Source organism: Actinacidiphila acidipaludis (assembly GCF_019890725.1).
GTDB classification, from domain to species: Bacteria; Actinomycetota; Actinomycetes; order Streptomycetales; family Streptomycetaceae; genus Actinacidiphila; species Actinacidiphila acidipaludis.
Map to the genome: position 1 here is coordinate 1 of NZ_JAINZZ010000003.1, position 57,671 is coordinate 57,671.

Annotated in this window: 47 protein-coding genes and 1 pseudogene (1 of these 48 running past the window's edge); 29 read left to right on the top strand and 19 right to left on the bottom strand. The window is 72.7% G+C overall.

Annotated features, from left to right (window positions below; genetic code table 11):
• Positions 1-45: 45 nt before the first annotated feature.
• Positions 46-342 (bottom strand): hypothetical protein, encoded by a 297-nt coding sequence (locus K7862_RS03345; RefSeq protein ID WP_222960412.1) that lies wholly within the window; start codon positions 340-342, stop codon positions 46-48.
• A gap of 216 nt (positions 343-558) precedes the next feature.
• Here K7862_RS03345 and K7862_RS03350 point away from each other — a divergent pair, with 216 nt between their 5' ends.
• On the top strand, positions 559-1,035 hold the full coding sequence (locus K7862_RS03350; RefSeq protein WP_222960413.1) for a hypothetical protein: 477 nt from the start codon (positions 559-561) through the stop codon (positions 1,033-1,035).
• A 171-nt stretch (positions 1,036-1,206) separates the two neighbouring features.
• On the opposite strand, the gene K7862_RS03355 is transcribed toward K7862_RS03350, so the two are convergent.
• Positions 1,207-5,745, bottom strand: a complete 4,539-nt coding sequence (locus tag K7862_RS03355; protein ID WP_222960415.1) for an FtsK/SpoIIIE domain-containing protein — start codon at positions 5,743-5,745, stop codon at positions 1,207-1,209.
• Between the two features lie 527 nt (positions 5,746-6,272).
• On the opposite strand from K7862_RS03355, the gene K7862_RS03360 reads away from it, so the two are divergent.
• From K7862_RS03360 to K7862_RS03420, 13 genes are all read left to right on the top strand, one after another.
• The gene (locus K7862_RS03360; RefSeq protein ID WP_262412607.1) at positions 6,273-6,938 is read left to right on the top strand and encodes a hypothetical protein; all 666 of its coding nucleotides are present in this window, start codon (positions 6,273-6,275) and stop codon (positions 6,936-6,938) included.
• A gap of 19 nt (positions 6,939-6,957) precedes the next feature.
• Complete coding sequence (locus tag K7862_RS03365; protein WP_222960421.1) at positions 6,958-7,761, top strand: MinD/ParA family ATP-binding protein; 804 nt, start codon at positions 6,958-6,960, stop codon at positions 7,759-7,761.
• Complete coding sequence (locus K7862_RS03370; protein WP_222960422.1) at positions 7,758-9,065, top strand: TadA family conjugal transfer-associated ATPase; 1,308 nt, start codon at positions 7,758-7,760, stop codon at positions 9,063-9,065. Before K7862_RS03365 ends, K7862_RS03370 begins: the two co-directional genes overlap by 4 nt.
• Positions 9,065-10,129, top strand: coding sequence for a type II secretion system F family protein (locus tag K7862_RS03375; protein WP_222960430.1), 1,065 nt, complete (start codon positions 9,065-9,067; stop codon positions 10,127-10,129). Before K7862_RS03370 ends, K7862_RS03375 begins: the two co-directional genes overlap by 1 nt.
• Positions 10,126-11,037 (top strand): type II secretion system F family protein, encoded by a 912-nt coding sequence (locus K7862_RS03380; protein WP_222960433.1) that lies wholly within the window; start codon positions 10,126-10,128, stop codon positions 11,035-11,037. Before K7862_RS03375 ends, K7862_RS03380 begins: the two co-directional genes overlap by 4 nt.
• Positions 11,038-11,085: 48 nt before the next feature.
• A complete protein-coding gene (locus K7862_RS03385) occupies positions 11,086-11,340 on the top strand; it encodes a Flp family type IVb pilin (RefSeq protein ID WP_222960434.1) in 255 nt (84 codons plus the stop codon).
• 133 nt (positions 11,341-11,473) lie between these two features.
• Positions 11,474-11,884 carry a TadE family protein gene (locus K7862_RS03390; RefSeq protein ID WP_222960860.1) on the top strand — a complete coding sequence of 137 codons (411 nt, stop codon included), beginning with the start codon at positions 11,474-11,476 and terminating at the stop codon, positions 11,882-11,884.
• Positions 11,885-11,949: 65 nt separating this feature from the next.
• On the top strand, positions 11,950-12,399 hold the full coding sequence (locus tag K7862_RS03395; RefSeq protein ID WP_372461497.1) for a TadE/TadG family type IV pilus assembly protein: 450 nt from the start codon (positions 11,950-11,952) through the stop codon (positions 12,397-12,399).
• A 143-nt stretch (positions 12,400-12,542) separates the two neighbouring features.
• Complete coding sequence (locus K7862_RS03400) at positions 12,543-13,007, top strand: TadE/TadG family type IV pilus assembly protein (RefSeq protein ID WP_262412608.1); 465 nt, start codon at positions 12,543-12,545, stop codon at positions 13,005-13,007.
• Between the two features lie 58 nt (positions 13,008-13,065).
• Positions 13,066-16,065 carry a BTAD domain-containing putative transcriptional regulator gene (locus K7862_RS03405; protein ID WP_222960441.1) on the top strand — a complete coding sequence of 1,000 codons (3,000 nt, stop codon included), beginning with the start codon at positions 13,066-13,068 and terminating at the stop codon, positions 16,063-16,065.
• A gap of 332 nt (positions 16,066-16,397) precedes the next feature.
• The gene (locus K7862_RS03410) at positions 16,398-16,673 is read left to right on the top strand and encodes a hypothetical protein (protein ID WP_222960443.1); all 276 of its coding nucleotides are present in this window, start codon (positions 16,398-16,400) and stop codon (positions 16,671-16,673) included.
• Positions 16,670-17,995: a hypothetical protein gene (locus tag K7862_RS03415; RefSeq protein ID WP_222960445.1), complete on the top strand. Its 1,326-nt coding sequence runs from the start codon at positions 16,670-16,672 to the stop codon at positions 17,993-17,995. Before K7862_RS03410 ends, K7862_RS03415 begins: the two co-directional genes overlap by 4 nt.
• Positions 17,996-18,410: 415 nt before the next feature.
• Positions 18,411-19,031, top strand: a complete 621-nt coding sequence (locus K7862_RS03420) for a hypothetical protein (protein ID WP_222960447.1) — start codon at positions 18,411-18,413, stop codon at positions 19,029-19,031.
• A gap of 96 nt (positions 19,032-19,127) precedes the next feature.
• On the opposite strand, the gene K7862_RS03425 is transcribed toward K7862_RS03420, so the two are convergent.
• Complete coding sequence (locus tag K7862_RS03425) at positions 19,128-19,706, bottom strand: CGNR zinc finger domain-containing protein (RefSeq protein WP_308011824.1); 579 nt, start codon at positions 19,704-19,706, stop codon at positions 19,128-19,130.
• Between the two features lie 160 nt (positions 19,707-19,866).
• On the opposite strand from K7862_RS03425, the gene K7862_RS03430 reads away from it, so the two are divergent.
• On the top strand, positions 19,867-21,123 hold the full coding sequence (locus K7862_RS03430; RefSeq protein WP_222960450.1) for an MFS transporter: 1,257 nt from the start codon (positions 19,867-19,869) through the stop codon (positions 21,121-21,123).
• Between the two features lie 117 nt (positions 21,124-21,240).
• Here K7862_RS03430 and K7862_RS03435 read toward each other — a convergent pair whose 3' ends face one another.
• The 3 genes and pseudogenes from K7862_RS03435 to K7862_RS03445 form a co-directional block, all read right to left on the bottom strand.
• Positions 21,241-22,920, bottom strand: coding sequence for a transporter (locus tag K7862_RS03435; protein WP_222960453.1), 1,680 nt, complete (start codon positions 22,918-22,920; stop codon positions 21,241-21,243).
• The gene (locus K7862_RS03440) at positions 22,917-23,783 is read right to left on the bottom strand and encodes an ABC transporter ATP-binding protein (protein ID WP_222960862.1); all 867 of its coding nucleotides are present in this window, start codon (positions 23,781-23,783) and stop codon (positions 22,917-22,919) included. Before K7862_RS03440 ends, K7862_RS03435 begins: the two co-directional genes overlap by 4 nt.
• 360 nt (positions 23,784-24,143) lie before the next feature.
• Positions 24,144-24,779, bottom strand: a pseudogene (locus tag K7862_RS03445) (bifunctional DNA primase/polymerase); the annotation flags it as partial.
• A gap of 225 nt (positions 24,780-25,004) precedes the next feature.
• Here K7862_RS03445 and K7862_RS03450 point away from each other — a divergent pair.
• Both K7862_RS03450 and K7862_RS03455 read left to right on the top strand, forming a co-directional pair.
• Positions 25,005-26,384: an NsdA family TPR-like regulatory protein gene (locus K7862_RS03450; protein WP_222960457.1), complete on the top strand. Its 1,380-nt coding sequence runs from the start codon at positions 25,005-25,007 to the stop codon at positions 26,382-26,384.
• A gap of 404 nt (positions 26,385-26,788) precedes the next feature.
• Positions 26,789-28,303, top strand: a complete 1,515-nt coding sequence (locus K7862_RS03455; RefSeq protein WP_222960459.1) for a hypothetical protein — start codon at positions 26,789-26,791, stop codon at positions 28,301-28,303.
• A gap of 214 nt (positions 28,304-28,517) precedes the next feature.
• Here the strand turns inward: K7862_RS03455 and K7862_RS03460 are convergent, their stop codons facing one another.
• Entirely contained in the window at positions 28,518-29,657 is a 1,140-nt protein-coding gene (locus tag K7862_RS03460) for an ABC transporter substrate-binding protein (protein WP_262412609.1), read from the bottom strand.
• Positions 29,658-29,943: 286 nt separating this feature from the next.
• On the opposite strand from K7862_RS03460, the gene K7862_RS03465 reads away from it, so the two are divergent.
• Positions 29,944-30,390 carry an SCO4402 family protein gene (locus K7862_RS03465; protein WP_222960864.1) on the top strand — a complete coding sequence of 149 codons (447 nt, stop codon included), beginning with the start codon at positions 29,944-29,946 and terminating at the stop codon, positions 30,388-30,390.
• A 165-nt stretch (positions 30,391-30,555) separates the two neighbouring features.
• Positions 30,556-31,464: a formyltetrahydrofolate deformylase gene (gene purU / locus K7862_RS03470; protein ID WP_222960464.1), complete on the top strand. Its 909-nt coding sequence runs from the start codon at positions 30,556-30,558 to the stop codon at positions 31,462-31,464.
• A 107-nt stretch (positions 31,465-31,571) separates the two neighbouring features.
• On the opposite strand, the gene K7862_RS03475 is transcribed toward purU, so the two are convergent.
• Complete coding sequence (locus K7862_RS03475) at positions 31,572-32,960, bottom strand: maleylpyruvate isomerase N-terminal domain-containing protein (RefSeq protein WP_222960467.1); 1,389 nt, start codon at positions 32,958-32,960, stop codon at positions 31,572-31,574.
• A complete protein-coding gene (locus K7862_RS03480; RefSeq protein WP_222960469.1) occupies positions 32,957-33,532 on the bottom strand; it encodes an RNA polymerase sigma factor in 576 nt (191 codons plus the stop codon). The genes K7862_RS03475 and K7862_RS03480 overlap by 4 nt, the downstream gene beginning before the upstream one ends.
• 295 nt (positions 33,533-33,827) lie before the next feature.
• Between K7862_RS03480 and K7862_RS03485 the strand changes: the two genes are divergently transcribed.
• The gene (locus K7862_RS03485) at positions 33,828-34,199 is read left to right on the top strand and encodes an STAS domain-containing protein (protein WP_372461498.1); all 372 of its coding nucleotides are present in this window, start codon (positions 33,828-33,830) and stop codon (positions 34,197-34,199) included.
• 61 nt (positions 34,200-34,260) lie between these two features.
• On the opposite strand, the gene K7862_RS03490 is transcribed toward K7862_RS03485, so the two are convergent.
• Positions 34,261-34,905: a TetR/AcrR family transcriptional regulator gene (locus tag K7862_RS03490; protein ID WP_222960473.1), complete on the bottom strand. Its 645-nt coding sequence runs from the start codon at positions 34,903-34,905 to the stop codon at positions 34,261-34,263.
• A gap of 156 nt (positions 34,906-35,061) precedes the next feature.
• Between K7862_RS03490 and mca the strand changes: the two genes are divergently transcribed.
• The 3 genes from mca to K7862_RS03505 all read left to right on the top strand — a co-directional run bounded on the left by mca (position 35,062) and on the right by K7862_RS03505 (position 37,202).
• Positions 35,062-35,913 (top strand): mycothiol conjugate amidase Mca, encoded by an 852-nt coding sequence (gene mca / locus K7862_RS03495; protein WP_262412610.1) that lies wholly within the window; start codon positions 35,062-35,064, stop codon positions 35,911-35,913.
• Between the two features lie 15 nt (positions 35,914-35,928).
• Entirely contained in the window at positions 35,929-36,435 is a 507-nt protein-coding gene (locus tag K7862_RS03500; protein ID WP_222960474.1) for an O-acetyl-ADP-ribose deacetylase, read from the top strand.
• Positions 36,436-36,794: 359 nt separating this feature from the next.
• Positions 36,795-37,202, top strand: coding sequence for an ATP-binding protein (locus K7862_RS03505; RefSeq protein ID WP_222960475.1), 408 nt, complete (start codon positions 36,795-36,797; stop codon positions 37,200-37,202).
• A 58-nt stretch (positions 37,203-37,260) separates the two neighbouring features.
• On the opposite strand, the gene K7862_RS03510 is transcribed toward K7862_RS03505, so the two are convergent.
• Positions 37,261-38,298 carry a GlxA family transcriptional regulator gene (locus tag K7862_RS03510; protein ID WP_222960476.1) on the bottom strand — a complete coding sequence of 346 codons (1,038 nt, stop codon included), beginning with the start codon at positions 38,296-38,298 and terminating at the stop codon, positions 37,261-37,263.
• Between the two features lie 70 nt (positions 38,299-38,368).
• Between K7862_RS03510 and K7862_RS03515 the strand changes: the two genes are divergently transcribed.
• A complete protein-coding gene (locus K7862_RS03515) occupies positions 38,369-39,700 on the top strand; it encodes an MFS transporter (protein WP_372461494.1) in 1,332 nt (443 codons plus the stop codon).
• 115 nt (positions 39,701-39,815) lie between these two features.
• Here K7862_RS03515 and K7862_RS03520 read toward each other — a convergent pair whose 3' ends face one another.
• The 4 genes from K7862_RS03520 to K7862_RS03535 all read right to left on the bottom strand — a co-directional run bounded on the left by K7862_RS03520 (position 39,816) and on the right by K7862_RS03535 (position 43,099).
• A complete protein-coding gene (locus K7862_RS03520) occupies positions 39,816-40,997 on the bottom strand; it encodes a flavin-containing monooxygenase (protein ID WP_222960482.1) in 1,182 nt (393 codons plus the stop codon).
• A 67-nt stretch (positions 40,998-41,064) separates the two neighbouring features.
• Positions 41,065-41,970, bottom strand: a complete 906-nt coding sequence (locus K7862_RS03525; RefSeq protein WP_222960484.1) for a trypsin-like serine peptidase — start codon at positions 41,968-41,970, stop codon at positions 41,065-41,067.
• A 10-nt stretch (positions 41,971-41,980) separates the two neighbouring features.
• Positions 41,981-42,232, bottom strand: coding sequence for a hypothetical protein (locus K7862_RS03530; protein WP_222960486.1), 252 nt, complete (start codon positions 42,230-42,232; stop codon positions 41,981-41,983).
• Positions 42,233-42,451: 219 nt separating this feature from the next.
• Positions 42,452-43,099 carry a TetR family transcriptional regulator gene (locus K7862_RS03535; RefSeq protein WP_222960488.1) on the bottom strand — a complete coding sequence of 216 codons (648 nt, stop codon included), beginning with the start codon at positions 43,097-43,099 and terminating at the stop codon, positions 42,452-42,454.
• Between the two features lie 307 nt (positions 43,100-43,406).
• Between K7862_RS03535 and K7862_RS03540 the strand changes: the two genes are divergently transcribed.
• Positions 43,407-44,195, top strand: a complete 789-nt coding sequence (locus K7862_RS03540; RefSeq protein WP_222960491.1) for a VOC family protein — start codon at positions 43,407-43,409, stop codon at positions 44,193-44,195.
• A 266-nt stretch (positions 44,196-44,461) separates the two neighbouring features.
• Entirely contained in the window at positions 44,462-46,903 is a 2,442-nt protein-coding gene (gene afsK, locus K7862_RS03545; RefSeq protein ID WP_222960492.1) for a protein serine/threonine kinase AfsK, read from the top strand.
• Between the two features lie 110 nt (positions 46,904-47,013).
• Here the strand turns inward: afsK and K7862_RS03550 are convergent, their stop codons facing one another.
• The 3 genes from K7862_RS03550 to afsR all read right to left on the bottom strand — a co-directional run bounded on the left by K7862_RS03550 (position 47,014) and on the right by afsR (position 51,644).
• Positions 47,014-47,688 carry a hypothetical protein gene (locus K7862_RS03550; RefSeq protein WP_262412611.1) on the bottom strand — a complete coding sequence of 225 codons (675 nt, stop codon included), beginning with the start codon at positions 47,686-47,688 and terminating at the stop codon, positions 47,014-47,016.
• Between the two features lie 525 nt (positions 47,689-48,213).
• The gene (locus tag K7862_RS03555) at positions 48,214-48,378 is read right to left on the bottom strand and encodes a hypothetical protein (protein ID WP_222960497.1); all 165 of its coding nucleotides are present in this window, start codon (positions 48,376-48,378) and stop codon (positions 48,214-48,216) included.
• 332 nt (positions 48,379-48,710) lie between these two features.
• Entirely contained in the window at positions 48,711-51,644 is a 2,934-nt protein-coding gene (afsR, locus tag K7862_RS03560; RefSeq protein ID WP_222960499.1) for an SARP-family global regulator AfsR, read from the bottom strand.
• Positions 51,645-52,200: 556 nt separating this feature from the next.
• Between afsR and K7862_RS03565 the strand changes: the two genes are divergently transcribed.
• Positions 52,201-53,025, top strand: a complete 825-nt coding sequence (locus K7862_RS03565; RefSeq protein ID WP_262412612.1) for an AMP-binding protein — start codon at positions 52,201-52,203, stop codon at positions 53,023-53,025.
• A 323-nt stretch (positions 53,026-53,348) separates the two neighbouring features.
• Here K7862_RS03565 and K7862_RS03570 read toward each other — a convergent pair whose 3' ends face one another.
• On the bottom strand, positions 53,349-54,890 hold the full coding sequence (locus K7862_RS03570; protein WP_222960501.1) for a CehA/McbA family metallohydrolase: 1,542 nt from the start codon (positions 54,888-54,890) through the stop codon (positions 53,349-53,351).
• Positions 54,891-55,001: 111 nt separating this feature from the next.
• Between K7862_RS03570 and K7862_RS03575 the strand changes: the two genes are divergently transcribed.
• On the top strand, positions 55,002-55,829 hold the full coding sequence (locus K7862_RS03575) for a TIGR03619 family F420-dependent LLM class oxidoreductase (RefSeq protein WP_222960503.1): 828 nt from the start codon (positions 55,002-55,004) through the stop codon (positions 55,827-55,829).
• 160 nt (positions 55,830-55,989) lie between these two features.
• A protein-coding gene (locus tag K7862_RS03580) for a bifunctional FO biosynthesis protein CofGH (RefSeq protein ID WP_222960506.1) crosses the window boundary here: on the top strand, positions 55,990-57,671 show its 5' portion. Its footprint extends 907 nt past the window's final position; the window shows 1,682 of its 2,589 coding nt (coding positions 1-1,682); its start codon is at positions 55,990-55,992; its stop codon lies off the right edge, out of view.

Below are 57,671 nucleotides of genomic sequence, written 5' to 3' on the forward strand. Positions count from 1 at the left end.
CGTCGGATCGAACCCGAGATGGGGGAAGCTACGCGTCACGGCCGCTCACTTCTTCCCGTCGGTCTTCAGCGAGTTGGCCAGCTGCAGATCCGCGTCGGCGAACGTCTTGCCGATCTGGTCGATCATGTGAACGGCGTTGTCGGCGTGCTGGCCTATCTGCGATATGCCGTAATGCCAGTCGTCGGCGAAGTCGTGCACGTCGTCGATGAGTTTCGGGGCGCCGACGGATTCACCGTTGGCGTTGCCCATCGTGCGGCTGACGCCGTCCATGCGGTTGGCGATGGTGGAGAACGTCTTTCTCAGGTCTCCCATCACCGTCCCGTTGAGTTGCAGGTCCCCCATGAAGAATCAGTCCTTTCCCGGCATTCACGAACGCATCGTCAACCCGCGGCGGAGTCTTTGGCCCTACTCTATGGGGCGTCCCCGCGGCAGCCCCACGCTCCGGTCGTCACGGTCCTGCGACAGCTCGGCCCCAAGCCCTCGCGCGCCGTGCCCGCCCTCGCGACCTGCTGGTAACTTGCGGTTCGCTGGATCCACTTCGTACTTGGGGGAACACAGATGCGTTGCCGTAGCCGTACGTACACAGCAACAGGGATCGCCGCGGCCGCGGTGGCCGCCGCGCTCACGCTGAGCGGGTGCAGCAGTGACAGCGGAGGTCAGAGCGCGAAGTCGCCGAGCGCCGGCGCACCGGCGACCGGCAGCACGCCCAGCTCGGCCGCGCCCGCGACCGCACCGACCTCGACGGCCAGTGGCGACACCTCGCACGGCATCGAAGGGGTGTGGCTGGCCACTCAGGACGGCACGAAGGTCCAGCTCGTCCTCGGCAAGGGCCACGCCGGGCTCACCAGCACCAGCCTGTGCGGCGGGTCCTACACCGACAAGAACGGCATCGGCCTCACCCTGACCTGCATGGACGGCAACAAGCAGCGCACGTCCGGGCACGGCACCCTGGCCTCCGACGGCAACACGCTGACCGTCCAGTGGTCCGGCGGGCTGACCGACACGTTCTCCCGCACGGGACTGCCCAGCAACTGAGATCCGGCGGACCCCTCGAGGGCGCTCCCTGGAGCCGCTGCCGAGTCGGCGCAGTCCGGCCGACGCGCGGTGCCCGACCTGCCCGCGTTCCGGGCCGAGACGTCGACGGGCCGGACCGCCGGTCGCCCGTCGCGGGAATGTCCCCCAGCAGGTGCCCGACCTGGCGCGACCTCAGTCCGCCAGTGGCACGGTCACCGTCTTCGGCTCGCCGTCGCCCAGGTGCAGCAGGGCGCGGCCGGGCGTGACCTGACCGCCGACGCTGCTGCGGCTGAGCCGAGTGCCGATGAGGTCGCCGCTCATCGTCTGCTGGGGCGAGAGCAGCACACCGCGGCGGGCCTTCTTGGCGTCGACCTGCCAGCCGGAGAAGCCGGAGCAGATGTCCTCCTCGCCACCCGCGATGACGACGGCCCGGCCGTGGTCGGTGCCGCGCGCGATGATCTCCTTGAGCACGTCACGGGCGTCGCAGTCCTTGAGCAGCTCCGCGTCGTCGACCAGGACCACCAGCCGGCTGCCCTCCGCCTCCTCCAGCGCCTTGGACAGTTCGTCCGCCGGTATGTCGCTGTCGGTGAAGGTGCGGACGACGCCGGGAGCGCCGGCGAGTTCACGCAAGGGCGAGGGCCGCGGGGCGGCGATCACCATCTTGACGCCCTGGTTCTGGTAGCTGCGCGCCATGGCCATCAGCAGGGTGGAGCGGCCGGACTTGCCCGGGCCCCCGATGATGAACGCCGGCAGGCCGTCCGACAGGTCGGGGCCGTAGCCGGTGAGCTCGTCGCCGCCGACGCCGACCAGCGCCCACAGCGGGTTCCGCGCCGCGTCGGGGTCGCGCATCTCCCAGGCGTCGGCGAACGACAGCCGGGACGGCAGCACGTCCACCCGGAACGGACGGCGGGAGCGCGGCAGGTCCGCGTCCCGTGCCGCGGCGGCCTCGCCGATCGCGGTGAGCGCCGCGGCCTGGCCCTGCCCGGTGGCGTCGCCGCTGAGCATGGCGACCTGGAGCTCGATCGCGGACTCAGAGCGGTAGGCGCGGCCGGGCTGGATCTCCTCGGGAACCTTGCGCGGGTTGACGGCGATCAGCGAGAAGTCGCCGCGGTCCGCGAGCCGGAACGCGATCTTGTCCTCGGTGAGCGTGGAGATGCGGCCGGCCATCAGCGTCCGGTCGCCGGTGATGATCAGGTGGATGCCGACCGACGCGCCCTCGCGCAGGAACGTGAACACCTCGTCGGTGAGTGCGCCGTGGTCCAGCTCGCCGAGTGAGGGGGTGAAGCCCTCCCAGCGGTCGAGCAGGATCACGATGTGCGGCAGCCGTTCCTCCGCCGTACCGGCGGCGGCGCGCTGTTCGCCGATGTCCGCGAACCCGTCGGCGGCCAGCAGCTCCTGGCGGCGCGTCATCTCCGCCTTGAGGCGGCCGATCAGGCGGATCGCCCGCTCGGACTGCGAACGGCCGACCACCGCACCGCAGTGCGGCAGCTTGGTCAGGGCGTTCAGTGCGCCGTTGCCGCAGTCGATGCCGTAGAGGTGGAGGTCCGCGGTGGACAGCGTGCGGGCCAGCGAGCCGGCGATGGTGCGCAGCAGTTGTGAGCGGCCCGAACGCGGTGCGCCCGCGGCCAGTAGGTGGCCGAAGGTGTGGAAGTCGACGGCGACCGGCCTGCGGGACTGCAGCGCCGGCAGGTCCTCGACGCCGTAGGGGGCCGGGGGCAGCGAGCCCTGGGGGATCGGCAGCGGCAGTTCGTCGAGGAGGATCGCGTCCGGCAGCGCGGGGAGCCACGGGCTGTGCTGGGCGGGGATGCCCATGCGCTCGTTGGCCGCGCAGATCGCCTCGACCAGCACCTTCAGGTCGGTGATCTCGTCGTCCTCACCCTTGGCGCCCGCCGGGCGCTGCGGGGCACTCCGGCCGAGTTGCGACCAGTCGACGACGCTCACCCAGGGCGCCACCGCGACGTTCTCGACCGCCCCGGGGCGCCGGCCGCCGACGCGGCCGGACTGGAACGGCACGAGCGAGGTGGCGCCGAGCCGCACATAGGCGCGGCCGGGCGTGGACTTGGAGATGTTGCCGGCGTCGGGGGCGTCGATGACGTCCGAGGACTCGCTGCCGTCGGTGACGCGCAACGCGATGCGCAGATTGGTGTTGGCCCGGATCTCCGGCGAGACCACGCCGCTCGGGCGCTGCGTCGCCAGGATGAGGTGGATGCCCAGGGAACGGCCTCGCTGGGCGATGTTGACCAGACCGGTGACGAAGTCGGGGAGTTCACGGACCATCGAGGCGAACTCGTCGATGACGATCAGCAGCCGCGGCATCGGATTGAGATCCGGCTGCCGCTTGAGCAGGTCCGTGTAGTCCTCGATGTCCTTGGCCCCCGCCTCGGCCAGGATGTGCTCGCGGCGCTTCAGCTCGGCGCCGAGGGACTCCAGGGCACGTTCGACGAGATGGGCGTCGAGGTCGGTGACCATGCCGACGGTGTGCGGGAGCTGCACGCAGTCCTTGAACGCCGAACCGCCCTTGTAGTCGACGAGCACGAAGGTCATCGCTTCGGGGGTGTTCGCGACCGCCAGCGAGGCCACGATGGTCTGCAGCAGCTCCGACTTGCCCGAACCGGTGGTTCCCGCGATGAGGCCGTGCGGGCCGTCCTTGCGGATGTCTATCGCGAACGGGCCGTCGTAGGACTCGCCGACCACGGCCTGGGTGGAGATCGGGCTCATCCGCCAGCGGGCCGTGATGGCGTCCTCGGTCGGCGGTTCGAGCTGGAGGACGTCGAGCAGCCGGCTGGCCGCGGGGATCGCGGAATCCTCGGCGTCGCCGCTGATGTCGCGGATCGGGGACAGGCAGCGGGCCAGCCGGGCGCACCACGCGGGCGACACCAGATCGGGGCGCACCTTGCGGATGCGGGCGGCGCCGGCCTGCTCCACCCGCAGCCGGAAGGCGCCGAACGCGGGCTCCACCGGAACCGCCTGGGCCTGCTGGGAGCCGGCGTACCAGGCGTTGATCGAGGGGAATCCGCCCTGCGGACCGCTGTTGACGCTCGCCTGCGCCACCGACGCGACCTGCGCGGGCTCGGCGACCGCGGCCTCGAACTCGGCGATGACCACCGCCTGGCACTCGCCGGGCAGGAACCGCTCCTCGGAGTCCAGGCAGATCATGAACATCCCGACGCCCGGGCCCTCGCGCAGCAGTTGCACCACGCCGGGCATGGCCCGCAGGCGGCGTGAGCCGTCGAGGACCACGATGATGTCGGGGTCCTTGAAGAAGGCCGCGTGGTTGGCGGCGCTGCCCGCCTTGGCCTTGGCCTTCTGCCGTCCGTCCAGGATCGAGCCGAGCTCGGCGATACGCGCCGCCACCGTCTCGGCGTCGGTGCCCATCAGGCTGCTGGCGTCCTGGCCGTCGGTGGGCCGGGCGTGCGGCAGCCAGCGCACCCAGTCCCAGCTGTCCCGGCCCGACTGCTCGGTGAGGACGTAGAACTGCACGTCCATCGGGCTGCTGAGAGCGGCGGCCTGCGCCACCGCCCAACGGCCCATCGCCCGGGCGCCGTCACCCGGGGCGGCGAAACCGATCACGCCCAGGCGGCGCAACTCCACGGCGACCGGGGCGTCGTCGATCTCCCAGGTGACCTTGCGCCGGTGCTCCTCCTGCTCCGGGTCGTCGAGGACGACCTCGGACGGCAGCTTGGCGGTCCCGACGCGGATCAGCAGATGGTCCGCGTCGCCGCGCCGCCGCTCCCAGAGGCGGGTGCGCGGACCCGTCGCGGTGTTGAGCACCGTCGCTGGATCGGGTGATGCCGCAGCACGGTCGCTGCGCTCGAGTTCGAGGGCGGTGTGGGCGTCCTGCTCGATCCGGTCCTTGCGCTCGCGGTACTCGGTGACCGTCTTGGCGAAGGACTTGCGGCCGTTCTTCTTGTCCAGGAAGTAGTTGCCGACCATGACCATCGGGCTGACGACCGCCATGATCAGGTACGTCATGCGGTGCATCATGAACGCCATCGTGACGGCCATGACCAGCGGCATGAGCGCCATCAGCCACGGCAGGGGCCGGGCGTTGGGCTCCTTCGGGGGGCTCGGCAGCCGGAAGAGCGTGGTGCGCTCCGGCGGGGACAGCCGCGGCGGCCGGTTGTACTCGTAGGTCGCCCCGTCCTCGCCCGGGTGCAGAGCGGCGTTCGGCGGGATATAGGGGCCGAGCTCCAGGAGGCTGTTGCCCAGAGCGAGTTGACCGCCGAGCGGCCACTCCTTCGTCTCGGCACCGACCGTCACCTGGCAGGTGCCGCCCATGCCGACGGTCAGGACCGCCGCGCGATCGGCGAGTTCGGAGTCGTCGATGCGGATCCTCGCCGAGGGCCCGCGCCCTATCTCCACCTTGCCGATGTCCAGTCGGTGCACGCCGCCGGCGTCCGGGCCGCCGGCGACGCGGAGTTCCACCACACCGGCCGGCTCGCCCGGCAGACAGCCGGCCGGGTCGTACAGACTGACCACCGCGCCCTCGCGCAGCGGCGACTGGGCCACCGACCAACCGGGGTCGACCGCGTAGCCGTCCACATACACCGCGGGAGCGCCGGGCATACGCGAGGCGCCGCCGGCGATGGAGATGATCTCGGCGCCGCCCCCGCCCACTTTCTGCCCGAGCTCGCGCGCCACATCGGCGACGGTCGAGGCCGGATCGGTGTCGACCACTACATCGGCGCGGTCCCCGCCGAGCGGGTCGACCACGGTCAACGACAGACGCACGGCGTTCCTCGTTCCCCCGGGAATCGGCTTGGTTATCAAGGACGATAACGGCAACAGACGCCTCACGGGACGGCAGGTGCTACGCCTGTGGATAACTTGCGCGGGTTTATCCACAGGGCGAGATCGAGGCTGGACACAGGCCCGGTCGGGGATGGCACAGTGGTGTCGAAGCCGGACCAAAGAGGGGTGGGCGGGGCGGGAGTTGCAGCACGCAGCGTGAGATGGCCATGCCATCTCTGCCGTTCCGTTCTGTTGCAAGGCTGTGAGTCGCTTGTCACGGGATGTGCCTTGAGGGTGTTTCGAGGGCGCTGATAGCGTGCGGTGACTTGACATCGGCTTTGCGGGACGTCGCCGGACTGGAGCGCGACGATCTCTCCCCACGCAACCGATCTCGACAAGCAACACGCCGGCTCGACGGGGGCAGTGACGTGAAGACCAGGGAACGATCCGCTGCGGGCGGCGGTGGCAGCCGCCGTGCGGTTCCTGCGCCGGCGATGGGTGCGCCGGTGGGCGGAGAGCGGCTGCCGATGGCGCCGCGTGAGCGCAAGCCCGCGCTCGCCGCACTGGCCGTACTGCTCATTCTCGTGGGCGCTCTGGGCGCCACCGTCATGGTGATGCGCGCGGGCAACAAGATCGAGGTCGTCGAGATCAAGGCGAACGTCGCCGCCGGGCAGCCCATCCCCGCGTCGGCCATCGAGGACGTGGAGATCTCCGACGTCAGCGGCATCCAGTTCATCCGCTGGGGCCAGCGCGGCGACCTCGCCCAGCACTACACGGCCGCGACCAACCTGGTCCCCGGCACGCTGCTCACCCTGCCGATGATCACCAAGGGAACCGGTGGCCTGGCCCCCGGCAAGTCCATCGTCGGACTGTCCCTGAAGGACGGTCAGTTCCCGCACGGTCTGAAGGCCGGTGACACCGTCGCCGCCTACCGCGTGGGCAACGACGTCTCCAAGAGCAGCTCCGGCAGCGGTTCCGGAAGCGGCTCCAGCGGCAGCGGCGACTCCCTCGGCACCGACACCACGCGGATCAGCGAGAACGTCATCGTGCAGGAAGTCGTGGGCTCCTCCGGCGACTTCAGCTCGGGTGACACGTCGGTGAAGGTGCTCGTCGACTCCACCGTCGCCGGCCCGCTGACGATCGCGGCCGCCGCCGGCGACGTCGCCCTGGTACTGGTCTCCGGCAAGAACTGAACGAGCGGGCGCAGACGTCATGGCACTGATCACGATCGCCGCCGACAAGGGCTCACCGGGCGTCACCACGACCGCAGTCGCACTGGCCGCCGTATGGCCCCGGCGCGTCCTGCTAGCCGAGGCCGACCCGGCGGGCGGCGACCTCGTCTACCGCGCGCGAGCCGCTCACGGCGGCGTGCTCGACCCCAACTCCGGCATGCTCTCACTGGCCGCCACCGCCCGACGCGGCCTGGCCGCCGAGCAGTTGTGGGACCACGCCCAGCCGCTCACCGGCGGGCTCGACGTCCTGGTGGGGCTGGGCAGCGCCGAGCAGGCCGCCGGTCTGACGGGCCTGTGGCCGATGCTCGGGCAGGCGTTCGCCACGCTCGCCGAGTCGCCCAACGGCGCCGCCGACGTCATCGCGGACTGCGGCCGGGTCGGCGCCGACTCACCCACCATGGACCTGTTCGCGCACTCCTCGCTCCTGCTGCTGGTCTCCCGTACCGAGCCGGAGAACCTCGCCCGCGTGCGCGACCGCGCCGGAGCCCTGTCGGCCAAGCTGCACGGCTCCCAGCGGGGCGCCGCCGCAGCCCTCGGCCAGCCGCCGATCGGCATCCTGCTCATCGCCGACCCCGGCCACAGCGCCCGGATCGCCGCCCAGGTCAACGACATGCTGGTGGCGTCGCAGATCTCCGCCCGGGTCGTCGGCACCATCGCCCACGACCCCGCCGGCGCCGAGATGCTCAACAGCCGCCGCCGCGGGCGCCTCGACAAGTCGCTGCTGATCCGCTCGGCCCGCCAGATCACCGCCGACGTGCCCCAGAGGTACGGGGTCTTCCGATGAGCGAGGTGGACCACCAGCTCGTCAAGCGCTTCCGTCAGGAAGCGGGCGACCGCATCGCCGAGCAGCGGCGGCTGGACCAGGCGGCCAACCGCATGGCGATGTCGGCCGAGGACGAGCGGCACTTCGCGCGGGCGATCATCGCCCAGATCCTTGAGGAGTACGCGCGCGCCGAGATCACCATCGGGCGCACCCCGCCGGACGCCCAGGCCGAGGAGGCGTACGCCGCCGCGGTGCACGCCGCGCTGTTCGGCGTCGGCCGGCTGCAGCCGCTGCTGGACGACCCCGAGGTCGAGAACATCGACATCAACGGCTGCGACCAGGTCTTCGTCGGCTACTCCGACGGCCGTGAACTCCAGGTGGAGCCGGTCGCCGAGACCGACGAGGAACTGGTCGAGCTGATCCAGGTGCTCGGCGCCTACTCCGGTCTCTCGTCGCGGCCGTTCGACTCCGCCAACCCGCAGCTCGACCTGCGGCTGCCGGACGGCTCGCGTCTGTCCGCGGTCATGGACGTCACGCGCCGTCCCGCGCTGTCCATCCGCCGCGCGCGCCTCGGCAAGGTCTTCCTCACCGACCTCGTCGGCAACTACACGCTCACGCCCGAGCTGGGATCCTTCCTCTCCTCCTGCGTCCTGGCCAGGAAGAACGTGATGATCGCCGGCGCCACCAACGCGGGCAAGACCACGCTGCTGCGGGCCTTGGCCAACGTCATCCCGGCGCACGAGCGGCTGATCACCGTCGAGCGCGCCCTGGAACTCGGCCTGGACCAGTTCCCCGAACTCCACCCCAACGTGGTGGCGTTCGAGGAACGGCTGCCCAACTCCGAGGGGCTGGGCGCGATCTCCATGGCCGAACTCGTCCGCCGCTCCCTGCGTATGAACCCCTCACGGGTCATCGTCGGTGAGGTCCTCGGCGACGAGATCGTGACCATGCTCAACGCCATGTCCCAGGGCAACGACGGTTCGCTCTCCACGATCCACGCCAACAGCTCCGCCGAGGTGTTCAACCGCATCTCCACCTACGCCCTGCAGGCCCGGGAGCGCCTGCCGGTCGAGGCGTCCCAGATGCTGGTGGCGGGAGCGATCGACTTCGTCGTGTTCGTCCAGCGGCGCAACGACTTCCAGCGCGGCGGCACCCTGCGCCGCGTCGTGACCTCCGTCCGTGAGGTCAACGGCGTCGACGGACGCGTCCTTTCCAGCGAGGTCTTCGCCGAGGGGCCGGACGGCGTGGCCATGCCGCACGCGCCGATCTCCTGCCTCGAGGAACTCCTCGCCAACGGCTACCAGCCCACGGGGGTGTGGCGGTGATGACCGGGGTCTTCTCCATGTCCGTGATGTACGGACTGCTCGCGGGGGCGGTGGCCGGCGGCGGAATCGCCCTGTTCATCGTCGCCATCCGCGGCTGGGCACCCAAGGCTCCCCAGGCCGGGCAGACGTCCGGGGACAAGACGGCCGAGTTCGTCCGGTTCCTGTCCCAGCGCGGATCCATCGCCATCGTCTCGGGGCTCGCGGTCCTCGGGCTCACCCGGTGGGTCGTGCTCGGCGTCGCCACCGCGGTCCTCGTCTTCACCTGGGACCGGCTGTTCGGCGGCGCGGCCGAGGAGCGCGCGGCGATGAAGCGCGTGGAAGCGCTCGCCGCTTGGACGGAGTCGCTGCGCGACACCATCGCCGGCGCGGTCGGCCTCGAACAGGCCATCCCCGCCTCGGCCCGGGCCGCGGCGCCCGCGCTGCGCGTCCACCTGGACTCGCTGGTCGACCGGCTGCGGTCCCGTACGCCGCTGCCCGACGCACTCCAGCACCTGGCCGACGAGATCAACGACGCCTCGGCGGACATCATCATCGCCGCGCTGATCCTCAACGCCAAGCTGCGCGGGCCGGGCCTGCGGGAGGTGCTCGGCGCCCTCGCCAAGTCCGCCCGTGAGGAAGTGGACATGCGGCAGCGCGTCATGGCCCAGCGGGCCAGCACCCGGCGCAGCGTGCAGATCGTCGTCATCGTCTCGGTGGTGTTCGTCCTCGGCCTGGCCATCTTCAACCGCGGCTTCGTACAGCCCTACGGCACCGCGATCGGCCAGCTCGTCCTCACCGTCGTCTGCGGGCTGTTCGCCGCCGGGTTCTGGTGGCTGCGCAGCCTGTCGAAGATCGAGACGCCGGACCGGTTCCTGGTCCACGCCCCCGAGCGGCTGGCCCAGCAGCACTTCACGCCCGGTGTCTTCGTGCCGGGACAGGCCGGACAGCCGGGCCAGGCGCAGTCGCTGCCGGGCTACGGCGCTCCGGGCCAGGCCGTTCCCGGTCACGGTGCCCCGGGCCACGGCATGCCAGGACAGCAGGTGCCGGGCCACCAGGCCGTGCCGGGACAGGGAGCGGGCCGATGAACGCGATCTTCCTCGCCTGCGTGGTCGGCGGACTTGTCGGCCTCGGCGTCTTCGCCCTGGTCAGGGCCCTCATGCCGGGCCGGCGCAGCGCCGTCTCGACGGTCGCGCAGATCGACGCGATGCGGGCGGCGTCGCCGTCCGCGGGTTCGGTCGGCGCCGCACCGGCCGAGGGTTTCAGAGGCCGGCTCGGCCAGCGCATCGCGGCGTTCTACCTGCAGCAGGGGTGGGAACTGCGGTCACTGCGCGCGGACCTGGCGGTGCTCGACCGGAGCTGGGAAGGCTTCCTGGCCACCAAGATCATGCTCGCGGCCGCCGGTGTGGTCTTCGGGCCGTTCCTCTTCGCGGTGGCCTGGGAGATCGGCTTCGGCGCCAACCCGGTCATACCGGTGTGGCTGGCCCTCATCTGCGGTGGCGTGTTCTTCCTGCTACCGGACCTGGAGGTCCGTCGGGACGCCGCCGACAAGCGCAAGGACCTCCGCCGGGTGATCGGCGCCTACCTCGACCTGGTCTCCATGAACCTGGCCGGTGGACGGGGTCTGCCCGAAGCACTCATGGCCGCCGCCGAAGTCAGCGACGGCTGGGCCCTGATGCGTATCCGCAACGCCCTCACCGACGCCCGGATCACCGGCACCAGCCAGTGGGTCGCGCTCGGACGCCTCGGCGACGAACTCGGGGTCGAGGAACTCCAGGACCTCTCCGTCACCCTCGGCCTGGTCGCCGACGACGGCGCGAAGGTCCGGGAGTCCCTGGCCTCGCGCGCCGAGACGATGCGTCACCGCGAACTCGCCGAGATCGAGGGTTCGGCGGGCGAGAAGTCCCAGTCGATGCTCGTCGCCCAGCTCCTGCTGTGTGCGGGCTTCCTCGTCTTCCTGATCTTCCCCGCAGCGATGCGTGTGTTCCAGGTCTGACCATCCCGGTCACCGATTGCCGAGCTCCGAGCCGAGAGGACTTCACCCATGAACATGAATCGTCTGCAGATCAGTAATCCGCCCCTCGAGTTCATGATCATCTACCTTCGAGGGCGCGTCGACCGTCTCCGCAAGGGCGACATGTCCCGCGGCGCCTCCGCCGTCGAGTGGGTCGTCATCTCCGCGATCGTCGTCGGCATCGTGGCCTTCGTCGGCTTCACGATCAAGAACGCGCTCAAGGACAAGTCGACCAAGGTCGGCAACTGCATCTCCAGCTCCAACGGCGACTCGTCCGACTGCTGATCGCCCCCGGGGGAAACCGCACATGAAGCGAACGACCGACGTGCTGCACCACGCCGTACGCCGCAGGCTGCACGCCGCCCGCGGCGACAGCGGCGTGGGCAGCCGCCCGGGCCGGGGCGCGGCCCCGGACGCCATGGGCCGCCGTGCCTACGGCGACCGCGGCATGAGCGCCATCGAGTTCGTCTTCCTCACCCCCGTGCTGTTCTTCATGATCTTCGCGACCGTCCAGTTCGGCCTGTACTTCTTCGCCGACCACGTGGCGCAGGCCGCCGCGCAGGCCGGCGCCCGGAAGGCGCGCGCCGAAGCGGACGCGGACCCGGGCGGCTGGCAGGCCAAAGCCACCTCCACCGCCCAGAGTTACATCGACCAGCTCGGTCCCAACCTCCTCGACGGCCGGTCCGTCAAGCCGTTGCAGCCGGACGCCGCGACGGTCGGGATACGGGTCACGGCGAGGGTGCCCACGATCTTCCCCGGGATGCACTTCAGCGTGCACGAGGAGTCGCAGGGCCCGGTCGAACGCTTCGTACCGGACAACGGGGGCTGAGACCGATGGCTGCAGCGGGGGCTGAGGCAAGGGTGAGGACGCGGTACGCGCGGTGGCTCGACGCACTGCGCGGTGACGGGCTTCATGGTGACGTCGTCCTGGGCGGGGACGCGCGACGCGGCGACCACGGCATCTCCACCATCGAGGTGGTGGTTCTCGCGCCGATCATGATCCTCTTCATCCTGGTACTGGTCGCCTTCGGCCAGCTCGTCGACGGCCGCGGCGCCGTGGACGGCGCGGCCCGGGACGCGGCGCGTGCCGGATCCCTGCAGCGCGACCAGGGCAGCGCGATGCAGCAGGCCCGCGCCGCCGCGGAAGCGGACCTCGACGGCACCTGCGTCTCCGGCACCCTGGAGATCCACCAGCTCAGCGGCGACTTCGCGCCCGGCAGCCTCTACACCCTCCGGATCACCTGCCAGATCCGCGGACTCGCCTCCCTCGGCCTGGACATCCGCAAGACCATCACCTCCCAGGGCTCCGCGCCGCTCGACCCGTACCGCAGGGCGGTGAGCTGATGCCGGCCGCCGCGACCACCCGCCGGACTCCCGCACGCTGCTCCGGCATGCCCCGCCTGCGCGACCGCACCTGTTCCCGCCGGTCTGCCCGCACCTTGCCCCGCCTGCGTGCCCGCACCTTGCCCCGCCTGCGTGCCCGCACCTTGCCCCGCCTGCGTGCCCGCACCCTGGCACGGCTGCGCGACGACCGCGGATCCGGCGCCGCCGCCGTCCTCATCTTCGCCGTCGTCTTCATGGCGCTCGCCGCCTTCGTCGTCGACGGCGGCCTGTCCATCTCCAAGCGCGAGCGTGCCGCGGACATCGCCGAGCAGGCCGCCCGGTACGCCGCGCAGGACATCGACATCGAGGCGCTGCGCAACGCGCCGGCCGGCACCCAGCCCGTCATCAACGACGGCGACTGCGACGCCCGCGTCAAGGCGTTCGCGCAGCAGTCCGGACTCGACCAGAACGACGTCGCCGGCTCCGGATGCACCGTCGCCCTCGCCGACCGGGTCGAGGTCACCATCCAGTTGACGTACCGGCCGGTGCTCACCGGCTTCTTCTACGACCACGACATCGTCGTCCACGGGACGGCCGCGGCCGAGTCCGTGACCGGCCCCGCGAACTGACCGACCACCGAAGACCAGCGCAGACAGCTGTAGTCACCCAACGGCAGAGGAAGCAGCCATGGCACGCACGACCGCCACGGGACGTAACGGAGCACAGCCGGGAGCAGCGGCCGGCCGGCCGCCGCGCGGGCGCCGTACGTTCGGCGACTTCGTCCGGGCCTTCGGCGCGTTCCTCGCGCTGGCGGTCCTGGTCGTCGGCGTACCCGGCGCGCTGCTCTACTTCATCGGCTCGCCGCTGCCCCACCACGTCAACGCCGACCTGGTGAACCAGCCGATCACCTCGCGGACGTTCCTCAACACGCTGGCCGTCGTGGTGTGGCTGGCCTGGGCGCAGTTCACCGCGTGCGTCCTGGTCGAGGCGAAGGCCGCGGTCTCCGGCGTGGGCATGCCGCACCGGGTGCCCGGCTCCGGCCCCAGCCAGCTCCTGGCCCGCCAACTGGTCGCGGCCCTGCTGCTGGTGGGTGTCAGCACCGCCGGTCTGGTCCCCGGCCTGTCGGGCCTGGGCCAGCATCACCAGGCGGAGAGCCAGGCCCGGCCCGGCGTCGCCGCCACCGCCCAGCAGACCCCCGGACAGCAGCAGGCCCGCCCGGCCAGCGCCGCCGTTCCGCACCAGCAGGCCTCGCAGAACACGGCCGCCGCGTCCCAGGGCGCCGGCCGGTCCACGCAGCAGGCCACGAAGTTCTACCGGATCCACCCGCCGGAGGGCCGTCACCACGACTCGCTGTGGGAGATCGCGCAGCGCCACCTCGGCGACGGCCGCCGCTACAAGGAGATCTACGAGCTCAACAAGGACCGCGTGCAGCCCGACGGCTCGCGGCTCTCGCAGGCCAGCCTGATCCGGCCCGGCTGGGTCATGGAGATGCCGGCCGATGCCCACGGCGGCGACCTCGTCGAGATGCCGGTCGCGTCCCCGCACGTCGCGTCCGACGTGCAGCACTACGCCCAGCACGGCGGTGCCAAGGACACCACCGCCGAGGGCGCGCACGCCGCCGTGCAGACGCCCGCGGAGGCGGGCGGCGCCGGAGGCGCGGGCGGCGGTACGGGTTCCGGCGGGGGGTCCGGTTCCGGCGGCGGGGGCGGCCAGCACGCCGCCCCGCAGGCCGAGACCGCGCCCGCCGCGCACGCCGAGACGCCCGTCTCCGCCGCGTTCACCGACATCGTCTCCGCCGGCACCCACGGCTTCGGGCTGTCCGAGGCGCTGATCGGCGCCCCGCTGCTGGCCGCGGGCCTGCTCGCCGCGCTCGGCCGCCGACGCCGCACCGCCCTGTGGCAGTCCGTCACCGCCGGGGGCCTGCGCACCCCGCGCACTCCCTCCGGCCCGCAGGCCGACGCGGCCGACGCGCTGCGCGTGGGCGCCGACCCGAACGCCGTCGCCTTCCTCGACCGGGCGCTGCGCTCGCTGTCCGCGCGCCTGGACGCCGAGGGCCGCAAGCTCCCGACCGTCTACGCCGCCTGGCTCACCGACGAGGCCCTGCACCTCCAGCTCGCCTGGCCCGAGGGCCAGCCGCCCGCGCCGTGGACGCTCGGCCAGGACCAGACGTTCTGGCAGCTCAACCGCGTCGACCTCAACGAGGATGACGACGCTTCGGCCTCCGCGCCCTACCCAGGGCTGGTCGCCCTGGGCACGCTCGACGGGGCCCGGCTGCTGCTCAACCTCGAAGCGGTGCCCGGAATCGTCTCGCTGGCCGGCGCCCGCGAGGACCGCGAGGCCGTCCTGGCGTCCGTCGCCGCCGAACTGGCCACCAACGGCTGGTCGGACCGGATGACCGTCACCCTCGTCGGCTTCGCCGAGGACCTCACCGCGCTCGCCCCGACCCGGGTACGGCACCTCGCCGACGTGCCCGAGGTCATCGAGACGATGTCCGCCGAGACCGCGCAGCGCGCCGGCGCGCTGCGCAACGCAGGCCAGGACAGCGTGCTCACCGGCCGCACCGGGCGCGCCCAGCACACGCAGTGGGCCCCGCACCTGGTGCTGCTCGCCGCCGAACCGACCGAGGAGGAGGCCGAGCGGCTGGCCGCACTGGCCTCCGACGCCGGCCGCCTGGGCATCGGCTACCTCGTCGCCTCCGGCCGGACCGACCTGCCCGGCGCCGCCTGGGAGCTCGAAGTCACCTCCGGCGGACGGCTGCTGGCCCCGCTGCTCGGTCTCGACCTGGAGGCGCAGATGCTGCCCACCGCCCAGTACCAGGCTGTGCTGCGGCTGTTCGACGAGGCGGGCGGCGAGGACGGCGGCCCCGGCCCGGACGCCCCGCCGTTCCTGGTCGACCTCACCGACCAGGGCCGCCCCGGCGTGTACGCCCGGCTGCTCGGCCCGTTCGAGGTCATCGGAATCGAGGCGCCGGCGGCCGAGCGCAGCCAGCTGCTGCACGAGGCGCTCGCGCTGCTCCTGCTCCACCGCGAAGGCGTGCACCCGCGCGTCCTGGCCTCCGCCCTGTGGCCGCGCGGCGTGACGGAGGACGTGCGCGACGCCCTGGTTGAACGCCTGCGCGACTGGCTCGGCACCGACCCCGGTGGCGCGGCCCGGCTGTCCTTCGACAGCACCGGCCGGATCGTGCTGGCCACGTCCGTGGTCTCCGACTGGGACGTGCTGCAGACCCTCCACCACGAGGCCACCGAGGGCCGGGCCGCGTCCGACCCCTCGGCGCGCCGCCGACTGCTCACCGACGCCCTGTCGCTGGCGCGCGGGCGGCTGCTCGAAGACCGGTTGCCCGGCCGCTACGGCTGGCTCAGCCACGAGATCGTCGACGCGCAGCACCCCGTGCTGGTCGCCGAGATCGCCCTGGCGCTCAGCTCGCTGCACCTCGACGCCAACAAGCCCAAGGCGGCGGTGGCCGCTATCGAGACGGGCCTGGCCGTGTCGCCCGACGACGAACGGCTCTGGCTCGAACTCCTCCGCGCCACGCACGCCATCGGCGATCCGGCGCGCCTCGACGCGGCCGCACAGTCGCTGATCGCCCGCAGCCACGCGGTGAGCGGCCCCAGCCGGGGGCTGCCGCCGCGGGTCGAGGCACTGCTGGACGAACTGCTGCCGGCGTGGCGGGGGAGCGTCGCCAACTGACGTCAGAGCGGTGGCCCATCGGCTGGGCCCTTCGACGGAGGTGTGCGCGGTGGCGGCGTGCGTCGCCGTCGCGCCTCCCGGACTACCCGATGGGCTGGCATATGCCGGTGCGGCCGTAACCTCCGCGGCCGGCATGGCCGTTGTCAGGTTGTGCGAAACGATGACGGGTGGAACGGCGAGGCGGCCGGGTCCACCGGCCGGAGGAACGGCGGACGGCGGAGCAGCCGTTGGCCGCAGGGCAACGCTCAGAGCGCCGAGCCCCGGAGCGCTGAGGTTCCATGGGCGGAGGTTCACCGTCCGGCGGACCGGTGCGCGGCGGCGGCGGTGACGCGATGACCGACCTGACGGTGACGGACGACGTGCTCGCCGACGCGGAACGGCTGCTCTCCCGGCTCCACTCCGAGTTCGGCGGGATCGACCACCACCGCGACGAACTGCGGCACATCTGGGGCTCGGGGGACGTCGCCGGTGCGATGGGCTCCTTCGTGGACAACTGGTCCTGGTACCGCAAGAAGCTGCTCGGCAGCATCGAGGCGGTGGGCGGACTGGTCGGTTCGGCCCGTGAGACCTTCCGGGAGACCGACCGGCACCTGGCGAGGACCGGGTGAGCGGGCACCGCCGCCCGCGGCCGCGCGACTGGCACCCGCTCGCCGACTCCGACCCCGTGCCCGGCGACCCCGACGCGATCCTCGACGAGGTCGGCCACATGCGGCAGGTCGCCTCGATGCTCCGGCAGGAGGCGAAGGACCTCCGGATGATCGGCCGGGGGGAAGGCCTGAAGGGCCGCTATGCCGACACGCTGCGGCACGGCGCGGACGGCCTGGAGGTCCATCTGCGGGAGACCGCCGAGCGCTACGAGCGGGTCCACGGCCATCTGACCGACTGGGCGACCGCGTTGGAGGGCCTGCAGTCGGAGGCCGACCGCATTCTGCGCAACGCCCAGGCGGTGGCGGAGGTCGACCCGTCGGTTCGGGGGCAGGGCCACGACCACTCCGCGGCTGACGAGGACCCGTTGGCGGGCCACCGCACCTCGCTGGCCAAGGTCGCTGCCCACCGCGACGAGCGCGCCGCACACTTCGCGGCCCTCATCCGTCACGAGATCGACGACAAGATCAAGGACAGCTCCTGGGAGTGGTTCAAGGAGGCGGTCGACGACTGGAGCGGGGACATCGCGCTCGTGGTCGACGTGATGAGCTGGACCGCGTCGGTCATCGCCCTGGTCGCGATCGCCACGACGCCGGCCGGATGGGTGGCCGGGCTGGCCATCTGGCTGTCGGTCGGTGTGCTCACCGGGCATCTGATGCTCGCCGCGGCGGGCGACGGTTCGTGGGCGGACATCGCCATGGACATCTTCGGCCTGCTCACGATGCAGGTCGGGACGCTCGCCCTGAACCAGTTGCGCAACGTCCGCACCGCCACGAAGGTCGCGGCTCAGTTGGCCGCCGAGGAGCAGGCCGCGGCCAACTCGGCCCGGGCGACACAGGCGATCCGCGACCGTGCGTCGTCCGTCGTCAACCGCCGCGGCGCCACCCGGGCGGAGCGGGCCAAGGCCCGCCATGACCGGAACATTGCGCGGGCCGCGAACCGCCGTGCCGGGGCCGAGGCGGCGGCCGAGGAGGCGGCGACGCCGATGCCGGAGTCCACCCGGTGGGAGGCCGCCCGCCTGGGCGGCGAGAAGGAATCGATGAACATGCACAAGGACATCCTGCGGATGCGGCGTACTTATCCGGGCCACAGCGGAGTGCAGAGCGCGAGCGTGGGTGCGGAGGCTCACATGCGGAAGTTCCAGGCCATGTGGACCGCCTCTAGCGTTGTCGACGTCGGCGATAAGTTCTTCGGGTCCAGCGACCTATTTTCGAAGAAGCCGACCCTAGGCGCATACGACCATGCGAAGGGTCGCCTGACGAGGGAGGTCGGCAGCTCGTGGTGAATCCAGACCGTCCCGTGTCGGACCTATTGGGCCCCGCGTATACGCTCAAGGACGCCCAAGTGGATCGCCTTATCCAACTCGTGCGTCTGGGAGGGGTCCTGCCGCCACTGGCAGCCATTGCAGTGCTGGTGATCTTACGTGTCACCGGGGGCGGCCCCGGGCAACTTGCGCTGTGCGTGGGTGCTTCAGTACTCATCGGTCAGGCGATGGTCTGGCGGGCGATGATTGGGCTCCGAGGGTCGAATGCGTGGGTAACTGGAGTCTGTTTTCCACTGGTGACTGGGGGCGTGCTCTCGTCGCAGGCCATCTTTCTGACCGGGGTTCCGGCCCTGATGCCGATCCCGTTGCTAGCCCCGCTCCTCGGCCTCATCGCCAAATGGCGTTTCAGGCGCCGCGAGCAGTTCGGGGCGGTCCGGTGAACGCGACGGTGGCGCCGAGTACGTACAGCCTGCTGCTCCCACCCGGGTGGGTACGGATCCCTCTGCGCAGCGGCACGCGCCTCGCTCTGGACGAGCAGGTGTTCCGGGGGATCGAGGAGATCCCCGCCGACGTGCCGCGGGACCAGGGTGTGGCCTACCGCCTGCATGTGCGGCGCAAGGTGGACCGCATGGTCGAGGAGGCGCGGCGGACGGGTGGGCTGGACCTCTACGTACCGGCCCGGGTGCGCAGCCGCGTCCTCATGGCCTCCTCGTTCCTGGTCTCGGAGATCGTGCGGCACGACGGAGAGGCGGAGTCCGGGCCGGAGGCCGTAGCCGTGTTGGCGCGGCTGGCCGACGACCGCAGGGCGGGGGAGCCGGGCGAACTGCGGCTGGCCGGCAACGCGATGGCGGTGCGCTGGGAGTACGTGACAGACCCCGACGGCGAGGTCGACACCCGCTGCCGGCACGTCGACTACGTGCTCCCGGTGCCCGGCAATGGCACCCGCTGGCTGGCGGTGAGCCATTCGACGGCCGGGGACGGCGATCCCGCCAGCGACTTCACCCGGGCCCTCTCCGATCTCTTCGACGCGGTCATGACGACCTTTCAGTGGGCCTGACGACCGCCTGACCGCGGCACCACGGGACCGCGTGACCCCGGCCGCTCGCCTGACAGCCCGGCCGGTCGAAGCCCGGGCCTGAACCGGACCACCCGGTCAGGCCCGGGCCCTCAGCCCCGCCTTCTTCGCGCGGTTCCCGCAGATGTCCATCGAGCACCACCGCCGCGTGCCCGGGCGCGAGTGGTCGAGGAAGAGCGCGCCGCACGTCGGGGAGGCGCAGGGCCGTACCCGGGTGAGCAGCGCGGGGGAGGTGGCGAGGTCAAGGGCGTCGCGCGCGACGAGCGACATCAGGGCTGCCAGCGGTGATTCCGCGCTCATCGCGACCGTTCCGGACGGCGTGAGCCGGGGGACGGGGACCGGGGCCGCGGCCGCGTCGTTGAGCCGGCGGCGGGCCGCCGGGCCCACCCGGTCGCCGGACATCGCCGCCGCCACCAGTGCGTACACCGCCTCCCGCAGGGCCCGCGCCTCGCGGACCTGCGCCACGTCGAGCGGCGGGACGGACGGCTCCGTGCCGGCTGCGGTTCCGAACTGCCGTACCCAGTCCGCCAGTGCCGCCGGATCGGCCAGCTCCTCCGTCTCCGCGGGCGTGCCCCGGTAACGCAGCGTGCGGATGAAGTCCAGGCACAGCCGGCCCGCCCCCTCGCGGAAGCGATCGGGCCGTTCCGCGGTTGGCACGGGGGCCGGTGCTGATACCGGTGCCGGTGCTGCGGTGTCCGTCATCCGGCCAGCGTACCGCCGAGAACCGGTTTAACTGGTACCTTCAGCGCCGGGAACCGGTATAACCAGTTCTCTGTGGTTGTGACGGTACGCACGCCCGCCCAGCAGAGAGGCACCGATGTCCCAGCCTGCCGACCTCACCCGCCAGCAGGGCTCCGCGGAGCACATACCGGCGGCCGCCGCACCGGGCGGGCCGGACGACGCGTCCGCCGGGCCGCCGCGCCGTCTGATCGTGCTGCTGGCCGTGTCCTGCGGCCTCACCGTCGCGAATCTCTACTACGCCCAGCCGCTGCTCAGCGAGTTGCGCCACACCTTCGGGATCTCCTCGGTCACCGCGGGAAGCCTCGTCACCGCCACCCAACTCGGTTACGCGCTCGGGCTGGTGCTGCTGGTCCCGCTCGGCGACGTGCTGGAGAAGCGCCGGCTCGCCACTGTGCTGCTCGCCCTCACCGTCGTCGCCCTGGTCGTCTCCGGTGTCGCGCCCGACTTCCCGGTCCTGGCGATCGCCTCTCTGGTGTCCGGCACCACGCTGGTCGTCACCCAGATCCTCGTGCCGTTCGCCGCGGACCTCGCTCCGGACGAGACACGCGGCCGGGTCGTCGGGCAGGTGATGAGCGGCCTGCTCACCGGCATCCTGCTGTCCCGCACCTTCGGCAGCCTCGTCGCGAACGCCACCAGCTGGCGGGTGGTCTACCTGGTCTCCGCCGGGCTGATGACCGTGCTCACCCTCGTGCTGCGGACCGCGCTGCCGCGCCGGACGCCGGGCAGGGAAGCGGCCTCGCTCACGTACGGCGGGCTGCTGCGGTCCACCGCCCGCATGCTCAAGGTGCACCCGCCGCTGCGGCGCAGGGCGCTGTACCAGGCGGCCATGTTCGGGGCCTTCTCCGTGTTCTGGACCACCATCTCCTTTGTGCTGACCTCGGCGCCCTTCCACTACGCGCAGTGGCAGGTCGGCCTGTTCGCGCTCGCCGGTGCGGGCGGCGCGCTGGCGGCTCCGATCGCCGGGCGCTGGGCGGACCGCGGTCTGGTGCGGCCGATGACCGCGGCGGCCTTCGTCGTCGCCGCGCTGGCGTTCGGCCTCGCGGCGGTCGGCAGGCACCACGTCCTGGCCCTGGGCGCCGCGGCCGTCGTGCTGGACATGGCCGTGCAGACCACGCTCGTGCTCGGGCAGCAGGTCGTCTACCAGCTCGACGGCAGCGCGCGGGCCCGCCTCAACAGCGCCTACATGGCCACCTTCTTCCTGGGCGGCGCGGTGGGCTCCCAGGCCGGGTCGTACGCCTTCCACGCGGGCGGCTGGACCGCCGCGACCGCCTTCGGGGCCGCCCTGCCCGTCCTGGCCCTCCTCGTCTGGGCGACCGAAGGCCGACGTCGCTGAGGCACGTTGCCGGTGCGTCGGCCGCCGCGACGCTCCGGCGGGAGCCCGCCCCCTCGCCCTGCGGGCGGCGGGCATCTCGAACTCCCGGGCGGCATCGGCGGGCACCTCACGGCGCCCTCAGGTCCGGGCGACCACCGCCAGAATCTCCGGCAGCCGGTCCAGCAGCCGTGGCGCTGTCCACCGCAGGCCGAGTGCCGCCACCGCCAGGCCGTACAGCGCCCCGGCCGGCAGGACCGTCCACAGCAGCGCGTGGTGGCCGGTGACGTGCAGGGCGATCGTCAGCACCAGCACGGGCAGGCTCAGCGCGGCGCTGCTCAGGGTGCCGCCGAGGACGTTCAACGCGACGAGACCGCCCTGCCCGGGGGCGGCGTTGGCGAACGGGTTGTCCTGCGGCACCGCGTAGGGGAAGCGGACGCTGGCATAGGCGCCGGTGCCTATCAGCGCGCCGAGGAACGCCAGTGACAGCCCGAGGGTCTCGGGGAGCGCCGCGCTCCGGCCGAGCAGCAGCGCGGCGCCCGTGGTGACCACGACGGTGTACGGCACGGCGATGACGCCGAGCGTCAGCGCCCGCCCGCGCAGCTCCCGCGCCGCGTCCTGACGGGTGGCCACCGTCGCCACGACCGTCCAGAACGCCGAACTGTCCATGCCGAACTGGTTGTACATCTGCACGCCCAGCAGGCCGCCCGCCCACAGGCACTGGTAGATCGAGCCGTGCTGCACCACCGCGACCAGCGGCAGCAGCAGGCCGACCGCCAGGGCCGTCGCCAGCGTCGCCCGGGATCGCGGGTCGCGCCAGAGGTAGCGGAACTGGCGCTCCATCACCGGTGCCGTGCGGCCCGCCACCAGCCGCCGCGGCAGCACCGCCGTCAGTCCACGGGTCTGCCCGGCGCGCCCCTGGGCGGACGCCTTTCGCTCCGCGGCCGCGGACTTCGCCGGTGCGGCCTGGATCGTCGACGCGTCGGGCGCGACCATGAGGCGCACCAGACTGCGGTGCCACCAGAGCAGCACCAGGGCCAGGACGACCACGCCGTAGACCAGTTGGAGGCCCACCAGGCCGTAGGCGCCGCGTGACGCCGATCGCACGGCGTCGATCGCGGGGGCCGGCGGTATCCAGCGCAGTACGCCGGTCAGCGAGGTCAGCTTGTGCAGGCCGCGGTCGGAGGACAGCGCGTTGGCCCCCAGGTTGAGCAGTTGGGCGCCGACGGCCACGACCAGGCCGCTGAGCAGGGCGAGGTCGCGTCCCCTGCGGCTGGTCAGCAGCCGGGTGTTCGCCGCGGCCACGGCCCGGGAGAGGGCCACGCAGGTCACCAGGAGCAGCGCCACCGCGGCCGCCGCCACCACCACCGCCGAGGCGCTGTGGGCGACAGCCACCACCGCGCCGGTCGACACCAGCACCGTGAACAGCGGACCCACGCCGATCAGGGACGACGTCAGCAGGGCGGTGATCAGCGGTCGTGGCCGCAGTGGCAGCATCGTCAGGCGCGTCGGGTCCAGGGTGTCGTCGCCGCCGAAGAAGAACAGCGGCATGACCGCCCACCCCAGCCCCAGCACCAGGGCGACGGTGACCGCCGCGACCGGCGCGTACTGGTTGCCGCGCAGGGCCACCATGCCGGAGCCCATGGCGAGGGCGTACGCCAGGGACATGGCGACGCCCAAGGACCAGCCGATGGTGCGGCCTCGCGACTGGCGCAGGCCGTTGCGGAGCACGGCGAGCTTGAGCCGGACGAAGACCGCGACGACCGACGGCGGACGCCCGGTGCCCGATTCCGGGGGAGCGAGCGAGCCGGCGGCGGTCATCGCGGGCCCCCGCCCAGCCAGTCCAGGTCCTGGCCGCCGCGCCGGTCGGCGCCGACCAGGGACAGGAAGGCGTCCTGGAGGGAGGGCGCCGCGCCCCGCACCTCGGCGAGCGGGCCGTGGGCCACGATCCGGCCGCCGGCCATCACGGCCACCCAGTCGCAGAGGCTCTCCACGAGTTCCATCACGTGCGAGGAGAAGACGACGGTGCCGCCGGTCGCGGTGTAGCGCTCCAGCACGCCGCGGATCACCTGCGCCGACACCGGGTCGACGCCCTCGAACGGCTCGTCCAGGAAGAGCACTTCGGGGTTGTGGAGGAGGGCCGCCGCCAGACCGATCTTCTTGCGCATGCCGGTCGAGTAGTCGACCACGAGCTTGTGCTGGGAGCCCGACAGGTCCAGTACGTTCAGGAGCTGGCCGGTGCGGCGGTCGACCTCGGCGACGGGCAGGCCGCGCAACCGCCCGGTGTAGACGAGCAGTTCGCGGCCGGTCAGCCGCTCGAACAGCCGCAGGCCCTCCGGCAGGACGCCGATCCGGGACTTCACCGCGACCGGGTCCGCCCACACGTCCCGCCCGACGATCTGCACGGCGCCGTCGTCGGGACGCAGCAGTCCGGTGATCATCGACAGCGTCGTGGTCTTGCCCGCGCCGTTCGGCCCGACGAGTCCCACGAAGCGGCCCGACGGGAGTTCCAGATGGATGCCCGCGACCGCCACCTGCTCGCCGAACCGCTTCCACAGCCCGCGCACCCGCACCGCGGGCGGCGGCCCGTCCGCATCCGCCGCGCCGTCGGGGGCCGCCGGGCGGCCGTGGTACGGCTCTAGGCGTGCGGTCTCCCCGCGTGCCCCTTCCTGCGACCGCTCCATGGCGTGCCCCTCTCCCCAGGTCTCCCGCGTCTCCCCGCGCACGTCACATTTCGTACGTACTGCCACCCTAGACGTCGCCACTGACAGTGACGACGGAACTGAGCGGCTCTTGAGGATGACGCCCGCCGGGAGGGGCCGGGAGCCCGGCGCGCGGCCCGTCCGTCCCCGTGCGGCGGACGGGCCGCCCGGGCGGCGGAGTCCCCGGTCAGCGAGCCAGGGCGGGAGCAGCGGCGGTCGGCGAGCCTAGGCGCGCGCGGTGGCCCGGGTGCCTGCGACGTTCCAGACCCCGGCGGCCGCCGCTGGCCCCGGGGCCCCCGCAGCGCGGACGGCGTCCCGCGCCCCCGAGACCTTGGCCCCCGCGGCGTCCCGCCCGCACGCGTACGCCAGCGGGCTCAGCAACTCCTCGGCGTCCGGCAGCCAGCGGTTCATCGCGGTCGGCCTGCGGGCCCACTGCACGCGGCCGCCGGTCCCCATGCGGGTCGGCGGCGCGGCGATCCAGTCGCCCTGGCCGCGCACGACCAGATCGAGGAGTTCCGGCTGCCGCCCGAGCCGGCGGAGCACGTCGGGCACCTTGGGTGTCGCGCCGGGCAGCACGAAGAACACCATGCGGCGGGTGGGCGTGGAGACGACGGGGCCGAGCGGCAGTTCCATCCGCTCCATCCGGGCCAGCGCGAGGAATCCGGCGCTCTCGGGCACGTCGATGGCGTCGAAGGTCCGTCCGGTCGGCAGCAGCACCGAGGCGTGCGGCTGCCGCTGCCACATCCCGCGGACGGCCACGGCGTTGCCGCTCGCCTGCGTCGCCCAGTCCGGGCGGGTGGGATGGGCTCCGGGGGCCGGGCACGCGGCCGAGGAGCACGAGCAGCGCGGCGCCCCGGCGGGCGTCGTCTCCAGCCATGCGCCGGGCAGCACGTCCCAGTTCCGTTCCTCCGCGTAGCGGACCGCGGTGTCCAGCAGTTGGCCGGTGAGCTGGCCCGGAACTCCGATGGTGTCTTCCACGCGCTGCACAACTTCTGCCGCCCGCACGGGTTACGGGCGGGCCGCGCGGGTCATGGCGGGCGCACTGGTGCACTGCCGGGGGCGCGTGCGAGCGGGCGTCGGTGTTCACGGGTAGTCAACATCAAGCGACAAAGTCGCCCGCTGTGGGTGAATTGCCGCCAATATGTGCGTTGTTCCGGCTACGGGCGGGAAGCGACGCCTCGGAGGGACGACGAGGGGGGATCGATGGCCGCACGACCGCTGGTGGCCCGGCAGCCGAACGAACGGCTCCAGGCGCTGATCCAGGAAGCGGGCTGCTCGAACGCCGGACTGGCCCGCAGGGTCAACCTGTGCGGCGCCGAGCACGGCCTTGACCTGCGCTACGACAAGACGTCGGTGGCCCGGTGGCTGCGCGGGCAGCAGCCGCGCGGCCGGGCGCCGGGCATCATCGCGGAGGCGCTGGGCCGCAAACTCGGCCGGGCGGTGTCGATCGACGAGATCGGCATGGCCAACGGCAAGAACCTCGCCACCGGCATCGGCCTCACCTTCGCCCCCACCGTGCCCGCCGCGATCGAGCAGGTCTGCGAGCTGTGGCGCAGCGACGTCGGCCGCCGGGACTTCCTCAGCGGCTCGACGGTCGCCGCCTCCGCGCTGGTCGAGCCCAGCCGCGACTGGCTGATCACCCGGCCCGACCAGGGCGTGGCACGCAGCGGCGGCTCCCGGGTGGGAACGTCGGACGTCGAGGCGGTCAAGGCGACCACCCAGGCGCTCACCGACCTCGACCACCGCTTCGGCAGCGGTCATGTGCGGCCCGTCGTCGTCCACTACCTGAACAGCGTGGTGTCCGGGATGCTGGCCGGCACCTACCGCGAGGCGGTGGGACGTGAACTGTTCTCCGCCGTGGCGCGGTTGACGGAGCTGGCCGGCTACATGGCGGTCGACACCGGCCAACCCGGCCTGGCGCAGCGGTACTACATCCAGGCGCTGCGGCTCGCCCAGGCCGCCGGGGACCGCGGCTACGGCGGCTACATCCTCGCCGCAAGCATGAGCCACCTCGCCGCGTCCCTCGGCAACCCGCGTGAGATCGCCCAACTCGCCCGCGCCGCACAGGAAGGCGCCCGCGGACAGGTGACCGCGACCGTGCAGGCGATGTTCTACGCGGCCGAGGCGCGCGGCCACGCCCTGCTGGGGGACGCCCGCACCTTCGCCACTGTCGCGGGCCACGCGGTCGAGGCCATGGAGCGCTCGGAACCCGAGCGCGACCCGGTGTGGATCGCGCACTTCGACCACGCCTACCTCGCGGACGAACTCGCCCACTGCCACCGGGATCTGGGTCAGGCCGCCGACGCCGCGCGCCGCGCCGAGGAGGCGCTGGCCGTCCATCCCGTCACCCGCTCCCGGCGCCGCGCCATCGACCTGCTGCTGCTCGCCGAGGCGCAGGTGCAGCAGCGCGACCTCGAACAGGCCTGCCACACCGGCGCGCAGGCCGTCGGCCTGCTGTCCGGTCTGCGTTCCGACCGCGGTGCCGAGTACCTGGAGGACTTCCGGCGGCGCCTGGAGCCGTACGCGGGGGAAGCCGTGGTCCGGGAGTTCGACGCCCGGCTGGAGGAACAGGAGGCCGCCTGACCCGGCATCCGTGACGCGGGGAGGCCGTCCCCCGTCGGCCGGCGCACGGCGCCCTGACCAGGCGCGGAGGGCCCTGGCGTCACCACGGAAACCTCACGTGCAGCCCCGCGCCGACCCGGCCGCACGGCGGAACACCGGCGGCTGAGAGCCGCGGCAGGGCCGAAACGGCAGCAACTGGCCCTGAGCACCGAATCGTTACCGGACCGACACGTGGCATCCGCAACCCGCCGAACCCCAGGGCAAAGCCACACCTACCGGGCCGACCGCCGCGTGTCGCCGTCGTCCGCCACTCTGGGCTGCCGCTCACTCGATCGGGTACGTGGTCGCCCCCGGGATTGACCGGGTAGCGTTGGCGACCGGTTGCGACGACAGGCAGATGACACGTAGAGGCAGGAGTAGCGGCGATGCACAGCAACGGACGCGGCGAGGAATCGCCCGAACCGTACCGGGGCGTCGTCCTCCCGCCGGGGCAGAACCAGCCGCCGGCGACGTACGGCGAGCACGTGCAGCCCGCCGCGGGCACCCCCTGGGGCTCCCCGGCCCCCGGCGCCCCGGGCGCACTGCCCTCCGCCCCCGAACCGGCCGACGCCACGCAGATGCTCCCCCCGTACCCCGGCGGCGCACCCGCGCCCGGGGGACACCGGATACCGGGAATGCCGTCCGGCGCGCCGGGCATGCAGCACACGGTGCCGGGGGCCCCCGCCCCCGTGGCGGACGCCACGCAGATGCTCCCGCCGTACCCGGGCGGCGAGCCCATGGCGCCGTCGCAGCAGGCGCAGATGCACGCCGGAGGACCCCAGAGCGGGATGCCGCCGGTCCCTCCGGTGCCGCCGCAGCAGCCCGCCCACGCACCCTTCCTGCCGCCCACACAGGGCGCGCACGGCGGCCCGCAGGCCCATCAGGCCGAGGCGCCGGCGGAGGCCACCCAGGCCATGCCGCTGTCGATCTTCCAGGACCAGGATCCCGAACCGGCCCAGTACGGCGGCGCGCCCTACGGCCAGGGCGGCTACGGCCAGGAGCCGGGCTACGACCAGGGCTACGGCGCCCCTCAGGACGACCAGCAGTCCGGCGTCCAGCACGACAGCGACTACGACCACCTCTTCCGCAACGACGTGCCCAGCCCGGCGCCGATGCGGCCGCACATCATCCAGCCGCACGACCGCCAGCAGCCCCCGCAGCCCTTCGCGCAGGGCGGTGGCCCGCAGGGCCCCGGCTACGCCCCCCAGGGCGGCTACGAGCAGCCCTACGGCTACGACGAGGGTGACGGCGGCCGCCGCAAGATGTCGCCCAAGGTGCTCATCGGCATCGTGGTGGCGGGCTGCGTCGTGGCCGGCCTGGTGGTCGGCGGTCTGCTCAACAGCGGCGGCAGCGCCAGCGCCGACAACGCCGGCGGCCAGCACTCCACGGCCGCGGGCACCCCGAGCACGTCCGCCGGCGGCAACTCCTCCGGCACCGACGACGCGGCGAAGCAGCAGGCCCAGGCCCTGGACGCGCTGCTCAAGACCAGCGGCAGCAGCCGCACCTCGGTCGTCAACGCGGTGGAGTCGATCAAGAACTGCAACAACCTCGACGGTGCCGCGACCGACCTGCGCTCTGCGGCGGGCCAGCGCAACGGCCTGGTGACGCAGCTCGGCGCCCTGGCCGTCGACAAGCTGCCCGACCACGCCGACCTCACGGACGCGCTCACCCAGGCCTGGCACGCCTCGGCCGCCGCCGACGGCCACTACGCGAACTGGGCCGGCCAGGCCAAGAACGACCACAAGGTCTGCAAGGGCGGGCACGCGCACAGCACCAACGAGCTGCAGGCGGCCAACCGCGAGAGCGGTACGGCCACCGAGCAGAAGAAGCGGGCGGTGCGGCTCTGGAACGCCATCGCGCGCAAGTACGGTCTCACCGAGCGCCAGTACAGCCAGCTCTGAGCGGGCGCGGCGCGGAGCAGCCGGGTCGGGACGGGTCGAGGCCTGATCCGGCGGATCCGCGGCGAAGTCGGGGGTTCCCGGCGGGAGCCGCGGATGCATGACGAAGGGCGCCCGGACTTCCGGGCGCCCTTCGTCATGCCGGGACACGGGATGCGGGCGTGCCCCGCGCCGCGCTGTGGCGTGCGGTGCCGTGCCGCGCTGTGCCGTGCCTGCCTCAGCCTCCGCTGCGGCTGTTCCGCGTCAGCGTCGCGTTCAGGTCGATGAAGCCGGGCCGGGCCGCCACCAGGCGCCCGTTGCGGACCTGCTGATACGTGACCTTGGTGTTCACCAGCCGGGAGTAACCCGGGACGATGCCGTGCAGGTCCTGGTCGGTCCACCCCAGCGGCGGGGTGAGCCCGCCGGTCGACAGGTTCGTCGTGTGGTCCATCGCCTTCTCCAGAACAAGGCGGCTCAGCGACGACTTGCCCTTGATCGCCGAGATCACCTCGTCCAGGACGGTGTAGGCGATCCACGTGGTCTGGGGCCCCGGGTCGTCCACGTCGATCCGGTCGTCGCCGAAGGCGTACTTGGCGACCGCGGCTTTCATCCCGTTCCACTGGGGGTCGCTCGACGGCGGGTACCAGCCGGTGACGTACGCGTTCTCCAGCGGGCTGTTCGCGCCGCCCGTCGAGTCGACCAGCGACTGCGTGACGCTGCCCAGCACCGACGACACCCGGACCTTCGCGGGCTTGTCGCCGACGTGCCGCAGCGAGTCGAAGAAGGTGCTCGTGTGGTCGCCGAGGACGGCCGAGACGCAGTCCGAGGACTTGTTGCGGCCGACCGCCTGCTCGGCGGTCGCGGTGTACTCGGTGGCCGTGTCCGGGGTTCGCAGGTCCTTCGCGTCGGAGCTGCCGCCCGCGCGCAGCCCGTCGTCGATGAAGGACGGGAACTGGTCACCGGTCGTGGTGTCCGGCCGGACCAGCGTCACCCTGGAGCACAGATCGGCGAGCTGCCGCCCGTTGCCGGCCAGCAGGGCGGGCAGCCCGCCGTTGATCGGGTAGGACTCGATGCTCTGGAACTCGTCCTGGGTGATGCCGTAGCCGCCGATGTACGGGATGTCGTAGGTCTCCAGCGCGGAGACGAAGTCCGCGCCCTGCTCGCTGTACGAGCCCACGACGGCGACCGCGCCGGCGTCGTTGGCCTCCTGCGCACAGGTGCGCACACCGATGATCGTGTCGTGCTCGTTGCAGGTCAGGACCTTGAGCTTGCGGCCGCCGAGGCCGCCGCGGTCGTTGGCGTACTTCTCGTAGACCTGGGCCATGGCGAGCATGCCGTCCATGTTGGTGCCGTTCGTCCCCACGGGCGCCCACGTCATGACGACCACGGGGCCCGGAGAGCCCCCCGTGCCCCCCGGAAGCACCCCGCAGCCACTGATCAGCGCTGATGCGGCGAGAAGGGCGGCGGCGGCCCGAAGGGTCCCGCGCACACGCTGTTCAGTCATGTCTCCGGAAGATTCCGCCTACTTCCCAACATGAGGGTGACCGCGAGAGAACGAGCAGTCACTTTCAGGTGAATTACAGGTGCCGCTGTTCGATTGCGTACGATCGGGCATCGTGCAAGGTTCGGAGAACTCTTCCCGTCGCGCCCGCCGCTCCTCCACGATGGGAGGCATGCCGCTCAACGACATGCCGTGGTGGCGCTGGCGCAGCAATGTGCGCTCCGCGCTGCACATGATCAGCGACCCGGTCTTCCAGCGTGACGTCTGGCGCGCCGGCCTCCCCGGGTACGGGGACATCACCGACGCCGTGTACCGGATCGTCGAGGACACCTGGCTCGACAACTGGTCGGCCGAGAAGTACGTGGGCACGATCTTCCGCGACTCCCAGGAGGCCGCCCTCGTCGACGTCGCCGTGCTGCGGGTGCTCAAGATCCTGCACCAGGTCGGCGCCGACGCCCAGGTCGACGCCTACCTCGACCACCCGGCCTGGCCGGAGGCGGTGCGCGCGGCCCGCGAGGCGCACGTCCGGATGGCCACCGCCGACGGTGAGGACCCGGACGCCCCGCCGCGGACGCTCGAGGTGCTGGCGATCCTCAACCGGACCGCCTGACCGTCCAGCGGCCGTCCTGACCGTCCAGCGGCCGTCCTGACCGTCGCGCCGGTCGAGGTGACCGTCGCCCGGACCGTCCGACGCCCGCCAGGCGCGGATCCCGGGGCCCCGTCCGCGTGCCGGACAGCCCTGCCCGGGCCGAGCCGTCTGTGCGAGGCTGGCGCTGTGAACGAACAGCCGTCGCCCGCCGCCGAGGCCTCCGCGCCGCCGCAGCCGCCGCAGCCGCACCCGGAGTACGTGCTCACGCTGTCGTGCCCCGACAAGCAGGGCATCGTGCACGCCGTCTCCAGCTACCTGTTCATGACCGGCTGCAACATCGTCGACAGCCAGCAGTTCGGCGACCGCGACACCGGCCTGTTCTTCATGCGCGTGCACTTCTCCGCCGAGCCCGCGGTCACCGCGGACAAACTCCGCGCGAGCTTCGCCGCGGTCGGCGGCGCCTACCAGATGGAGTGGCGGATCCACCCCTCCGAGGAGCGCATGCGCATCGTGCTCCTGGTCAGCAAGTTCGGGCACTGCCTCAACGACCTGCTGTTCCGCGGCAGCATCGGCGCGCTGCCCGTCGAGATCGCCGCCGTCGTCTCCAACCACACCGACTTCCGTGACCTGGTGGCCTCCTACGGCGTGCCCTTCCACCACATCCCCGTCACCCGGGAGACGAAGGCCGAGGCCGAGGCGCAGCTGCTCCAGCTCGTGGAGAAGGAGGGCGTGGAACTGGTCGTCCTCGCCCGCTACATGCAGGTGCTCTCCGACGACCTGTGCACCAAGCTGTCCGGGCGGATCATCAACATCCACCACTCCTTCCTGCCGAGCTTCAAGGGCGCCAAGCCGTACCACCAGGCGCACGCCCGCGGGGTCAAGCTCATCGGCGCGACCGCGCACTACGTGACGGCCGACCTCGACGAGGGCCCGATCATCGAGCAGGAGGTCGAGCGCGTCGGCCACGAGGTCACGCCCGAACAGCTCGTCGCCATCGGCCGGGACGTGGAGTGCCAGGCGCTGGCCCGCGCGGTGAAGTGGCACAGCGAGCACCGGGTGCTGCTCAACGGGCACCGCACCGTCGTCTTCGCCTGAGGCGCCACCGCGGGTCCGGCGGCGGAACGTTTCGGCTCAGGTCTCAGGTCTCAGGTCTCGGGTCTCAGAGCCCAGGTCTCAGGGATCTGAGTTCCGAGTTCGGAGCCTCAGAGCCGGGACAGCGACGCCGCCGCGTACAGCACGTCGTAGATGGCCGTGCGGTCGCCGACCTTGCCGGCCGCCGCGTGCTCCGGCTGCAGATGACCTGCGGCGAGCTGGCAGAACTCCTGCCCGTCCATGGCCACATGCGCGACCTCGCCCTCGGGGGAGGCCGCCGCTCCCGGCGAGTCCAGCGGCAGGTACCAGTTGCCGCCGCCGTCGCCCTCGATCTCCAGCCGCAGCGACCGCCCGGGAGCCCCGGCCGGCAGCAACTGCGACGGCGGCTCGGCCAGGCCCGATCTGCGCCGGTCGGCGAGCGCCGACGGCAGCAGACGCGCGGCCAGGTCGATCATGCGGTTGAGATGGCGCGGCGCGGGCGGCTCGTACGGGTAGTCCACCGCGTCGGCGATGTCCCCCGCGTGGAGCCAGCACTCGAAGGCGCGGTCGAGGAAGGCGTCGTGCAGGGGCAGGGCGAACGGTCCGTAGTCCACGTCGATCTCGGACGCGCCGGATCCGGCGAACGAGACGGTACGGACCAGGTGGTGGCTCTGCTCGCGCCACAGCGACCGCAGGGTCGCACCCGGCAGGTGCTTCTGGCCCGACCAGTGGGCCTCGGTGCGCTGCCCGGGTTCGATGGGCAGTTCGGCGTCACCCCGGGCCCGCCAGAACCGGGCCCTGGCCGTCAGACCGCCGGACCCGCCGGAGCCGCCGGGAGCGTCCGCGAACGGCACCGGACCACCGGCGCTCGGCCCGGGGAGACCTATGGTCCTCGCCACCAGGCTGTCCACGGCGGTGAGATGGGCGATCACCTGGCCCACCGTGAACTGCCGGGACACCGGCACCTCGTCGAACCAGCGCATCTCGACCGGCGTCGACCAGTACCCGTCGCCGAGATCGCGCAAAAGGGCGTCGAGCCGGGCCGCCTCGGCGTCGTAGGGACCCGCCCACTCCGGTACGGGGATGCGTGCCGGACGCCGCCCGAGGCAGCCCTCCAGCACCCGGGCCCGCAGCAGGGGATCGAGGTCGAGGCTCTCCTCCTGGTGCAGCAGGCCGACCGCGTCGCGCAGGCGCAGCGCCTCCTCCGCGCAGCTCGCGCAGTCGGTCAGATGCACCTCGACGGCGAGCGACTCGTCGGACGAACAGGCCGACAACGCCCAGGCGCCGAGGAGGGACTTGAGGGTGGCGTGGTCGTAGTGCGGCAGGGCGGAGGCCGAGGACGGGGCGGGGGCGGAGTGCGGCTCTCCGGCCGGGAGGCGCGCCGGATCGCCCAGCGGGCCGCGTTGGGCCGGCTCGCCCTGCGGTCCGCGCTGCTCGCGCTGGAACGGCACACGAGGCGTGTCGTCGCCATCACCGCGGCCGTTGCCGTCGCCGCCGTCGTGGTAGGCCGGGCCGCTCACTGCAGTCCCCGGGGCGGACGGGTGTTCAGCGGGTGCGCCGGCTGGTCGGCGGGCTCCATCGCCGTCGACAGCATCTGCAGGCCCAGCCGCAGCCGGCGGCGGGCCTCGTCCTCGCTCACACCGAGGCCGGCGGCCGCGGTGCGGTAGTCGAGCCGTTCGCGGTAGGCGAGTTCGAGCGCGGCCCGCAGCGGGGCGGGCATCGAGGTGACGATGAAGTCGGCGCGGGCGGCGGTGTTCGCCTCGCGGACCCGCGCCTCCACCTCGGCGGCCGTGGAGCGCCCGCGGTGCTCGTACTGCCGCAGCTGGGACACCGCGTGGCGCTGAGTGAGCGAGGCGATCCACGACCGCAGCGAGCCGAACTTGGGGTCGTAGGCGTCCGGGTTCTCCCAGATGTATCCGAACACCTCACGCGTGATCAGGTCGGCCGCCTCTTCGTCGTCCATCACGCGGTGGGCCAGGCTGTGCACGAGGGAGGCGTAACGGTCGTAGAGCTCGGCGAGTGCGGCCTCCTCGCCGCGCGCCAGCCGCTGCTGCATCTTGCGGTCCCAGCGCGGTGGTGCGGGTGTCGCCATCTCCCGGCCCCTTCGCCTCGTCCCACCTCGTCGTCCGTCCCGCTCTCCTCACGCCGGCCCGGTACCGGCCGTGACCGGTCGTGCAAGCGGTCGGGCGCGCTCCGCACCGACGTTACCGGCCGTCTGCGACGGCGTGCGCCGGTTTGCACCAACCTGTTGCCGATCGCGACCGCTTTTGGCGCTCTGTTATGCGGGTGTGACCGCAGGAGGGCGGAGTTACGACTGAGAACGGGCATAGGGTCGTGGTGATGACGGGATGGAAGTCGACGGCAAGGCGAGGTGGGAACCCGTGCTCGTGACCCAGACCGAGCAGGACGGCTGGGTGGTGGTGACGGTCACAGGCGAGATGGACCTGATCTCTTCGCCCGCGGTCCGGCAGAAGGTGCACGACGCGGTGGCCGACGGGCAGCGCAGCCTCGTGCTGGACCTCGGCGACGTGCGGTTCTGCGATTCCAGCGGCGTGGGCGTGCTCATCGGCGCGCGCCGTCTGATGCGGTCCTGCGCGGGCCGGCTGCGGGTCGTGCTGCCCGAGCAGGGCGAGCCCGGCCCCACGGGTGGGGCGCACGTCAACCGGGTGCTGGCCGCGCTGGGCGTGCGCCGGCTCTTCGACGTCTTCCCCGACCTCACCGCGGCCACCGACGACACGGCACGGCCGCTGTCGGCCTGAGCCGCCGGCCTCGCGACCCCCTTCCAGGTCCGCTTCTCCCTCTTCCGGGCCCGCTCCCCCCTCAGTCCTCGGCGAGGGCGGCCGTACGGACCGCGTAGCCGCCCAGCGACGGTTCGAGCCGCGCGAACGCCGCGCGGGCGGTCACTCCCAGCGCGCCGAACACCTCCTCCTTCGACGCTCCCCGCCGCACCCCTCGCTGCGCCTCGGTGAACAGCAGTCGCAGCACCGTGCTCAACTGGGCCGCCGCATGCCGGGGCGTGAACGCGTCCGGATCCTCTCCCGCGCCCTCCGCGACGACCACCGACAGGGCCTGTTCCTGGTGGTCGAACAACTCCCGCAGCCGGGCGCGCAGGACCGGGCTGTCGTCGATCAGCCGCGTGAAGCCGGGCCTGGTCCAGCCGAGCAGTGGATCGTGCCGCTCGACGGCGGCCAGGTAGTCGCGGCGCACCGCGTCCAGCGCGGACTCGCCCGCACGCCGGGCGGCCACCGCGCGGGCCGGCCCGGTGATCACCTCCTCGTGCATGTCGAAGAAGAGGTCCTCCTTGCGCGGGAAGTAGTTCGTGACCGTCATCTTCGACACTCCCGCGGCCTCCGCGACATCGGCGATCGTCGTCCGCTCGAAGCCGCGCTCCATGAAGAGCACGGTGGCGGCGTCGGTGATCGTCCGGCGCGTCTGCTGCTTCTTGAGCTCGCGGAGTTGGGCCATGAGGACCACTTTAGTGGGTCGGACCTAAAAAAGTGCTTGACCCGAATCTGGGTTCGACATAAATTTATGTCGAGGCAAGAAAGTGAGGCAAGAACCGGTGGTTGTCGGCCGCCGGGACACGAGCGGGCCGAGACCGGCCCAGGAAGGAGGTCCCTCATGGTGCTGCGGATCATGGCGGTCCACGCCCACCCCGACGACGAGTCGAGCAAGGGTGCGGCCACGCTGGCTCACTACGCCGCCCAGGGCGCCGAGGTGACCGTCGTGACCTGTACGGGCGGCGAGCGGGGAGAGGTGCTCAACCCGCTGCTGGACACCCCGGAGATCCGGGCTGACCTGCCCGCGGTGCGGCGTCGGGAAATGGCCGCGGCCGCGGCCGTGCTCGGGGTGCGCCACCGGTTCCTGGGCTTCGTCGACTCCGGACTGATGGGGGAGGGTGAGCCGCTGCCCGAGGGCTGCTTCGCCCGCCAGGAGGTGCCGGTCGCGGCGGTGGGCCTGGTGGCCGTCATGCGCGAACTCCGCCCACACGTGGTGATCACCTACGACCCGTCCGGCGGCTATCCTCACCCCGACCACGTCCAGACCCATCGCGTCACGCTCGCGGCGTTCGACGCCGCCGGGGACGCGGCGGCCTGCCCGGAAGCCGGGCCGGCCTGGCGGCCGGACAAGCTCTACTACCTGGTGGCCTTCTCGCGGGCCTGGTTCGAGACCCTGCACCGGGGGATGGTCGCCGAGGGCATCCCATCGGCGATGGGCGCCGTCCTCGACGCATGGCCGGACTGGGCTCCCGACCTCACGCCCACCACCCGCATCGAGTGCGCCGAGCATTTCGCCACCCGGGACCGGGCGTTCCGGGCCCACGCCACCCAGGCGGCCCCCGACAACCCGTTCTTCTCCCATCCGCGCGATCTCGAACGCCGGTTGTGGCCGACCGAGGACTACGTCCTGGCTCGGTCCATAGGCCCGGCGCGCCTGCCCGAGAACAACCTCTTCGACGGCATCGAGGAGTGACGCCACTATGACCTCATGGTTCAGATCACCTTCATCCAGGGCGACATCACCGAGCAGCACGTGGACGCCATCGTCAACGCGGCCAACTCCTCCCTGCTGGGCGGCGGCGGGGTCGATGGGGCCATCCACCGCAAGGGCGGCCCCGAGATCCTCGCCGCCTGCCGCGACCTGCGGGCCGGCCACTACGGCTCCGGGCTGCCCACCGGGCAGGCGGTCGCGACCACCGCAGGGCGGCTCCCGGCGCGGTGGGTGATCCACACCGTCGGACCGGTCTGGCAGGCGCAGGAGGACCGATCGGCGCTGCTCGCCTCCTGCTACCGGGAGTCCCTGCGGGTCGCGGACGAGCTGGGTGCGAGCAGCGTGGCCTTCCCCGCCATCTCCACGGGCGTCTACGGCTGGCCGATGGACGACGGCGCGCGCATCGCCGTGCAGACCGTGCGGGCGGCCGACACCGCCGTGGGCGAGGTGCGCTTCGTCCTCTTCGGTTCGGACGCATATGAGGCTTTCGCCGCTCAACAGTGACGCCTGCTTGCCACGCATGACCCGGTTACGGAGCGTCCGCACGGTGTTGTGTCCGATGCGTGACTTGTTACGCGGTGGAGTCGGGGCGGTCCTCGGGTACGCTCCATCGGGTGCGCGTGCGTTCAGGGAACTTCCAAGGCGCCGCCCGGCCAGGCCGGGTGGGCGTCATGCCTGGGCGCGCAGTCCCTTGTCGAATGCGCCGCACAGTATGCAACATGCCTACGCCATCGCGCTGGAATATGCCCGAAGCGCTTGTTGGGGTGACCGTGGGTCAATCATGCTGGGTGACGCCGAGGTCACGCTCGGTGATCTTGCGCAGGCGTGAGGCGACGTGTCCGCCGGTTCGGATGGTGTGAACAGTGCAAGTGCTTCAGGTGCAACTGGAGGTCGGCGTCGACCCCGCGGAAGTGGGGCGGGCACGTCGATGGGCGCGTTCGCGGCTGGCGGGTTCCGGTATAGGAGCGGACGAGCCGGTCGCCGAGACCTTGATCCTCCTCATCTCTGAGCTGGTCACCAACGCCGTGGTGCACACCGGTTGCCCGGCCGTGCTCCGCATGCTGTTCCCGACCGCGCCGGCCGCCCCGGTCCGCGTGGAGGTCGCCGACACCAGCATGAGCCCGCCCGCCCCGCGGCATGCCCAGCGGGACGAGACCGGTGGCCGCGGCCTGGAGTTGGTGGACGGTCTCGCCGACCGCTGGGGCTGGCACCCCGAGGGCGCCGGCAAGCAGATCTGGTGCGAGGTCGACCGCAGCGTCGTCCTCACCTGAGAGTTCATGTGAGGCCCTGAGCGCGCCACCTGTGCGGGCTGCGCGACGGGGTCGACGGTCAGGCGTGTGCGGCGGCCGTCTGGAACGTCCTGCGGTAGGCCGTGGGTGAGACGCCGAGAACCGCCTGCAGGTGCTGGCGCATGGACGCGGCTGTGCCGAACCCCGCCTGGCGGGCCACCTGGTCGACGCTGAGGTCCGTCGACTCCAGCAACTGCCGGGCGTGCTCGATGCGTTGCTGGATGAGCCATTGCCCGGGGCTGAGCCCGACCTCCTCGCGGAAGCGGCGTGTGAAGGTGCGCACGCTCATCGACTCCCGTTCGGCCATGGCCCGCAGGGACAACGGCTGGTCGAGCCGGTCCAGCGCCCAGGCCCGGGCCCGTTCGGTACTGGCCAGTTGGGGCTCGGGAAGCGGACGGCGCACGTACTGGGCCTGACCGCCCTCGCGATGCGGTGGCACCACGGTCCGCCGGGCGACGTTGTTGGCGACCGCGGTGCCGAAGTCGCGGCGGACGATATGCAGGCACAGGTCGATGCCGGCGGCCACGCCCGCCGAGGTCAGCACGTCCCCGTCGTCGACGTAGAGCACGTCCGGGTCGACCTGGATCCTGGGGAAGAGCCGCTGGAAGTGGTCCGCGCTGGACCAGTGGGTGGTGGCCGGGCGGCCGTCGAGCAGACCGGCCGCGGCGAGCAGGAAGGAGCCGGTGCAGATCGACACGCATCGGGTGCCCGGCCGGATGGCGGCGAACGCCTCGGCGAGCGGTGCGGTGAGCCTGCCCTCGTCGTAGACCGGGCCCAGTTCGTGGGAGGCGGGCACGATGACGGTGTCGGCCTCCGCGAGGGCGGCCAGGCCGTTTTCGACCACGATCGGGAAGTCCGCGTCGGTGCGGACCGCGCCGGGCCGCAGGCTGCACGTCACGACCTCGTAGAGCGGGGAGCGGTCGTCCGGGTTCTCGGCGGCGCCGAAGATCCGCAGCGGGATGCCGAGTTCGAAGGGGATGACCCCGTCCAGGGCGAAGACGGCCACGCGGTGCCGGCCCGGGAGGCGGAACACCGGTGACGTCCCCAGGCCGGACGCGGTGGACTGCTCAGGAGCCATGGCCCGATTCTTGCACACCATGGCCCTCCGGCCACTCGTCGTGCCGGACGGATGTCCGGAGACTGACGGGGTGACGCAGACTTCCCCGCCTCCCGCGCCGGTCACCGGTGACACGCCCAGCCCCCAGGCCCTCCGCCGTCCTCGGCTGCGGGTGCACCGGGCCTGGACGGTCGCCGTCGTCACGTTCGTGACGCTGGTCGGCTCCGCCGCTTTCGCCTCCCTCCCCGGACTGCTGATCGACCCGCTGCACACCGAGTTCGGGTGGTCGCGCGGCATGATCGGGTTCGCCGTCTCGGTGAACCTGGCGCTGTACGGCCTCACCGCACCGTTCGCCGCCGCGCTGATGGACCGCTTCGGCATCCGCAAGGTGGTGGCCTGTGCGCTGGTCACCATCGCCGTCGGCTCCGGGCTCACCGTGTGGATGACCCAGAGCTGGCAACTCGTGCTGTGCTGGGGCCTGCTGGTGGGCCTGGGCAGCGGCTCGATGGCGCTGGCGTTCGCCGCGACCGTCACCAACCGCTGGTTCGTCGCCCGGCGCGGCCTGGTCACCGGGATCCTCACCGCCGGTGGCGCGGCGGGGCAACTGGTGTTCCTGCCGCTGCTGTCGTGGATCACCGAGCACCACGGCTGGCGCCCGGCCGCGGCGACCGTGTCGCTGGCCGCCGTCGCGGTCGTGCCGTTCGTCTGGTTCCTGCTGCGCGACCACCCCGCCGACGTGGGCCTCGCACCCTATGGCGCACCGGAGTTCGTGCCGAAGCCGCCCCCCGCCACCGGGGCCGCGCTGCGCGCGCTCGGCGTCCTGCGCGACGCGAGCCGCACCGGTACCTTCTGGCTCCTCGCGGGCACCTTCGCCATCTGCGGGGCGTCCACCAACGGCCTGGTGAAGACCCACTTCGTGCCCGCCGCGCACGACCACGGGCTGCCGGTGACCACCGCCGCGTCCCTGCTCGCCGTCATCGGTGTCTTCGACATCGCGGGCACGGTCGCCTCGGGCTGGTTCACCGACCGGATCTCCCCGCGGCGGCTGCTCGCGATCTACTACGGCCTGCGCGGCCTGTCGTTGATGTTCCTCCCCATGCTGCTCGCGGACACCATCCACCCGCCGATGGTGCTGTTCATCGTCTTCTACGGTCTGGACTGGGTGGCCACCGTGCCGCCGACCATCGCCCTGTGCCGTGAGCACTACGGCGAGAGCAGCGCGATCGTCTTCGGCTGGGTGCTCGCGTCCCATCAGATCGGCGCCGCGCTGGTGGCCTACCTCGGCGGCGTCGCCCGTGACTCGCTCGGTTCGTATGACGTCGTCTGGTACACCTCCGGTGCGCTGTGCGGGATCGCCGCACTCATGTCCCTGGTCATCCGCCGCCGGCCGGTCGCCGTCCCGGTCATCGCGGTTGCCGGGTGAACGCACCGGAAAACACCGGTTGTTCCGGGTTCGGCCTGTTGTCACCCGCGCGGGTGACAACAGGCCGAACCCGTCCTTACCCGTCCTTGAGGAAGACGGCAGGCCGGGCGGCGGATCAGGCGGCCGGCCGGACGGCGCCCCGGGATGCCGAGCGGGCGATCCGCCGGGCGTCGATGGCCATTTCGCGGAACATGCCGCTGATCGGGTTCGTGAAGCCCGTGAAGTAGAGGCCGGGCGCCCCCGGAGGCGTCCGGGCGCCGTGCGCCACCGGACGGCCGCGGCCGTCGAGCACGCCGAGGTGGCCGACCAGCGCTTCCAGCCCTCGGCGGTATCCGGTCGCGGCGATGACGACCTCGGGGCTGATGTCCGAGCCGTCGGCGAGGCGGACCTTGTCGCCGTCGAACGCCTCGACCGCGGCCACCGGTTCGACCTTGCGGGACCGCACGGCGTCCACGATGCCGACGTCCTGCACCGGGATCGCCCCGTCCAGCACCCGGGCGTACAGGCCGGTCTCCGGCCGCGGCAGCCCGAACTCCGCGAGGTCCGGCACGCTCATCCGCTCGATGTAGGGGGCCAGGCGGTCGACCAGGCCGGTGGGCAGCCGGCGGCACAGGATTCCGCTGGCCTGTGCGGGCCAGCCCGCGGTCGAACGGCGCATGATGTGCGGCGGGGTGCGGACCGCCAGCCTGACCCGGGAGGCTCCGCCCTCCACCAGGTCGACCGCGATCTCGGCGCCGGTGTTGCCGACGCCCACCACCAGCACGTCCCGTCCGGCGTAGGGCGTCGCGTTCCGGTACTCGGCCGCGTGCAGAAGATCGCCGGAGAAGGTGTTTCGTCCCGTCCAGTCGGGTATGTACGGCGTGTGGTTGTGGCCGGTGGCCACCACGACCACGGGGGAGGAGAGCACCCTTCCGCCGGTCGCGGGCAGTTCCCAGCCTGCGCCCGCACGTTCCACGCGCGTGACCTCGATGCCGGTCGCCACGTCGAGGTCGTGGTGCTCGGCGTACTGCTCGAGATAGCGCACCACGTCGTCGCGCCCCACCCACCGTCCGTACGCGCGCGGGATCGGCAGCCCCGGCAGCGCGGACAGCCGGCGTGTGGTGTGCAGGTGCAGCCGGTCGTAGTGGCCGCGCCAGGAGGCGCCAAGTCGTTCGGCGCGTTCCAGGACGAGGGGGCGCAGGCCGCGTTCCTGCAGCGCGGCCGCCGCGGCGAGACCGCCGGGCCCGGCGCCTATGACAAGTGCGTCGGGTATCGCCCTGGTGGCGGCACCCTGGTCGGCGGGCGTGGGGTCGGCCATGGTGGAACTCCCGGAACCTGAGAAGACCTTGTCGAGAACTGGTGGTGGTGTATCGGAAGTTAACAGGTCAGCCGGAGCGCATGGCGCTGCGGTACAGCGCGAGGGCCTCATCGCCGAGGAACGGGCTGTAGGAGACGCGGTCTGTGGTACCGCCGCCGTCGAGGCCGCCGATCAGCCCGATGACGGTGCCGCTCCTGGTGCGGGTGGTGTAGTCGAGCATCCAGGGACTGCCCGAGGTGCCGCTGTAGAAGCCCTCGCAGTCCATCTGCAACTGCCTTTCGCCCTCCAGGCGCCCGGTCGTCGTCGTGCAGGTGACGGCCTGGTCGGTGGGGTCGTCTGCGCTGTGCGGATAGCCGATCACGGTGACGCGGTTGCGGTAACCCGGCGTGTGCGCGAGCCGGTTGGCGCCGGTCAGGTCCTCCAGTCGCTGTCCGTTGGGGCCGGGGCGCACGGTGGCGAAGGCGAAGTCGTAGTCGGAGGCCGCGTCGTCGTCGGGGCTCCACCGCGGGTCGGTGAACTCCCGGTCCACCGCCCAGATCCCGTAGGGCTGCCGTGCCGTGCCCGAGCGGTAGTCGGGCACGAAGCCCAGGTGCGAACCGCCCTCGCAGTGGGCGGCGGTGAGGATCAGGTCGCGCGCGGGGCTGTGCACGACGCTCGCCGTGCAGAAGTGCGCCGCCAGGTCGCTGCCGACGGAGAAGAGCATGCCGACGGTCGGGATGCCGTCGAAGTGCACGGCCGAGCCGATGGTGGTCATCGGGCCGTCGGCGTCCGCGGGGCCGACCGGGTCGCCGGGGTCGGGCGGCGGCCCGGAGTCCGGCATGGAGTCCGCCATGCGCTCGGGCGTCCAGAACCGCGACGCGGCGCTGTTCGTCCACGCCTGGGCCGACGCCAGGTGGGCGTCGCCGGGCAGCAGCGCGGCGGCCACCGCGAGCACGACGGTGCACATGGCGGGGAGCAGCAGCCGGCGGATCACGGATGCCCGCTCAGCGGCGCTTGCGCAGCAGGGCCACGGCGCTCAGCGACTGTGTGACCGAGACGACGGACAGCAGGACGTACAGCACCCGGCGCAGGGTGTCGGGGTGCGACCACCACTGGGCGCTGATCCAGACCGGCAGCAGCAGGGCCCAGACGATGGCGTAGGCGCGCAGCTGCGTGGTCGAGGAGTCGGGGCCCGGGGACAGGAAGCGGGACAGCGTGCTGCGCTGCGGCCTGCCCGGCGTCGGACTGCTGGTCATGCCGCTCATCATGCCCGCCCCGCGGGGATACGTCGCCTGTATGACCTGCGCGGCGTCCCTTGACGGGCGGACTGGCGCGGACGGGCGCGGACAGGCCCGGACAGGCGCGGGGACGTTGGCCGTACGGCTGCCTGGGGCAGCCGGGGCGTGCGGTGCGGAGTGTGGCTGTGCTGCGCGTGCGGTGCGGGGTCTGCCCGGTCTCTTCGGCCCCGCCCGGTGTTACTTGGCGGGCTTCTTGCCCGTGACGCCGAGGTGGACCAGCAGCGCCAGGCTCGGCTTCAGGTCGGACTGCTTCACTCCGGTTCCGCTGAAACCTTTCTGGTGGGCGGCGACGGCGGCCATCATCGCCACCAGCGAGCCCGCGACGGCCGGTGCGCTGACGTCCTTGTCCACCCGTCCCTTGGCCTGGAGCTCCTTGACCGACTCGGTGAGGGAGCCGCTCACCGCGTTGAGGATCCGGGTGCGGATCCTGTTGAACCGCTTGTCCCCCTCGGCGGCGCCCAGGTCGACGACGCGCAGGATCGCGTCGTGCTTGCGCCAGAAGGAGAGGAAGCCGTCCACCAGGTCGTCCGCGGTCTGGGCGCCCGCCTTGCCGACCCAGGAGCGCCCGGCGACCAGATCGGTCAGACCGGCTCCCTCCTTGGCCATCTCGTCGGCGAGCTCCAGCACAGCGCCCTCGACGTCAGGGAAGTACTGGTAGAAGGTCGCCGGGGAGGTGCCCGCCATCCGGGCCACGTCGATCACCTTGACATCGCGGTACGGCGACGTGCTGAGCATCTCGCCGAGGCAGTCGAGCAGCTTCTGCCGCGTGGCCTGCCCGCGGCGGCCTGCCACACGGCCGTCGACGGTGCGAACTTGTCCTGTCATGCCGTCAGTTTACCGGCGGGTGATCAGCGCGCGATCTGACGGCGTACAAATGGGGAGGCATCGCCTCCACTTGATGAACCCGCAGTTCAGAGCCGTGTTTCCGGCGCGATTCGCGGCTTTTGCCGGCTGTCCGGAATGGTATGAACGGGGGAATTGCGCGCGGCGCTGGCGCGTCCTGCGGGCCTCCCGTGCCGAGCCCGGAAGAATTGACCATATGTTCGAATAGAAGTCCGTGCAGTGATCTGGCTCACTGGCTAGCGTGACACTCCAGGACAGCAGCACTTCGGACGTACGGGAGAGGACCGACATGTCCGCATTCAGTGAAGGCGCCCCCTGCTGGGCCGACGCCTCCCTGCCCGACCTGGAGGCCGGACGCCGCTTCTACGGCGAACTGCTCGGCTGGACGTTCCAGGACGCCGGCGAGGAGTTCGGCCACTACACGATGGCGATGCGCGACGGGAAGAACGTCGCCGCGATCATGCCGAAGATGGACCCCTCGATGCCCACCGCCTGGAGCGTCTACCTGGCCACCGAGGACGCCGCCAAGGCCACCGCGAGGATCCGTGAGGCAGGCGGCCAGGTCGTCTTCGGCCCGGACGTCGTCGGCGACGTCGGCACCATGGCCGGCGCGGTCGACCCCGGCGGCTCCTTCTTCGGTCTCTGGCAGCCCCAGACCCACCCGGGCTTCGGCCTGGTCAACGAGCCCGGCGCGTTCTGCTGGGCCGAGAACCACACCCGTGACGCCGCGTCGGCCGACCCCTTCTACGAGTCGGTGTTCGGCTACCGCGGCCGGCAGATCGGCGACGGCACCCACTTCGACTACAAGGTGTGGAGCGTCGCCGGGCACGACGACCCCGTGGCGGCCCGGATGCGGCGCGACGACCTGCCCACCGACACCCCGTCCGCGTACCGCGTCTACTTCGTCGTCCCGGACTGCGACGCCGCGGCCGGCACGGTACGCGGCCTCGGCGGCCAGGTCCTCCAGGAACCGCAGGACTCACCGTTCGGGCGCACGGCGGTCGTCACCGACGACCAGGGCGCGAACTTCGCGATCATCGACGTCACCCGCACCGTCGGCGCGCCTCCCGGCCAGTAGCCGCGGCCGCCCTCGCGCCCCGGCCCGATCCCCTGCCGCCGTGCCGCTTTCGCGCCGCGGCGGCAGGGGGATTCCGTCCCGCGGCGCGGGGGCGGATGATAACGAGTTCGGTCCGCGGGCGTGTCGTGGTGCCCCGGGTTAGCAACCGGCGTCCATCCCAGGAACAATCAGGCCCGTACCCTGGCGCGGGAGCATGCGACGGGCCGCAGGGGCCGGAAGCACGGGGAACGGCCGCGTAGGCGCGGGCACGGGGAGGTGACAGGGCAGTGGTCGAGCAGCTGAACCAGCACGACCCGAGACGTATCGGCCCTTTCGAGGTGCTGGGACGGCTCGGAGCCGGCGGTATGGGGCTGGTCTATCTCGCCCGCTCGGCATCCGGTCGCCGGGTGGCGATCAAGACGGTCCGCGCGGAACTCGCCGAGGACCAGCTCTTCCGGGTCCGCTTCACCCGTGAAGTGGAGGCGGCCCGGGCCGTCTCCGGCTTCTACACCGCGGCCGTGGTGGACGCCGACCCGCGGGCGGCCGTGCCCTGGCTGGCGACCGCCTACGTCCCGGCGCCCTCGCTGGAAGAGATCGTCAACGAGTCGGGCCCGATGCCCGCCCAGGCCGTGCGCTGGCTGGCCGCCGGCATCGCCGAGGCGCTGCAGTCCATCCACGCGGCGGGCCTGGTGCACCGCGACATGAAGCCGTCCAACGTGCTGGTGGTCGAGGACGGCCCGCGCGTCATCGACTTCGGCATCGCCTCGGGCGTCTCCAACACCCGCCTGACGATGACCAACGTCGCCGTCGGCACGCCCGCCTACATGTCGCCCGAGCAGGCCCGCGACTCGCGCAGCGTGCGCGGCGCCAGCGACATCTTCTCGCTCGGCTCGACCCTGGTCTTCGCCGCCACCGGGCACGCGCCGTTCCACGGCGCCAACCCGGTCGAGACGGTGTTCATGCTGCTGCGCGAGGGCCCGGACCTGAACGGGCTGCCGGACGAACTGCGCCCGCTCATCGAGTCCTGCATGCGCATGGAGGCCGAGCGCCGGCCCACCCCCGCCGACCTGCAGGCGCAGCTCGCCCCGCACCTGTTCTCGGCCGGCGACGACACCGGCACCGCCTCCGCGTGGCTGCCGCCCGGAGCGGTGGCCCTGATAGAGCAGCGACGCAGCGGACGCGGTGCCGTGCCCTCCGCCGCCGGCCGCGGCGCCCACGCCGCCGGGAACCGGCCCGCTCCCGCCCAGGCCTCCGGGCCGCAGGTGCCGGTGTCCGCGCCGCCCCCGCCCCAGTCGCCGCCGAGGCCCCAGCACGGCGGGCACGCCGCGGCCGCCGCCCTGGACGGCAACCACCGGGTCGCCGACCCCGCCGCGTCCGCGTCCCCCGTGCAGCTCGCGGGTTCGGCGCCGATCGGCCCCGGTCTTCGCGTCGCGGAGGTCGCCGAGCGCAAGGTGACGGCGGCTGCGCCGTCCGCCGGGACCGAGTGGGTCCGCCACCGGGCCGGCGCCCACCGCGCCGGCGACCCGGTGCCTCCGCCGGTGGCGGCGCCCGCGCCCGTACCCCCGCAGGCTCCGCCCACCGCGCCGCAGGGGGAGTGGCGGCCGTGGCGTTTCCGCATGTCGAACGACGTGTGGGGCACTCCCGTGGTCTCCGACGGCCTGCTGTACGTCACGTCGTTCGAGGTGCACGCCCTCGACGTGGCCAGCGGCCGGCGCCAGTTCAAGACGCGGGACGTGGCCTGGACAATGGCCGTCTCCGGCGGCCGTATCCACGCCTCCGACGGCCCCAGCCTGTTCGCCCTCGACGCGGCCGACGGCAGCGAGCGCTGGCGCACCTCCATCGACGGCTGGGTGTACGCGGTCCGCACCGACCCGCGCGGTGGCGGCACCGTCGTCACCGGTGTGCGCGGCGGCGGGGTCCAGGCGTGGGACGCCGCCCGCGGCGGCCTGCGCTGGGAGCGCAGTGGTGCGCAGACCGAGTTCGAGCAGCCGGACTCCGGCCCGACCGCCGTCGACGGCACCGTCTACTACCAGGGCGGCGGCCTGCTGCGCGCGGTGGACGCGATGACCGGCGCCGAACGCTGGTCCTACCCGGTCGGAGAGCCCGGCGCCGCGGGGTCGGTGCCGACCCGCCCGGTCGTCGCGGACGGCGTGGTCTACCTGACCGCCGGCACCCGCGTGCTGGCGCTGGACGCCCGGACCGGCGCCGAGCGCTGGCACTTCGAGGCGCCCGCGGTGATGTTCGCGCCGCCCGCCCACGTCCCGGGCGCCGGTGCGTCCGGCGGCGGGATCTACGTGACCGACCACCTGGGCACCGTGTACGCGCTGGATCCGGCCGACGGCCGGGACCGCTGGCGCGTCGCGACCGAGCCGCGCCAGTCACTCGAACCGGTGGTCGTGGCCGCCGGCGCCGTGCACCTGGGCGCGGGCAGCGCGCTGTACACCCTGGACGCCACGGCCGGCACGCCGCGCTGGCGGTTCGCCGCCCAGGGCGAGGTCGTGGGTTCACCGGCGGTCGCCGACGGGCGGGTGCACTTCGGGTCCAAGGACCACTGCCTGTACACGGTCGACGCGCAGGGCGGCCAGTTGCGCTGGCGGCTGGAGACGGGCGGCGAGATCACCGGCTCCCCGGTGGCCGCCGACAGCGTCGTCTACGCCTGCTCCAAGGACCGCTGCGTGTACGCGCTGGACGCGGCGAAGGGTACGGGGGCGGCGTCCCGCCGGGCCTGACGCCGCGTGGTCCGGCCGGCTTGGTGTGCCCGGCCTGACGAGGTGCGGTGCCGGGCCTGACGAGGTGTGGTGCCGACCTGACGAGGTGTCGTCCGCGGTGGGCCCGCCGGTCACCGGCCGGGTGGCGGCGGTTCGTACGGGGGCGGCTCGTATTCGGGATCCGGTTCGTATCCCGGTTCCGGTTCGTATTCGGGATGCGGTTCGTAGCCGGAGTGCGGTTCGTGGCCCGGCTGCGGCTTGGCGTACGGGTCGAGGTCCGGCAGCTCGTACGTGGGCGGTGCGGCGTAGGGGTCGGGCGGTATGGACGGTGGCAGGGGCCGGTCGTGCGACGGTTCGGCGCCGTCACGGTCGAGGGGCACGTCGGGCTGGGCGTAGTGCAGCGGCCGGTTGCGGCCGGGCAGCACGACCGCGGCCGCGCACAGCAGCAGTCCGCCGAGCACCGCGAACGCGACTCCGGTGTCGAGGCCGTTGCCGCCCGCGGTCAGGGAGTGCGAGAACTGCGCCTGGCGGACCATCCACAGCACGGTGAATCCCAGCACGATGACCCCGGCGAGCGCGATCACCAGGCGCGAGCGCAGGAGCACCCCGAGCACGGTCAGCAGGGCCGCGAAGAGCATGGGCAGGAAGAGGGAGCCGAGCAGCGCCGCACCGTGCGGGGTGACCCCGACGCCGGTGAAGAGATCGTCCACCCGGATACCTGAACCGTGACGCCCGCCGTACCACGCACGGAAGGGGCTCCAGACGGCCGCCACCGCCCCGGCCAGCGCGAGCAGAGATCCCAGCATCGTGCGGAACATCGGGTTCCATCACCTCGCGTCGGCCCGCTCGGCCCCCTCGGGGCCGACGCTACGCCCGGGGCCGTGTCGTTGCCAGGCGAGCGGAGGCCGCCGGGTCGGGGCCCCGCCGCCCTCATGTGCGGCCGCTACCGCCGTGTCGTGCGACGACGTCCCGCCCGCGGAAAACGGACCGGCCGCAGCGCCCCCTCCGCGCTGCGGCCGGTCCTTTCGCCCACCGCGGGCGGCCATGTCCCCCTGGCCGCACCGCGTTCCCCCTGGGCGCCCCTGCGGTTCCCCCATCCCCGTGGTATCCCCCTGGTCGTTCCCCCGGGTCCCCGTGGTTTCCCCCTGGTCGTTCCCCGGGGTCCCCGTGGTTTCCCCCTGGTCGTTCCCCCGGTCGTGACCCCCCGGTCACGCCCCCCGTTCCCCCTGCTGTGGTCCCCCTGTCTGGTTCCCCCTGAGCCCCCCTGCCCGTCCCCACGAGCCGGGGTGACCGGCCGGGCCCGCTTGTCGCGGACTCCGGTCAGATCGAGGTCAGGCCGGCTCGTCCGTGACGTGGAAGTTGTCGGGGTTCACCACGGCGGCCTTGGCCTCGGTCAGGAGACCGTCGGGCGCGGTGGCCGGCTCGTCGGTGACGTGGAAGTTGTCCGGGTCGACCTGACCGTCCTGCTTGGGCGGCTGCGGAACTGAGGTGGTCATCGTGCTCTCCTGTGCTCTTGGGGACGTGCTGGTGACGCTCGCCCGGTGGGGACGTATTGCATGGGGCCCGCCCGGCGGCGACCCCCGTGCGCCACCAGGCGGGCGGCTCGTGCAGTGATGGAATCGTGGCATCCTCCGATAATCAACCGATAAACGCCCACGACCCGGAATCACCTGCAGGTATGAGCACTTCATATGACCTACGGCTGGCGTTGCGGAGGACGGCCGGCAGACGGCGGAAGAACGCGGCACGGAAGGGGCGATGGCGCCTCGTCGCCGGACACACGCCCCCGGCCCCCGAACCTCTGCCGACGGTCACTTCGGACGAACCGTCACACCGCCGCTGAGGACTCGGGCTGACCACCGAGCAGCAGGCGGACCTCCTGCGCCTCGGGCGAGCCCAGGGCCGTGTAGATGTTCAGGGCGTCGTGCCAGCAGGCGTCGGCACGGACGGACTGGCCCATGCCCGCGAGCGCCCGGCCCAGCACGGTCAGGGCGTTGGCGACGCGCCACTCGCCGCCGACCTCGCGCAGGATGATCAGGGCCTGTTCGGCGTGCGCGACCGACTGCCGCCAGTTGCGGGCGGCGAGATGGGCGTCGGCGAGGCGGAACAGGGCCATGCCTTCCCAGAGTTGCTGCCGCGCGTCACGGAAGATGGCCAGCGCCTCGGTCAGGCTGACCACCGCCTCGTCCAGCCGCCCGGCCGCGGTGAAGGCGGTGCCCATGGCGTAGAGGCCGTTGCCGAGGCGGAAGCCGGCGCGCAGGTGGCGGTAGATGGTGACGACTTGTTCGGTGGCGGCCAGGGCGGCGTCGGTGTCGCCGAGTTCGATCTGGGCGCGGGCGAGGTTGCTGAGGGCGGCGGCCTCGCCGTGGCGGTTGCCGTCGGCCCGGAAGGCCTCCAGGGCGTGCTGGAGGTACTGGGCGCACTCCTCGAAGCGGCGGCCGTAGATGGCGATGATGCCGCGCAGATTCGGCGCGTAGCTGCACGTCATGGGGTCTTCCGCGGCCAGGCCCTGAACCATGGCCAGCTGGGTCTCGACCTCGGCTTCGTCGAACCGGCCGGTCATGCAGAGCAGTTGACCGAGCCAGATCCTGCCGCGGCCCTCGACCAGCGCGTCACCGCAGTCGTGCGCGGTGGTCACCAGCGCGCGGGCGGCCTGCTCGTACTGCCGGGCGTGGATCCCGGACTCCATCAGGTCCTGGGTGGCCAGCAGCAGGTCGACCGCGCGGCGCATCGGCCCCTGGCAGCCGCCGCCGGCCGCCTGCTGCACCGCCGCCAGCAGACCCTGCGCCTCGCTGAACAGCCACTCCAGGGCCTCGTCGCGGGAGCCGAAGACCAGTCCCGGCCGCGCGACCGCCGCGAGGTGGTCCAGCACGCGGTCGCCGGGGTTCTCCAGCTCGTACACGCACGCCGCCGACGCCAGGTAGAAGTCCAGCAGCCGTGACAGCGCCGCGCAGCGGCTGTCGTCGCTCTCGTCGTGCTCGGCCCGCTCCCGCGCGTACAGGCGCAGCAGGTCGTGGAAGCGGTAGCGGGCCGGCGCCGCGGACTCGATCAGGCTGATGTCGACCAGCGCCTCCAGCAGCTCCTCGGTCTCGTACGGGTCCAGGTCCAGCACCGCGGCCGCCGCGTCCAGCGAGATGTCGGGGCCCTCGGGCAGCGACAGCAGCCGGAACGCCCGCGCCTGGGCCGGCGACAGATGCCCGTACCCCAGGGCGAAGGTGGCCTTGACCGCCAGGTCCCCGGCCCGCAACTCGTCCAGCCGCCGCCGCTGGTCGGCCAGCTTGCGGGCCAGCACGGACACCGTCCACGTCCGCCGCGCCGCCAGCCGCGCGGCCGCGATCCGGATCGCCAACGGCAGGAACCCGCAGGCCCCCACCACGTCCAGAGCGGCCTGCCGTTCCCCGGCCACCCGCTCCTCTCCCACGATCCGGGAGAACAACTGGAGAGCTTCCTCGGGCGACATCACGTCCAGGTCGACCAGATGCGCACCCGCCAGGTCCACCATGCGCACCCGGCTGGTCACCAGCGCCGCACACCCCGGGGTCCCCGGCAGCAACGGCCGTACCTGCGCCGCGTCATAGGCGTTGTCCAGCAGTGTCAGCACCCGGCGCCCGTCCAGCGTCGAGCGGTACAACGCCGCACGCTCCGCCAGCGTCTCGGGGATCGCCGAGTTCGGCACGCCCAACGCCCGCAGGAACCCGCCCAGCACCGCCTCCGGCTCGGCCGGCCGCGCCTCCGTCCCCTGGAGATCCACGTACAACTGCCCGTCCGGGAAGGCCTCCCGCGCACTGTGCGCGACGTGCACCGCCAACGTCGTCTTGCCGACACCGCCGATACCCGCGACAGCGGAGACCGCCATCACACCGGACTCCGAGGACGCTTCCGCGAGTTGATCGCCGAGTTCGCGGACCATCGCCAGCCGCCCGGTGAAGTCGGCGACCGTGGCGGGAAGTTGTGCCGGACGGGGGAAGTCCGGGATGCCGTGACCGGTGCCGCTGGGGGCGGCGAGCGAGGCGTCCGCCTCGAGGATGCGCTGGTGCAGGTCGCTGAGTTCGACGGAGGGGTCGATGCCCAGTTCCTCGGCGAGCAGGCGGCGGGTGTCGGCGTAGACGCCGAGTGCCTCGGCCTGGCGGCCGCTGCGGTAGAGGGCGAGCATCAGCAGGGCGCGCAGGCGTTCGCGCAGCGGGTGTTCCGCGGAGAGCGCGGTGAGTTCGGAGACCGCCTCGACGTGCGCGCCGAGTTCGAGGTCGAGTTCGAGGCGCGCTTCGAGCAGCCCGAGGTACCACTCGGCGAGCCGGCTGCGCTGCATCTCGGCGTAGGGGCCGGGGAGTCCGGCGAGCGGTTCGCCGTGCCACAGGGCCAGGGCGGAGCCGAGCAGCTCACGGGCCCGCGCCGGGTCGCTCGCGCGGTTCTTCTCGGCCTCGGCGGTGAGCCGTTCGACGACCGTGTGGTCCAGGGCGTCGGCCGCGACGCGCAGCGCGTAGCCGCCGGAGTCGGTGACCAGGGCCTCGGGGCCGAGCGCCTTGCGCAGCCGGAACGCGTACGAACGCAAGGCCGCCAGCGCCGTGTTGGGCGGGCTCTCGCCCCACACGGCGTCGAGGAGTTCGGACGCGGTGGCCGTGCGGCCGCCGCGCAGCAGGAGGGCGGCGAGCAGCGCGCGCTGCTGCGGGGCGCCGGTACCGATCGGCTCGTCGCCGCGCCAGGCGCGCACCGGGCCGAGGACCGCGAACCGCAGGCCCGAGCCCGGCTCCGTCCTGCTTACCATCTATGCCCCCTGAGTCGCCGACGAGCCGGTCCTCCCCGGAGCCGGCTCTCGTGCACGTATATCAATCGTTCATCGGTGAACGGAACAGTTGTCCGCATGGGACGAGGAGCCGAGGGTTCGGCCCCGTCCGTGCCAGTTTGCCGTCTCGCGCCGCCGGGGTCACCCCGTGCATGGTGCCGATCCGGCCTCCTGGCGAAAGTTGGGCTGAATTTGAGATTCCGTCTGTGCATGCGCGGAGGTTGTGCTGTGTGGGGAGAGTTCGGGTCCGTGTGCTTTGTGCGACGGGGCTGGTGACGGAGCGGCCATGTGCGACAGGTGCACGTCGGGTTCCACCGGTATGCCGGTTTCCGGTGAGGCGTTCGGCGAATGGCCGGAACCGGCTCACGCGACGCGGCCGGCCGGCCGCCCCTCCGGTACGGTTCGCGGTCGCCACCGGCGAGCCCCGCGACGTGAGCGCGGCGGCGCTGCGGAACGTCCGGTCCGCGTGGTCCGGACGGCCGGCCCGGTCCCTGCCGCACCGTCGGCGGCCGGCGCCACGGCGGCCGGAGCGTCCTCGATGAGCGGTCCCGGCGGCCCGGGCGGCCCCAGCGGCGGTGGCAACGGGAGCAGCAGCCGGGGCGGCAACGGTGGCGGCGGAGGCAACGGCGGCAGCCGCGGCTGGTCCGGCGGCACGCGTCCGTGGACCGGCGACATCGGCCGCCTCCCCGGCCCGCTGCTGCGCTACCACGCCGAACGTCACCCGCAGGACGTGCCCGCGCTGCCCTTCCCGGCGTCCGCCGTCACCGGCACCGCCGGCTGCAGCTTCGCCGAACTCGACCGGCGCGCCCGGGCGGTGGCCGCCCGGCTGGGCACCCTGCTGCACCCCGGCAGCCGCGTCATGCTCGTCTACCCGCAGGGCCCGGACCTGGCCGGCGCGTTCTTCGGCTGCCTGTACGCGGGCATGGCGGCGATCCCGGTCGTGCAGCGGGCGCCCGGTGTCGCGGGCGTGGTGCCGCGCGCGGTGGCCCGCTGCGCTCCCGACCTGGTGCTGACCGGCGCCGACGCGTGGTCGCCGCTGGCGATCGACCGCAGCCGCACGCACGTGGCGGAGGCGGACGGGATCCGCGTGTGCGGGGAACCGGTGTGGCGCCTCGCCCAGAGCTGGCGGCCGGTCGGGGTGCTGCGCAGCGCGCCCGCGTACCACCGCTACCACGACGACGGCGCGGCGGGCGGCCGCCTGGAGCCCGCGATGGGTCACGGCGACCTGTCCGACGTCATGGGCGAACTCGCGCAGGCGGTGCGGCTCGGTACGGACGAGGAGAACGTCGGCTGGATCGCCGCCGTCCACGGCGTGGAGGACGCGGTGTGGCGCATCCTGCTGCCGGTGCGGGTCACCGGCTGAGGGGGCGGCCGCACGGAGCCGCCGGGCCGCCGGGCCGGGGAGACGGCGATCCGCCGAACCCGAGATCCGCTGAGCCGGAGATCCCCTGAGCTGGTGATCCCCTGAGCCGGTGATCCGTTCATCCCGTGATCGGGTGATCGTTCTTCCGATGAGCACGGAGTTGCGGTGAGTCGCTCATCCACTGATCCGCTGATCGCCATGTCGGTTGATCCGTTGATCCGGTGATCGCCCCGCCCCGGTCGGGTGAATCGAGCGCACCGGCCGATCCCCCGATGCGATGATCGGCCGGCGTGGCACTCGACGGGTCGGTCGATCGGACGGTGCTATCGACGGCCCAGCCAGATGGGGTTGGTGATCGCGGCCGCGGCCCCGGGCAGCAGCGAACCCTCGGGCGTCGGATGCCGTACCTCGGCGCGCACATAGGCGGCCAGCGAGGGGGTCGTCACCCATTCGAGCACCCCGGACTCCGGGAGCAGCGCCCCGACCGTCTGGCCCTCGTCCGTCAGCAGCCGCAGCAGTGACGTCGACGGCACCCCGCTCACCTCCAGACGCACCGTGACCTCCGCGTCCTGCGCGACCTCCAGGCGGTCGCCGATGCCGGCGTGTTCGCCCTGCGGGCCGGTCGCGGTGAGCGAGAGCTGGACGTCGGCGTTCTCCGCGATCCACGAGCGCCCGGCCCTGATGCCGGCCTGCAGCGCGTGCCGGTCGAGGCCGTCGGCCAGCACCACGGTCTGCGGCAGGCCCACGACGTCCGGGTCGCGGTGGGCGTCGGAGTTGCCCATCGCCGGGATCCAGTGGCCGTCGCCGCGCCGGGCCGCGCCGGTCAGCAGGTTGTCCCAGGTGAGGAGCGACGCCTCGTCGTCGGGCGTCCAGGCGCCGTTCCACACCTCGACGGCGTCGACGTTGTCGTAGCCGAACTTCCACTGGCTGGCGAGGCTGATGCCGTACGGGTGGGCGGGCACCACGATGCCGCCGGCGCGCCGGATCTGCCGCGCGAACCGGTCGAAGGCGTCGTCGCGCGCACGGTAGCGGAAGTCGATCCACTCGCCGGCGTCAACACCGATGGCCAGGAAGTGACCGTTGCGGGTGGTGATCTCCTCGCCCGTCATGATGAGCAGATCGTCGCCCGCCTGCGGGCCGAGGTAGGCGTGCGCGGCGTTGGTGTTGTGATCACTCGAGTTGATGAAGTCCAGCCGCGCCGCCCGGGCGAGTGACGCCAGTTCCTCCAGGGTGCGCTTGCCGTCGGAGTAGACGGTGTGCAGGTGGCAGTCGCCGCGGTACCAGGCACGGCCGCGGCCGCGCGCGTGGTCCGGCGGGTAGTCCGGTACGACCGTCGTACCGGGATCGCCGAAGCTGAGGGTGACCGTCACCGAGTAGTCAAGCCCCTGCGGCGCGACGGTGTAGGGGCCGAGGACCACGTGCCAGGTGCCGGCCTCCACCGGTCCCGCGACATAGCCGGGCGTCGCCTCGCCGGCGCTGATCGCGAACTCGGTGCGGGCGCCGCCCGACCAGCCGCGGAAGCCGCGGCCGCCCAGGTCGGTGCCGCGCTGGTCGAAGATGCCGATGTCGCAGGCGTTGCCGAGGACGCCCGGCGGCACCTGAGGGCGGTCGTAGGTGTACGACACCGCGATCCGCCGCACGCCGTGCGGCACCTCGACGGGCAGGTACACGAAGTCGGCGACCCCGGTCGGCAGGTGGCCGGTGATGGTCCGGGTCCGGTCGGCGCCGCCCCCCGCCGGGGCGCCACCACCGGCCGGCACACCGGCGCCGGAGTCGGATGCGGCCGCGAAGTCCACAGGAGCCAGCGTAAGCACACCCGTCGCGCCCGCCAGTGCGGAAAGCTTCAGTACGTCTCGTCGGTCCATGTCCTCAAGGATCACCTGCGCGAGTGACATGCGTGTGGCCGCGCCCTGTGCAGCGGGGTACGGGAAGCAGCAGGATCAGTGCCGAACCGTTCATCACCCGCGGAGGTCCGTGTGCGCATCGCGACGACCATCTTCCTCACCGATGAGACGATCACACCGGTGCAGTTGGCCCAGGAGCTGGAGCAGCGCGGCTTCGCGGGTCTGTACCTCCCCGAGCACACCCACATCCCCGTCTCCCGCGCCACCCCCTACCCCGCGGGCGAGCCGCTCCCGCCGGAGTACGGCCGCACCCTCGACGCGTTCGGCGCGCTGTCCGCCGCCGCGGCCGTCACCCGCACCCTCGGCCTGGGCACGGCGATCACCCTGGTGGCGCAGCACGACCCGATCGTGCTCGCCAAGCAGATCGCCACCCTCGACCACCTCTCCGGCGGCCGGTTCACCCTCGGCGTCGGGTTCGGCTGGAACCGGGAGGAGGCCGCCGACCACGGCGTCCCCTGGGAGCGGCGCCGCGCCTTCGTCCGTGACCGCATGGCCGTCATGCGCGCCCTGTGGGCACCGGAACCCAGCGCCCACAGCGGCGAGTTCGCCTCCGTCCAGGCCAGTCACGCCTACCCCAAGCCGGCCGCCGGCACGGTCCGCACCCTGGTCGGCGGCGCCGCGGCCGCGAGCACGTTCGCCCAGGTCGCCGGGTACGCCGACGGCTGGATGCCGATCGGCAGCCGCGGCCTCGACGAGGCACTGCCGCTGCTGCGCGCCGCCTGGCAGGAGGCCGGTCGCGGCCCGGCGGAACCCGCGGTCGTCCCCACCGCCGTGCAGCCGAGCGCCGGCAAGCTGGCCCGGCTGCGGGACCTCGGCGTCGAGGAGGTCATCGTGCAGCTGCCGACCGCCGGCCCCGCCGAAGTGCTGCGCACCCTCGACGACTACGCCCAGTACCTGTGACACCTGTGACCGCGCCCCCGACGGCCGCGTCGGCGGCCGCCTATTCCCGATCGGGTGACTGTTCCGTCGGATCGGACGGTGATATTCCCGACAGCCCGGCAGCTCGTCGTACCGCCCCGCGATCCCCTGACCGTGCACGGCACGCGCATATCCTCGGGGAATGACCGTGTCGCCACCGTCGCCGCCCACACCGACCGCCATGCGCCGAGCCCTGCATCGGGCGGAACAGGGCGTGGCCCTCGACGCCGGTGAGGCCGCGGTGCTGCTGCAGGCCCGCGGCGAGGACCTGACCCGGCTCGCCGCGACCGCGGCCCGCGTGCGTGACGCCGGGCTGGAGGCCGCCGGGCGCCCCGGCGTCATCACCTACTCCCGCAAGGTCTTCATCCCGCTGACCCGGCTGTGCCGCGACAAGTGCCACTACTGCACGTTCGTCACCGTCCCCGGCAAGCTGCGCCGGGAGGGCCACGGGATGTTCCTGTCGCCCGACGAGGTGCTGGACATCGCCCGCCGCGGCGCCGAGATGGGCTGCAAGGAAGCGCTGTTCACCCTCGGCGACCGCCCGGAGGACCGCTGGCCCGAGGCCCGGGAGTGGCTCGACGCGCACGGCTACGACGACACCCTCGCCTATGTGCGGGCGATGGCGATCCGGGTCCTGGAGGAGACCGGCCTGCTGCCGCACCTCAACCCCGGCGTGCTGTCCTGGACCGACCTGCAGCGCCTGAAGCCCGTCGCGCCGTCCATGGGCATGATGCTGGAGACCACGGCCACCCGCCTGTGGTCCGAGCCCGGCGGCCCGCACCACGGTTCGCCCGACAAGGAACCGGCGGTCCGGCTGCGGGTGCTGGAGGACGCCGGCCGCTCCAACGTCCCCTTCACCACCGGCATCCTCATCGGCATCGGCGAGACGTACGAGGAGCGCGCCGACGCGCTGTTCGCGATCCGCCGCACCGCCCGCGCCTACCACGGCATCCAGGAAGTGATCGTCCAGAACTTCCGGGCCAAGCCGGACACCGCGATGCGCGGCATGCCGGACGCCGAACTCGGCGAACTCGCCGCCACCATCGCGGTCGCCCGCCTGGTGCTCGGCCCGGCCGCCCGCATCCAGGCGCCGCCGAACCTCGTCGACGGCGAGTACGGCCGTTTCATCGACGCGGGCATCGACGACTGGGGCGGGGTCTCCCCGCTCACCCCCGACCACGTCAACCCCGAACGCCCCTGGCCGCAGATCGACGAACTCGCCGCCCGCACCGCCGCCGCGGGCTTCACGCTTCGGGAACGGCTCACGATCTACCCGGAGTTCGTCCGGCGCGGCGAACCCTGGCTCGACCCGCGGCTGGTCCCGCACGTCCAGGCCCTCGCCGACCCCGCGACCGGCCTGGCCCGCGAGGACGCCGCCGTGACCGGCCGCCCCTGGCAGGAGCCGGACGACGGGTTCGGGACGGCGGCCGCCGGCCGCACCGACCTGCACCGCACCATCGACACCGACGGCCGCACCGGCGACCGCCGCGACGACTTCGACGAGGTCTACGGCGACTGGGCGGCGCTCAAGGAGCGAGCCGCGCCCGGCATGGTGCCCGACCGCGTCGACGCCGACGTGGCGCAGGCGCTGTCGACCGCCGCCGATGACCCGGCCAGGCTCACCGACGACCAGGCGCTCGCGCTGCTGCACGCGGAGGGCCCCGCGCTGGACGCCCTGTGCCGCATCGCCGACGACCTCCGGCGCGACACCGTCGGCGACGAGGTGACCTACGTCGTCACCCGCAACATCAACTTCACCAACGTCTGTTACACCGGCTGTCGTTTCTGCGCGTTCGCGCAGCGCCGCACCGACGCCGACGCCTA

Bases quoted from the DNA above. Each gene is read 5' to 3' on its own strand.
- K7862_RS03345 (WP_222960412.1), bottom strand. From the start codon at position 342: ATGGGGGACCTGCAACTCAACGGGACGGTGATGGGAGACCTGAGAAAG.
- K7862_RS03350 (WP_222960413.1), top strand. From the start codon at position 559: ATGCGTTGCCGTAGCCGTACGTACACAGCAACAGGGATCGCCGCGGCC.
- K7862_RS03360 (WP_262412607.1), top strand. From the start codon at position 6,273: ATGGCGCCGCGTGAGCGCAAGCCCGCGCTCGCCGCACTGGCCGTACTG.
- K7862_RS03365 (WP_222960421.1), top strand. From the start codon at position 6,958: ATGGCACTGATCACGATCGCCGCCGACAAGGGCTCACCGGGCGTCACC.
- K7862_RS03370 (WP_222960422.1), top strand. From the start codon at position 7,758: ATGAGCGAGGTGGACCACCAGCTCGTCAAGCGCTTCCGTCAGGAAGCG.
- K7862_RS03375 (WP_222960430.1), top strand. From the start codon at position 9,065: ATGACCGGGGTCTTCTCCATGTCCGTGATGTACGGACTGCTCGCGGGG.
- K7862_RS03380 (WP_222960433.1), top strand. From the start codon at position 10,126: ATGAACGCGATCTTCCTCGCCTGCGTGGTCGGCGGACTTGTCGGCCTC.
- K7862_RS03385 (WP_222960434.1), top strand. From the start codon at position 11,086: ATGAACATGAATCGTCTGCAGATCAGTAATCCGCCCCTCGAGTTCATG.
- K7862_RS03390 (WP_222960860.1), top strand. From the start codon at position 11,474: ATGGGCCGCCGTGCCTACGGCGACCGCGGCATGAGCGCCATCGAGTTC.
- K7862_RS03405 (WP_222960441.1), top strand. From the start codon at position 13,066: ATGGCACGCACGACCGCCACGGGACGTAACGGAGCACAGCCGGGAGCA.
- K7862_RS03410 (WP_222960443.1), top strand. From the start codon at position 16,398: ATGACCGACCTGACGGTGACGGACGACGTGCTCGCCGACGCGGAACGG.
- K7862_RS03430 (WP_222960450.1), top strand. From the start codon at position 19,867: ATGTCCCAGCCTGCCGACCTCACCCGCCAGCAGGGCTCCGCGGAGCAC.
- K7862_RS03435 (WP_222960453.1), bottom strand. From the start codon at position 22,920: ATGACCGCCGCCGGCTCGCTCGCTCCCCCGGAATCGGGCACCGGGCGT.
- K7862_RS03440 (WP_222960862.1), bottom strand. From the start codon at position 23,783: ATGGAGCGGTCGCAGGAAGGGGCACGCGGGGAGACCGCACGCCTAGAG.
- K7862_RS03450 (WP_222960457.1), top strand. From the start codon at position 25,005: ATGGCCGCACGACCGCTGGTGGCCCGGCAGCCGAACGAACGGCTCCAG.
- K7862_RS03455 (WP_222960459.1), top strand. From the start codon at position 26,789: ATGCACAGCAACGGACGCGGCGAGGAATCGCCCGAACCGTACCGGGGC.
- K7862_RS03460 (WP_262412609.1), bottom strand. From the start codon at position 29,657: ATGACGTGGGCGCCCGTGGGGACGAACGGCACCAACATGGACGGCATG.
- K7862_RS03465 (WP_222960864.1), top strand. From the start codon at position 29,944: ATGGGAGGCATGCCGCTCAACGACATGCCGTGGTGGCGCTGGCGCAGC.
- K7862_RS03480 (WP_222960469.1), bottom strand. From the start codon at position 33,532: ATGGCGACACCCGCACCACCGCGCTGGGACCGCAAGATGCAGCAGCGG.
- K7862_RS03490 (WP_222960473.1), bottom strand. From the start codon at position 34,905: ATGGCCCAACTCCGCGAGCTCAAGAAGCAGCAGACGCGCCGGACGATC.
- mca (WP_262412610.1), top strand. From the start codon at position 35,062: ATGGTGCTGCGGATCATGGCGGTCCACGCCCACCCCGACGACGAGTCG.
- K7862_RS03500 (WP_222960474.1), top strand. From the start codon at position 35,929: ATGGTTCAGATCACCTTCATCCAGGGCGACATCACCGAGCAGCACGTG.
- K7862_RS03510 (WP_222960476.1), bottom strand. From the start codon at position 38,298: ATGGCTCCTGAGCAGTCCACCGCGTCCGGCCTGGGGACGTCACCGGTG.
- K7862_RS03520 (WP_222960482.1), bottom strand. From the start codon at position 40,997: ATGGCCGACCCCACGCCCGCCGACCAGGGTGCCGCCACCAGGGCGATA.
- K7862_RS03530 (WP_222960486.1), bottom strand. From the start codon at position 42,232: ATGACCAGCAGTCCGACGCCGGGCAGGCCGCAGCGCAGCACGCTGTCC.
- K7862_RS03535 (WP_222960488.1), bottom strand. From the start codon at position 43,099: ATGACAGGACAAGTTCGCACCGTCGACGGCCGTGTGGCAGGCCGCCGC.
- K7862_RS03540 (WP_222960491.1), top strand. From the start codon at position 43,407: ATGTCCGCATTCAGTGAAGGCGCCCCCTGCTGGGCCGACGCCTCCCTG.
- K7862_RS03550 (WP_262412611.1), bottom strand. From the start codon at position 47,688: ATGCTGGGATCTCTGCTCGCGCTGGCCGGGGCGGTGGCGGCCGTCTGG.
- K7862_RS03555 (WP_222960497.1), bottom strand. From the start codon at position 48,378: ATGACCACCTCAGTTCCGCAGCCGCCCAAGCAGGACGGTCAGGTCGAC.
- afsR (WP_222960499.1), bottom strand. From the start codon at position 51,644: ATGGTAAGCAGGACGGAGCCGGGCTCGGGCCTGCGGTTCGCGGTCCTC.
- K7862_RS03565 (WP_262412612.1), top strand. From the start codon at position 52,201: ATGAGCGGTCCCGGCGGCCCGGGCGGCCCCAGCGGCGGTGGCAACGGG.
- K7862_RS03570 (WP_222960501.1), bottom strand. From the start codon at position 54,890: ATGGACCGACGAGACGTACTGAAGCTTTCCGCACTGGCGGGCGCGACG.